This window comes from Brevundimonas albigilva, from assembly GCF_023503965.1.
GTDB classification, from domain to species: domain Bacteria; phylum Pseudomonadota; class Alphaproteobacteria; order Caulobacterales; family Caulobacteraceae; genus Brevundimonas; species Brevundimonas albigilva.
The window spans coordinates 3003486-3056550 of the sequence record NZ_CP097298.1 but is presented as its reverse complement, the minus strand read 5'-3'; the positions used below and the strand labels follow the sequence as shown (position 1 = coordinate 3056550).

Sequence of the window (53065 nt, the reverse complement as noted above, 5' to 3'; positions counted from 1 at the left end):
TATTTGACAAACCCATACGAAATGGTAGGTTGGTCTGGTAAGGAGAAACCCGCCGTGTCCGTTCTGTCCAAGCCCTATTTCCACGATGAAGCCGCTGCCTTCGCTTACGTCGAAGGTATCATCTGGGGTTCGGAGCCGACGTGCCCGCATTGCGGCGTCGTGGGTCGGGCCTATGCCCTAAAGAACGTGCGCTCGAAGCCCTCGAAGAAGAACCCGGAAGGCGTGGTTCGCCACGGCCTCAAAAAGTGCGGCGCCTGCCGTGGCCAGTTCACCGTTCGCAAGGGCACGATCTTCGAGGAAAGCCACCTCGAAATGCACAAGTGGCTACAGGCGATCTACCTGATGTGCGCCTCGAAGAAGGGCATCAGCGCCCTACAGCTGCAACGCACCCTCGAAGTCCAGTACAACACCGCGTGGTTCCTGGCCCACCGCATCCGCGAGGCCATGCGCTCTGGTGATCTGGCTCCCTTCGGTCAGGGTGGCGGCGCTGTTGAGGTCGATGAAACCTACATCGGCCGCGAACCCGGCAAGCCGGTCAAGCGCGCCTTCCACCACAAGATGAAGGTGCTCTCGCTGGTGGACCGCTCCACTGGCCAAGTCCGTTCGGTCGTGGTGGACAACATCCGCCCCGCCACCATCGCCCCCATCGTGCTGGACAACCTGCACCGCGAAGCCCGCCTGATGACCGACGAAGCCGGTCACTATCTGGCGGTCGGTCGTCAGTTCGCGGAGCACGGCATGGTCCGCCACGGTCAGGACGAATACGTCTCGACCGACGACCGCACCATCCACACCAACACCATCGAAGGCTACTTCTCGATCTTCAAGCGCGGCATGAAGGGCGTCTATCAGCACTGCTCGAAGAAGCACCTGCACCGCTATCTGGCGGAGTTCGACTTCCGTTATTCCAATCGCTCGGCCACTGGCTGCGAGGATCAGGAGCGCGCGCTGCGCGCCGTGCTGGGTGGCGTCGGCAAGCGCCTGACCTACCGACGGACTGACATCCGGGCCGCGACCGCCGCCTAGTGGCAAGAAGCGAAGGGCGAGGTGGAGGTCAAAGTAAGATCGACTTGCGGTAGCTCGTCCGCCCGACCTAACGTTGTCGCATGGGAGGGGCACAATGCTGACTTTGGTGGACATTATCCGCGCGCCAAAATCCAATGTGCAGATTGGGCCGTGGAAGTCTGGGAAGGTGCCCAATGCTGCATTGCCGCTGGGGCGCGCCCTTAAATACGGCCCATCTTGGGATTGGCGGCTGGTGGAGTTTGACGCGCTGGGTGAGCACTACCGCGTCCTGATCCTTCTCAGCGAAGAGACAGAACGGTTCTCGGCAGTACTCGCGTTGGACCATCAGAAGGGCTGCTTGGTTCTGTGTCACCATGAACTACACACATCGCACAAGCTCTGGCACTGCCACCTGATAAAGGGTAATGTGTGGGAAACTTTTCCTAACGTGCTTCGCGATAAAAACCGCATGGTGGGGTGGCCCAAGTCCGGCGGTAAACGTTGGAGTGAGGATTTTCCGGTCACAAAGGCCAACGCTCTTTCCATCGCAGCCAAGCGTTATCGCTTCGAAGAACAGGGAGGCTTGTGTTGAATATTCAGGACGACATTTGCGAAGCCCTCTGTGGGGGATTTGAAGTTCGCAGGTTGAAAATGGGGTACGCAATCCGTTCCCCATTTACATGGTTTACCGGCGACGCCCTCACGTTCTACGCGCGCCTTGACGGCGGTCGCGTCCGTATCGAGGACGACGCCGCCTCCTATGCGGAGCTTGAGGGAGCGGGGGTAGACTTCTCTACCGACACCCGCCTCGGAATCCTCAGCGGCTTGATGGAAGAGCACGGGGTCGAGTTCGACCAAGTGGCGATGCGTTTCCAGACGGCTTGGTTGTCGGGGCAGCAGGCCGGTGAAGGAGCGGCACGCTTCCTCGCCTTTATGCACCGCCTGCAGGACATGGTCTTCACGACGCGCGACAGGGTCGCCAGTACGTTCCGCGATGATCTCGTAGCGGCGCTGGCGGACAGGTTCGGGGCGGAGGCCGACATCGGCGTCGACGAGCCAGCGGCTGAGGGCCTGAAAGATTACGTTGTCGACGTTTTGGTCAAGCATAAGAGCGGGCGACGCGTAGCCATCTTTGCCGGGATAACCGAACACCGCGCTCTTGAGGCGGTCCTCCTTTCGAAGGAGCTGGAGCTGAAGGGGGAGGAAAACGTGATTCCGTTCCTGATCTATCAAGAGACGAACACGAAGCGTGTGAGCATACGAACCCAATCGAGAGCAATGAACAGCGACCTAGAGCTTGGCACTTGGGATGGTGCGAGGGTCCTGGTCGAAGTCTTGGACAAGGTGGCGAAACGTGCGACCCGACGCTGACCCCAAGACCCAGGCGGACAAGTTCCGCGAACTTGCGCGCGAGCTAGAGTGCGACGAGGACGAAGCCGCCTTTGAAGAGAAGGTGCGGCGGGTAGCGACCGCGCCGAAGCCGGAAGCCGAAAAAAAGCCGTGAGCGGGTTTAGCGACAAAGAGCGCGAGGCCGAGGCCGATCGACGGAAGGCGGCGGACCTGGCGAAAGACGTTAGGCCGAGGAGTTGCGTCGGCCCAACAGCAGAGTGCATCCATTGTGGCCGGTCGTTCCCGCTACATGAGGGCCACATTGGCGAAGTTAGCCTCTGCGACCACTGCCTCCACCGCGACTAGCGGTCCACAGGTTTGTCAAATACGCATACGCCAAATGAAAAGGCCCCGGCGATTCCGCCGGGGCCTTGGTCATCCGATCGAGGATCAGGCTCAGCGCGCGGCCTGGAAGGTCTCGACCGAGGCGGTCACGCGCTCGTTGATCGGCTTGAAGCTATCCTTGACGGTCGTGGTGACGATCTCGTTCGTCTTGGACAGTTCGGCGACGTAGCGTTCCATCGCCTTCTTGGCCCAGGTGGTTTGCAGTTCGAAGAACTCCTGCACCGAACGGGCGCCAGACAGGTCCTTGCTGGCGGCGACGCCGTCTTCCCACGAAGCCTTGGCGAAGCCCATCGCCTGTTGCGACAGGGCCTCGGCGCCCTTCTGGGCCACGGCGGCCGACTCGACCAGGGCGTCCAGGTTCTTCTTGCCGTGCGCGTTCAGTTCGCCCATCGACGCAACCGACTTGTCGATGCCTTCGCGAAACGCGTTGGCGCCGGCGGCCTGAAAGGTCTCGGCCTGAGCCTTGGCCTTGGCGGCGGCCGAGGTCGCGGCGGCGGTCGCCTGGTCGGCGGTCTTCTTCACGGTCTCAGCGGTGTCAGCCATTGTCTCGTCTCCGTCTGTAAGGCCCGTCGGGGCGCGGGCGTCGGAAGTCTGATGGCGGCCTTATGCTGCAAGTGCGAAGTGCGGTCAATGAAAAATTGTGCGCCGCACAATATGATCGCTGATAACCTTGTCGAGGCTTCAAATTCCCGTTGACGGTCGGTTAACCACCATGAAACCCCGGCGGGCTATGCTAGCCTCCTCGACGCGTCGGCTGGGGGCCTGCCGCAAACCCTGCTTACCGAGGGCGTATGCTTATGATTGAAGTTCTCCGTCGCAGCCTCCTCGCCGTCCTGGCCTTGACGGTGCTCTGGCTGGGCGCGGCCCAGCCCACCCTGGCGCAAGAGAACACCCGCTACGCGGCCATCGTCGTCGACGCCGAGACCGGCGAAGTGCTTTTCGCCCGCCACGCCGACAGCCGCCGCTATCCCGCGTCGCTGACGAAGATGATGACCCTCTATCTGACGTTCGAGGCGTTGAACGAGGGCCGGGTCCACCTGACCGACGTGCTGACCATCTCGCCGCGCGCGGCGTCGCAACCGCCGTCCAAGCTGGGGCTGGCCGCCGGCCAGACCATCACCCTGGACAACGCCATGCGCGCCACGGCCGTCCGGTCGGCCAACGACATGGCCGTCGCCATCGGCGAACACATCGGCGGCTCCGAGGCCCGCTTCACCAACATGATGACGCTGAAGGCCGAGCAGTTGGGCATGACCCAGACGCGCTATGTCACCGCCAACGGTCTGCCGGACGCCCGCCAACTGACCTCGGCGCGGGACCAGGCCATCCTGGCGCGGGCCATCATGCGCGACTTTCCCCAGTACTACAGCTATTTCGGCCTGCACGACTGGGCCTACAACGGCCGCGACTATCGCAACACCAACGGCCTGCTGGCGACCGGAAACGGCTACGACGGCATGAAGACCGGCTACACCAACGCCTCGGGCTACAACCTGGCCGCCTCGGCCGTGCGGGACGGCAAGCGGCTGATCACCATCGTGCTGGGGGGACGCTCCACCGCCAGCCGCAACGCCCATGTCGCGGAACTGATGGACACCGGCTTCGAGGTCGAGCGCCGCCGCGCCCAGGGCGAGGCCATTCAGGTGGCGCAGTTGTTCTTCGAGCAGCGCGGCTTCGGCGTCGGCGGCGACCTGTCTCCGAACGCCCCGGTCGCCTACGCCTCTGTGGCCGAGGACGCCGACATCGGCGGAGAGGCGACCCAGGTTTCCTACACCGCCGCGCCGGCGCCGGCGGCCCTGCCGACGCGGGTCGCCCCCTCCCCGTCCGAGCGCGTCGCGGCTTCCCGGCCGCAAACCCTGACCGCGGCGCTGAACGCCACGGCCGGAAGCCGTCTTTCGGCGCCGCCGCCCTCGCGCGAGCCGGCGCGGGCGTCCTCGGGCGGTTGGGCGGTCCAGGTCGGCGCCTTCCGCGAGGAGAAGATCGCCAACGACTGGCTGACCGAGGTGCACCGCCGCTTCCGGTCCCAGTTCGCCGGCGCCGAGCGCAACGTCCAGGCGGCGGGCGAATGGTATCGGTCGCGCTTCGTCGGATTGACGGAAGTCGGCGCCAAGGCCGCCTGCGACGCCCTGGCCGAACGTCGGGTGACCTGCATGGTCATACGTCCGAACTGAGCGCGCTCGCCGCCGACCGGCCTGAAGGACGCGTTCGGCGCGCGCCGATCATTGCCCAAACTTAATCGGGGACAGCGTCGCAAAGCCTTGTGAGATCGGCGTTCGCGGGCCAAGCTCGACGGCATGGAAACCGTCATCGAAACCCGCGGCCTGACCAAGACCTATGGGACAGTGAAGGCGCTGGACGGGCTGGACCTGTCGATCCCGCGCGGCGGGGTGTACGGCGTCCTGGGGCCCAACGGCGCCGGCAAGTCGACGCTGTTCCGCACCTTGCTGGGCCTGATCCGCCCGACCGGGGGTGAGGCGATTGTCATGGGCGGCCGCATAGGCGACGCGGCGGCGATGCGGCGCATGGGCTCGATGATCGAGACGCCGCGCTTTCCGCCCTTCCTCACCGCGCGTCAGGTCCTGGAATGGCTGGGGCGGGCGCACGGCGGCGTCACCCCAACCGACATCGCAGGCTGGCTGGACCGCGTCGGCCTGGCCGAGGCGGCCGATCGGCGCGTGCGCGGCTTTTCCGTCGGCATGCTGCAGCGGCTGGGCGTCGCCGCCGCCCTGATGACCCGTCCCGACCTCGTCATCCTGGACGAACCCACCAGCGGCATGGATCCGCCCGGCATTCAGGAGATGCGCGCCCTGATCCGCAGCCTGGCCGACGACGACGGCGTCACCGTCATCCTGGCCAGCCACCAGTTGCAGGAAGTCCAGCGCGTCTGCGATCGCGTCGCCATCTTCAACAAGGGGCGGGTCATCACCGAGGGTCGGGTCTCTGACCTGACGGCGTCGGGCGAACGGCTTCGACTGTCGGTGACGCCCCTGGCCAGGGCCCTGGGCGTTCTGGGCGACCGCGCCAGCCTGGACGGCGACGCCGTGGTGGCCGCCATCGCCCGGTCGGAAACCCCGGCCGTCATCCGCGCCCTGGTCGAAGCCGGGGTGGAGATCGAGGAGGCCCGATGGATCGGCGCCGACCTGGAAGACGTCTTCATGACCGAGACCGGCTGGACCGGCGTGCAGGCCGGCGCCGCGAAGGGGACCGCCCATGCTGGTTGATGCGATCCGCGCCGAATCCTATCGCCTGTCCAAGAACCGCACGGCCCTGTTCTGGAGCCTGCTGTTCGTGCCGGTCGTCGGCCTGCTGATTTCGGCCGCGACCTTCATCTTCGCCAAGGTCAACGAGGCCAAGCTTGCCGGCAAGCTGCCGCCCGAGCTGGGGCTGAACAGCGCTCCGCTGGACCTGGGCGCGGGCCTTGTCGCCAGCGCGGCCGAGTTCGCCAATCCGGCGGTGCTGATGTTCGTGCTGATCGGCGCGGCCACGGTCTTCGCCGGCGACTATCGCTGGGAGACGTGGCGTCTGACCACGGCCCGCAACCGCCGGCCCAACCTGTTGCTGGGCAAGGTCGTGGTGGTGGTCGGTCTGACCATCGCCGCGACGATCGCGGTGCTGATCGGCGACATCGCCTCCAACTTGGTCAAGGCGGTGGTGTTCGAACGCGCCCTGACGTTCAGCCTGACGGGCGCCCAGACGGCCGACCTGGCGTGGCTGACCCTGTTGGGCTGGGGCCGCATCGTCCAGTTCGTCATGCTGGGCCTTCTGGCGGCGGTGACGACCCGCTCGCTGTTGGCGGCCCTGTTCGTGCCGCTGGTCGTCGGGGTCGGCCAGTTCTTCCTGCCCAAGCTGCTGGCGTCCATGGGCGTTTCGCCCGATGGCTGGCTGACGCCGCTCTTGACGCCCGGCATGGCCGCCGATCTGCTGAAGGCCGTCATCCTGGGCGGTGCGGCCGCCGGGGACCTGCCGCCCCAGGCGCTCGCCAAGGGCGTGTTGGGTCTGGTGTCCTGGACCCTGGCCCCCCTGGTCGGCGCCATCGTCTGGTTCCAGCGCCAGGACCTGTCCAAGGAATAGGCCTAGAGCCGCTTTTCCATGAAGACGTCGGCCCGCGCATAGGGCGTGGGCCGCGCCGGCAGGTGGATGAAACCGACGCTTTCGTACAGGGCGATCGCAGGCGCCAGGCCGCTGTTGGTTTCCAGATATAGCCGCTTCGCCTGCGTCTGCCGCGCCGCCGCCTCGCAGGCGTCAAGCAGCCGCCGCGCCAGTCCCCGTCCCCGCGCGGCCGGCGTGACGGTCATCTTCGACACCTCGAAACCGTCCTCCAGCCGGATCAGGGCGCAACAGCCGACCGCCGCGCCGTCCCGTTCGGCGATGAAGATGCGGCCGCCGGGGACCAGGAAGACGCCTTCCGGATCGTCGATCGATCGCCGGTCCTTCGCCTCGATCGCAAAGCCGCCTTCCGCCAGCCAGGCTTGGTTCAGTTGCGCCCAGGCTGCGGCGTGCCGGGGATGGTAATCGACGATATGGACGGGGCTCTCGGCGTTCATGGCGTGCTTCATGGCCCAGCCCGCGCCAAAGAAAAAGGGCGGCCGGATCGCTCCGACCGCCCTTTCGGCGTCTGGGTTCGAACGGGTCGACCCTTATTCCTCGCCGTCGTCGAACGACAGGACCGGACCGGAGTCCTTGCCCTTGGCCTCGACGTCACGATCGACGAACTCGATCACGGCCATCGGGGCGTTGTCGCCGTGACGGAAGCCGGCCTTCATGATGCGGATGTAGCCGCCGTTGCGCTCGGAATAGCGCGGAGCCAGGGTCTCGAACAGCTTGCCGACCTGGGTCACGTCGCGGACCTGGCTGATGGCCTGACGACGGGCGTGAAGGTCGCCCTTCTTGCCGAGCGTGACCAGCTTCTCGACGAAGGGACGCAGTTCCTTCGCCTTGGGCAGGGTCGTGGTGATCTGCTCGTGCTTGATCAGCGAAGCGGCCATGTTGGCGAACATCGCGGTGCGGTGGCTGGTCGTGCGACCGAGCTTACGATAGGCGGCGCCGTGGCGCATCGTGGTCTCTCCTACTCCGGTCCCGGTATCTCCCTTGAGGAGACCTAGGCCCGTATCCTTCTAACCGCCCCGACTCTCTCCCAGCGGGAGACGGGCGGAGGGTTGAACTCAGATCTGGTCGTCGAACTTCTTGGCCAGGTCTTCGATGTTTTCCGGCGGCCAGTTCGGCACGTCCATGCCGAGGCTGAGGCCCATGGTCGCCAGCACTTCCTTGATCTCGTTCAGCGACTTGCGGCCGAAGTTCGGGGTGCGAAGCATTTCGCCCTCGGTCTTCTGGATCAGGTCGCCGATGTAGACGATGTTGTCGTTCTTCAGGCAGTTGGCCGAGCGGACCGACAGTTCCAGCTCGTCGACCTTCTTCAGCAGGGCCGGGTTGAACGGCAGGTCCGGCTTGCCTTCCGAAGCCTCGACCGCCTTGGTCGGTTCCTCGAAGGTGATGAAGATCTGCAGCTGGTCCTGCAGGATGCGCGCGGCGTAGGCCACGGCGTCCACAGGCGACACGGCGCCGTTGGTCTCAACTTCCAGCAGCAGCTTGTCATAGTCCAGCGACTGGCCCTGGCGGGTCGGCTCGACGCGATAGGCGACGCGCTTCACCGGCGAATACAGGGCGTCGACGGCGATCAGGCCGATCGGCGCGTCTTCCGGACGGTTGAACTCGGCCGCGACATAGCCCTTGCCGTTCTGGACGGTCAGTTCCATGCGGACGGACGCGCCGTCGTCCAGCGTGCAGATGACATGGTCGGGGTTCAGAACCTCGATGTCGGCCGGAACGTCGATCTGGCCGGCGGTCACCGGGCCGGGGCCCGTGGCGCGCAGGGTCATGCGCTTGGGACCTTCGGCATGCATGCGAAGGGCCAGTTGCTTGATGTTCAGAACGATGTCCACGACGTCCTCACGGACGCCTTCCAGCGACGAGAATTCGTGAACGACGCCGTCGATCTGGATGGCCGTCACCGCCGCGCCTTGCAGCGAGGACAGCAGCACGCGGCGCAGGGCGTTGCCGAGCGTCACGCCGAAACCGCGCTCCAGAGGCTCAGCCACCAGACGCGCCTTGCGCTGGGCGTCGGAACCGGTCTCGATCTGCGGCTTCTCGGGACGGATCAGCTCTTGCCAGTTTCTTTCGATCATTTGGTCCCTCGAACGGGTTTCGTCGGTTCCGGCCTTGTCGACGAGGCCATGGTGGAACCGACGGAGATGGGGGTGCTTTCCGTCGGCGTCGCGTCTTAGACGCGGCGGCGCTTGGGCGGACGGCAGCCGTTGTGCGGCATCGGGGTGACGTCACGGATGGTGGTGATCGTCAGGCCGACGGCCTGCAGGGCGCGCAGGGCCGATTCACGGCCGGAACCCGGACCCGAAACGTTGACTTCCAGCGTCTTCAGGCCGTGCTCCTGGGCCTTCTTGCCGGCGTCTTCCGCCGCCATCTGGGCCGCATACGGGGTCGACTTGCGCGAACCCTTGAAGCCCATGTGGCCGGCCGACGACCAGGAAATCGCATTCCCTTGCGCGTCGGTGATGGTCACCATGGTGTTGTTGAAGCTGGCGTTCACGTGGGCGACGCCCGAGGTGATGTTCTTGCGTTCGCGGCGCTTTACGCGACCCGGTTCCTTAGCCATCGGATCAGCCCTTTCTTACTTCTTCTTGCCGGCGATCGGCTTGGCCGGACCCTTGCGGGTGCGGGCGTTGGTGTGCGTGCGCTGACCGCGGACCGGCAGGCCCTTGCGGTGACGCAGGCCGCGATAGCAGGCCAGGTCCATCAGACGCTTGATGTTCATCGACGTCTCGCGGCGCAGGTCGCCCTCGACGGTGTGATCCTTGTCGATGGTCTCGCGGATCTGCAGGACTTCGGCGTCCGTCAGCTGGTTCACGCGACGCGCCGGCTCGATGCCGACCTTTTCGGTGATGTCCTTGGCGGCGGCGGGGCCGATGCCGTGGATGTACTGAAGCGCGATTTCAACGCGCTTGTTGGTCGGGATATTGACGCCAGCGATACGGGCCACGAAATTCTCCAGATACGCGTTAGTCAGACGCAACAAACGCTCCGGTCAACAGACCAGGAGCGTGGCGCCCTTCGCGGGAAGGCGCCCTTATACAGATGATTCACCGGGCGTCAACGGTCGTGACCGCGCTTGCGGCGCACAGCCAGCAATCCTGATCGCCGATGGGGCTTCCCGGCGGCACGGCGACGGGGTGGCGGCGATCCTTCAACATCTGCTCCAGCCGCTCGCGATCCGCCAGCAGCGCGCCCAGCCAGCGATCGTGCGCCCGCTGCACCGGATCGGCGGCGCGCGAGCCGCGCAGCCTCTGGCCCGTCGTCGCCAGGTCCTGGTCGATCAGGGCGGCGGCGGTGGTGGACAGGCCGCCGCCGCGCCTCAGCTCCGCCAGCGTCAGCACATAGCGCGCCTGCACACGCCGCGCCGCCTCGGACGGCCGCCCCTCGGCCGGGGCGAAGACGACGGCCGACGTCCGCGCCAGAACCTGCGGCAGTCCCAAGGCGCCGGGATCGCGCGCGGTCGCCTCGATCAGGCGATTGACCCGCTCGCGCGCGAACAGGGCCGACAGGGTGACCTCGGCGGCCACGTCGGCGGCGGCCCCCGCGTCGAACCCGCGGCCCGTGTCGGCGGGGAAGACCTCGATCTGGTGCTGGACGTCCGTATCGCCGGACTGCTGGGCGGCCAGCAGATCCAGCAGCGGAACCGGCAGGGTCAGGGCCGCGGGATCCAGCGTCGTCAGCAGCGCCTCCAGCGCCTGGGACTGGCGCTCGGCCGACACCGGCGCGGCGCTCTCGCGGCCGTCGCCCACGATGGGAAAGCCATAGTCGACACCGCCGATCAGCTTGGCGGCCGCATCCACCTGATAACGGTGGAACAGGTAGATGGGGACCAGGCGGCGGCGCAGGTCGTTCACCGCCGACCCGGCCGGCAGGACGTTCAGGCCGAAGCGCGACAGGGCGATGCGCCGCACCTGCATCGCGTGGCCCAGCGCCTGCACCGGATCCGCCCCCTCGTCCCACAGGCTGCCCCACGGCTGGCCGTCCCAGGCGTTTCGCGCGTCGGCGTCGGACACGAACCGCAGGCGTGCGGCCCCTTCCCTGGCCTTGCGGTCCAGGGTCGCGGCGTCGGCCGGCGCGTACAGCCAGTCGATCGCGAAATCGTCCCACGCCCCCATGCCCACCGCGTAGGCGTCCGAGAAGTCCAGCGTCTGGTCCGGCCCGATGGCGATGCGCGGCGTCGGATAGTCCATCACCGAGGCCCGGTCCTGGGTGGAGGCGGCGAAGTTGTGCATCAGGCCGATGGCGTGGCCGACCTCGTGCGCCGCCAGCTGGCGAATGCGGGCCAGGGCGATGCGCTGGGCGTCGTCCTGGGCGCCGCTTCCGGTCTGGGCCGCTCCGGCCAGGCCTTCCAGGATCATCATGTCCTGGCGCACGCGCAGCGAGCCCAGCAAGACCGATCCCTTGACGATCTCGCCCGTGCGGGGATCGATCACGCTCTGGCCGTAGGACCAGCTGCGCGTCGCCCGGTTGACCCAGTTGATGACGTTGTAGCGGGCGTCCATCGGATCGACGCCTTCCGGCAGGACCTCGACGCGATAGGCGTCGATGAAGCCTGCGCGGTCGAACGCCTCGCCCCACCAGGAGGCGCCCTCCACCAGGGCCGAACGGATCGGCTCGGGCGCCGCGCGGTCGACATAGAAGACGATGGGCTGCCTGACCGTCGACCGCGCGGCGGCGGGATCGGTCTTCTCCAGGCGGAAGCGCGCGGCCAGTCGCCGGGCGATGGGCGCGTCCAGAGGGGCCGAGAAGTCGTGCACCACCTGGTTCATCGCCCCCGTGCGGGGATCGAAAGGCCGGACCTCGTATCCGGCGTCCGGCAGTTTGACGAAGCTGTGGTGCACGGCGAAGCTGACCAGCCGGCCGTCGGGCGCGATCCGCGACACCTCGCGCCCCGCATCGTCGGACGAGAAGGTCAGCAGCGCCTCCAGTTCCAGGTTCTCCGGGAACACACGCGCGGCCGAGGCGTCGACCAGGCTCAGGTCAGCGACGGGCTTGAAGGCGCCCTGCCCCGCCTGCTTCAGCGCGGCGGCGATGCCGGTGGAGTCCCAGGTCAGGAACTTGCCGATGTCGACCACGGCGCCGCCGTCCTCGGTGCGGCGGTCGATCGGGCCGGACCAGACGACCGAGCGCAGGAAGGCGTCGCGCGCGGCGGCCTGCTCGTCGCCAGACCCGGCCTCGGCGCGATAGGTCGGGTTCTCGTATTCGATGACCACCCGGTCGCCCATCCTGCGGAACACAAGGATGTGCGTCGGCCCGATCTGGGCCCGGTCCAGGCCCGTCACCGCCGATCCGACCCCTGTCCTCAGGGTGGTGAAGTGGATCACCCGGGCCATGACGCCGTCCGCGCCCGGCGCAGGCAGTTCGATCTTCACCGCGCCCTCGTCCGCATCGACGATCAGGGGAAACAGGCCGTCCGTCCGCTGTTCCGACGCCGCAGGGGCCGGCGCCGTCGCCGCCGGGGCCGGCCCCGTCGCGCCGGTCGCCAGCACAAGGGCCAGCGCCGTCGCCGTCATCAGTCCGCGGATCATCGTGAAAGCCCCCTCGACACCCCCTGGACTGAAGCGGCTGGAGCGGTCCGGTGTCAACGTCAGCGCGGCCGCCCGAAGTCGATCCCCACCGTCACCCTCTGCCCGTCCAGGGATCGGCCGTCCTCGGTCGGGGGCTGAAAGCGGAAGTTGACCACGGCGCATTGTCCCGCCGCGCCGAAGCCCAGGCCGGGAGGATCCTCGCTGACCACCCGACACGCTTCCAGCCGCCGATCGGCGCGGATGACGCAGGACAGTTCCGCGCGGCCGTATCGGCTACGCGCATTCCGCGGATGGCAGGCGCGATCTGGCCAATCGTGGGCCCCGTGATCAGGCGCGGCCCGGTCGATCCCCGCCCCGGCCCGTCGCCGGCGCCCGATACCGCGCCCGCCCCCGTTCCCTCTCCGCCCTGGCCGAAACCGGCGGAGGGCGACGGCGACGGCGCCGCGCCCACGACGATGGGGTCAGGCTGCGGCGCGGGAACGGGCGGCGACGGGATCGGCGAGGGCGGCGGCTGGCGGGGCGGCGGCGACGGGGCATGCACGCGCGACGGCGCGGCCGGGGCCCCTCCCCCGCCTCCGGCGACGGGGGCTCCGACGAGATCGGCGGCGGGGGATCGTACAGCACGACCTCGAAGGCGGGCGGCTCCTGCACGGCCGGCGGGCGCATCCCGCGCACCTGCCCCAACAGCAGAAACAGCCCGATCTCGGCTGCGGCCACGCCGGCGAATATGGCGAAGGCGCGCCAGCGTCTGCGGGCGCGCCTTGCGGTCATCCTGAGGGGCTCTTTCGTCATCAGGCGATCAAACGCCCGAAACCGGCTTTCAGGCCAGGGCCCCGTCGATCGCCCCATCGATCGCCCTGGCGACGGAGGCGATGTCGCCCATGCCGTCCACCTCGGTCAGCTTCCCCTGCGCCTCGTAATAGGGCAGCAGCGGGGCCGTCTGCTTGTTATAGACGGCCAGCCGGTCCTTGAAGGTCTCGGGATTGTCGTCCGGGCGGCCCTGGTCGGCGAACCGCTTGGCGATCCGTTCGGTCAGGGCGGCGTCGTCGACCTTCAGCCGGACCACGGCGTCGATCCGGGCTCCGCGCTTTTCCAGCATGGCGTCCAGCGCCTCGGCCTGGGCCACTGTGCGGGGAAAGCCGTCGAAGATGGCGCCGCCGGCGGCCTCGGCCTCGGGCAGGCGATCCTCGATCAGGGCGATGACGATCTCGTCGGTGACCAGGTCGCCACGGGCCAGCACGTCCTTGACCTTCAGCCCCAGTTCCGAGCCCGAGGCGATGGCCGCCCGCAGCATGTCGCCGGTGGAGAGCTGGACCATGCCCTTCTCCTCCACCAGCCGCTTGGCCTGGGTGCCCTTGCCCGCCGCCGGCGGTCCGAACAGAATCAAGTTCACGCGTCAGCCCTCCCCGAGGCCTTGAAGTCTATGCTCAGCGACGGACCGGCGCGGGCGCCCCGCGACCGCCGCGACCCCGCAGCTTCGCCTTCTTGATCAGCCCCTCGTACTGGTGGGCCAGCAGCTGCGACTGGATCTGGGCGACAGTGTCCATCGTCACCGACACCACGATCAAGATAGACGTTCCGCCGAAGTAGAGGCTGTTGCCCATCTGGGCGACCAGGAACTCCGGCAGCAGGCAGACGGCGGTGATGTAGGCGGCGCCGATCACCGTCAGGCGGGTCAGGACATAGTCCAGATACTCGGCCGTGCGCTTGCCCGGACGGATGCCCGGCAGGAAGCCGCCGTACTTGCGCAGGTTCTCGGCCGTGTCCTCCGGATTGAAGGTGATCGAGGTGTAGAAGAAGCAGAAGAAGATGATCAGCGCGGCGTACAGCGCCATAAACAGCGGCTGGCCGTGCGTCAGCTGCGCCGTCACCAGCGGCAGCCAGCTCATCCAGGGCGGCAGGTCGGCGTTGGCCGTCATGGTCGCCACCGTCGTCGGCAGCATCAGCAGCGACGAGGCGAAGATCGGCGGAATGACGCCGGCGGTGTTGACCTTCAGCGGCAGGAACGAGCGTTCGCCCCCCGCCATGCGGTTGCCTTCCTGGCGCTTCGGATACTGGATCAGCAGCCGGCGCTGGGCGCGTTCCATGAAGACGATGAAGACGACCGTGGCCACCGCCAGCACGGCGATGAACAGCAGGGCGAAGGCCGACATCTGCCCCTGTTGGGCCAGGCCCAGCAGGCGCGCCACCGTGGACGGCAGCACCGCCACGATGCCGGCGAAGATGATCAGCGAGATGCCGTTGCCGACGCCGCGCGCCGTCACCTGCTCGCCCAGCCACATCAGGAACATGGTCCCGCCGGTCAGGGTCACGACCGTCGAGGCGATGAAGAAGATGCCCGGATTGTCGACCAGACCGGCCGTGCTGTTCAGGCCCACGGCGATGCCGAACGATTGCGCCAGCGCCAGGAACACCGTCAGATAGCGGGTGTACTGGTTCAGCTGCTTGCGGCCGCTTTCGCCGCCTTCCTTCTTCAGCTTTTCCCACGGCGGATACACCGTGCCCATCAGCTGCACGATGATGGACGCCGAGATGTAGGGCATCACGTTCAGCGCGAAGATGGCCATGCGCTCGACCGCGCCGCCCGAGAACATGTTGAACATGTCCAGGATGCCGCGCGACTGATCCGGGTTCTGGAAGAACTGCAGGAAGGCCTGGGAGTTGATCCCCGGGATCGGCACATAGGTCCCGATCCGATAGACCAGCAGCGCGCCCAGCGTGAACAGCAGGCGCTTGTGCAGCTCGGTCGCCTTGGCGAACGAGCCCATGTTCATGTTTGCGGCGAGTTGTTCAGCGGCCGAAGCCATTATGCGTCCCCACGACTGACAGAGTCGTCAGATAGGCGGAAAGCGGCGCTCTTGCGAGGCCGCTTCCGTTCTTTCGTCGTCACGATGTGCTCAGACCACGGTCGAACGACCGCGACGACGCGGTGATCAGGCCTTGGCGGCGGTGCGCTTGGCGCGGGCCGAGACCTTGTTGGCGTCGCCCTTCGGCGCCTTGGGGGCCGGAGCCTTGCCCTTGGCGGCGTTGCGCTTCTCGACGCGCGCGGCGGCCTTGGCTTCGGCCTCGATGCGTTGCTCGGTCAGCGAACCGCCGGCGGCTTCGACAGCCTTCTTGGCGCCCGACGAGGCCGACCAGACGACCAGGTTCAGCTTGGCCTTCAGTTCGCCCGTGCCCAGCACGCGCACGCCGTCCTTGGCCCGACGGATCACGCCGGCGGCGACCAGGGCCGCGCCGTTGACTTCAGCCTTGGCGTCCAGCTTGCCGGCGTCGACCGCTTCCTGCAGGCGCCACAGGTTCACCTCGGCCAGCTTCAGGGCGTTGGGGTTGTTGAAGCCGCGCTTGGGCATGCGCATGTACAGCGGCATCTGGCCGCCTTCGAAGCCCAGCAGGCTGACGCCGGTGCGGGACTTCTGGCCCTTCACGCCGCGGCCGGAGGTCTTGCCCTTGCCCGAACCGGGGCCGCGGCCCACGCGCATGCGCTTCTTGTGCGCGCCCTCGTTGTCACGGATTTCGTTCAGCTTCATGTGCCTGATCCTTTCGGGTTCTAGCGCCTGGCCGGGGGCCAGACTCGGCGTTGAAAAAATGAAGGGCCGCTTCTAGGCGGCCCCTCGGAATTTTACAAGCAAACGTATCGGCGAAAAAGCGAAACGCCCTCCCCCAAACCGGGAGGGGGCGAAACGTCTTACTTTTCGACGATCTCGGTCAGGTGGGCGACCTTGGCGATCATCCCGCGAACCGACGGCGTGTCTTCCAGCGTAGACTCGCGGCCCATGCGGTTCAGGCCCAGGCCCACCAGGGTGGCGCGCTGGTCGCCCTTGCGGCGGATCGGCGAACCGATCTGCTTGACGGTGACCGTCTTGGCTTCAGTCTTGTTCGTGGCCATGACTTAGGACTCCACGGCTTCCGGCGCCGAGGCGCCGTCGTTGCGGCGGCCCATCAGATCCGCGACCTTCTTGCCGCGCTTGGACGCGACCTGACGGGGCGAGGACTGGACCTTCAGCGCTTCGAACGTCGCGCGGATCATGTTGTAGGGGTTCGACGAACCGGTCGACTTGCCCACGACGTCCTGGACGCCCAGGGTTTCGAGCACGGCGCGCATCGGACCGCCCGCGATGACGCCGGTCCCGGGAGGGGCGGCGCGCATCATGATCTTGCCGGCGCCCCAACGGCCGTTGCCGTCGTGGTGCAGGGTGCGGTTCTCGCGCAGCGGAACGCGGATCATGGTCTTCTTGGCTTCTTCGGTCGCCTTGCGGATGGCTTCCGGCACTTCGCGCGCCTTGCCGTGACCGAAGCCGACGCGGCCCTTGCCGTCGCCGACGACCATCAGGGCCGCGAACGAGAACCGGCGGCCGCCCTTCACGGTGGCGGCGACGCGGTTGATGTGCACCAGCTTTTCGACGATGTCCGAATCCGGACCTTCGACGGGCGGGGCGTTGCGGTTGTCGCGACGATTGCGATCGCCGCCGCCGCGTTGGGGTTGTTGCGCCATCTGTCGCGTCCCTTAGAAGTTCAGGCCGGCTTCACGCGCGGCTTCCGCCAGCGCCTTCACCCGTCCGTGATAGATGTACTCGCCCCGGTCGAAGACGACGTCCTTGACGCCCTTCTCGATGGCGCGTTCGGCGATCAGTTTGCCGATGGCCGAGGCCGCGGCGATGTCCGAACCCTTCTTGCCCTTGCCGCCTTCCAGCGACGAGGCCGAAGCGACGGTCACGCCCTGGGCGTCGTCGATGATCTGGGCCGAGATGTTCTTGTCCGAACGATACACCGACAGGCGCAGACGGCCGTTGGCGACGGCCTTCAGGCGGCGACGGGTGCGCTCGGCGCGGCGCTTGGCTTGTTGTCGAAGAGAGAGAGCCATGACTTACTTCTTCTTGCCTTCCTTGCGACGCACGGTCTCGCCGGCGTAGCGCACGCCCTTGCCCTTGTAGGGCTCCGGCGGACGCAGCTTGCGGATGACCGCGGCGACCTGGCCGACGGCCTGCTTGTCCGAGCCCGAGATCTTGATCTCGGTCTGCTTAGGCACGGCGAAGCTGACGCCGGCCGGCGGGTCGATGTCGACTTCGTGCGAGAAGCCCAGCTGCAGCGACAGGGCGTTGCCCTTCATCGCAGCGCGGTAACCCACGCCGACCAGTTCCAGCGACTTCTCGAAGCCCGAGGTGACGCCGGTGACCATGTTGTCGACCAGGGTCCGCGACAGGCCCCACATCGCGCGGGCGCGCTGGGTGTCCGACCGCGGGGTCAGCGACAGTTCGTCGCCTTCCTGCTTGATCTCGACTTCTTCCGCGACGGTCCAGGCGCGTTCGCCCTTGGGACCCTTCACGGAGACGTTCTGGCCGTCGAGCGTGACAGTCACGCCCTTCGGCACGGTGATGGTTTTCTTGCCGATACGGGACATATCAGTAGACCCTGCAGAGGACTTCGCCGCCGACGTTGGCGTCGCGGGCGGAGGCGTCGGACATGACGCCCTTCGAAGTCGAAAGGATCGAGATGCCGAGGCCGTTCTTGACCGGCTTCAGGTCGCCGATCGCCGAATAGACGCGGCGGCCCGGCTTGGACACGCGGCTGATCTCGGCGATGACGGGCTGGCCGTCGAAGTACTTCAGCTCGATCTCGAACTGCGGGAACTCACCCGGGTTCTGAACCAGGTTGTAGCCGCGGATGTAGCCTTCGTCCTGCAGCACGTCGAGGACGCGCTGGCGCAGACGCGAGGCCGGAGTCAGCACCTTGGAACGCTTGCGGGTCGCCGCGTTCTTGATGCGAGCGATCATGTCGCTCAGGGGATCGTTGATCATCATGTCTGTTCGCTCCCCTTACCAGCTCGACTTCGTCAGGCCGGGGATCTGCCCCATGTTGCCCAGTTCACGCAGCGCCACGCGGCTCATCTTGAGCTTGCGGTAGTAGGCGCGCGGGCGACCGGTCACTTCGCAACGGTTGCGAATGCGGGTCGGCGCGGAGTTGCGCGGCAGGGCCGCCAGCTTCAGGCGCGCGTCGAAGCGCTCCTCCAGCGGCAGGCTCTCGTCGTTCGCGGTCGCCTTCAGGGCGGCGCGCTTTGCGGCATACTTCGCAACCAGGGCCTTGACGGCTTCGTTGCGGTTTACGGCGCTTTTCTTAGCCATTGATCTCTTCCCTTCCCGCTCAGTTCACGAACGGGAACTTGAACTCGACCAGGAGAGCCTTGGCTTCCTCGTCGGTCTTGGCCGTGGTGCAGACGACAATGTCCATGCCCCACATCTGGTCGATCTGGTCGTAGTTGATCTCCGGGAACACGATGTGCTCCTTCAGACCGGTGGCGTAGTTGCCGCGACCGTCGAACGAAGTGCCCTTCAGGCCCCGGAAGTCCTTCACGCGCGGCAGGGCGATCGTGATGAACCGGTCCAGGAATTCGTACATCTGGTCGCCGCGCAGCGTGACCTTGCCGCCGATGACCATGCCTTCGCGCAGCTTGAAGCCGGCGATGGAGTTACGGGCCTTGGTGGCGACGGCCTTCTGGCCGGCGATGGCGGTCAGGTCCTTGAGGGCGGCGTTCGCCTTCTTGGAGTCGGCCACGGCTTCGCCGATGCCCATGTTCAGGACGATCTTGTCCAGCTTGGGCACCTGCATCTCGTTCGTGTAGCCGAACTTTTCCTTCATCACCTGGCGGATGCGCGCCTGGTACTCGCCCTTGAGGCGAGGGGTGTAGGTCTCGGTAGCCATCAGATGACGTCTCCCGTCGTCTTGGCGATGCGGACCTTCTTGTCCCCATCGATCTTGAAGCCGACGCGGCTCGCCTTGCCGTTGGCGTCGGCGATGGCGACGTTCGACAGGTGAAGCGACGCTTCCTTGTTCTTGATGCCGCCTTGCGGGTCAGCCTGGCTCGGGCGCGTGTGGCGCTGAACCATGTTGACGCCTTCGACGACGACGCGGTTTTCGGCGGGCAGGACCTTCAGCACGTTGCCCGTGCGGCCCTTGTCCTTGCCGGTCAGGACGACGACGCGGTCGCCCTTCTTGATCTTGGCGGCCATGGTTACAGGACCTCCGGGGCCAGCGAGATGATCTTCATGTGGTTCTTGGCGCGCAGTTCGCGGGGAACCGGGCCGAAGATCCGCGTGCCGACCGGCTCGTTCTGCTTGTTGACGATGACCGCGGCCGACTTGTCGAAGCGGATGACCGAGCCGTCCTTGCGCTGGATGTCCTTGGCGGTGCGCACGACGATGGCGCGAACGACGTCGCCCTTCTTCACGCGGCCGCGCGGGATGGCTTCCTTGACGGAGGCGACGATGGTGTCGCCGATCGAGGCGTAGCGGCGCTTGGAACCGCCCAACACCTTGATGCACATGACCCGGCGGGCGCCCGAATTATCGGCCACTTCCAGGTTAGTTTGCATCTGGATCATAAGATCAGATCCTTCTGATTACGAGGCCGAGGCGGGGGAAAGGACTTCCCAACGCTTCAGCTTGGACTTGGGGGCGCACTCGACGATGCGAGCGACGTCGCCGACCTTGAGCGCGTTGGCTTCGTCGTGCGCGTGGTACTTCTTCGAAAGACGCACGGTCTTCTTCAGAACGGGGTGCAGCAGGGTGCGCTCCACCTTCACGACGACGGTCTTCTCGCCCTTGTCGGACACGACCACGCCTTCGAGAATTCGCTTGGGCATCTTCGTTTCCTTACGAGGCCGCACGCTTCTCGCGCAAAAGCGTCGAGATGCGGGCGATGTCCTTGCGCACTTCCGAGACCCGGTGGGTCTTTTCCATCTGGCCGGTGGCGGCCTGGAAGCGCAGGTTGAACTGTTCCTTCTTGAGCTTCAGCAGCTCGTCGGACAGCTGGTCGGCGGTTTGCGACCGGAGATCGGCGATCTTGGTCATTACGCGGCTTGCTCCGTGACGATGCCGGCGTCCAGGCGGGTCACCACCTTGGTGCGGACCGGCAGCTTGGCGGCGCCGAGGCGCAGCGCTTCACGCGCCACGTCGTCCGGCACGCCGTCGATTCGAACATGATGCGGCCCGGAGCGACGCGCGCGGCCCAGTGGTCCACGGCGCCCTTGCCCTTGCCCATCCGCACTTCGGCCGGCTTGCCCGTGACAGGCAGGTCGGGGAACACGCGGATCCACACCCGGCCCTGACGCTTCATCTGGCGGGTGATCGCGCGGCGGGCCGCCTCGATCTGACGCGCCGTGATGCGCTCGGGCTCCATGGTCTTCAGGCCGTAGGAGCCGAAGTTCAGCGAGAAGCCGCCCTTGGCCGAGCCGTGAATCCGGCCCTTGAAGGCCTTGCGGTACTTGGTCTTCTTCGGTTGCAACATGACTTAGTTCTCACGTCCCCGGTCGCGACGCGGACCGCGGTCGCCACGGGGGCCGCCGCGTTCGCGGCCTTCGTTCGAGGACGGGCCCGAGGCTTCCTGGGCCCAGCGCTTGTCCTGGGCCATCGGATCGTGCTCCAGGACCTCGCCCTTGAAGACCCAGACCTTGATGCCGATGATGCCGTAGGTCGTCTTGGCTTCGTAGAAGCCGTAGTCGATGTCGGCGCGCAGGGTGTGCAGCGGCACGCGGCCTTCGCGATACCACTCCATACGAGCGATTTCGGCGCCGCCCAGACGACCCGAGACGTTCATCCGGATGCCCTTGGCGCCCAGACGCATGGCCGACTGGATCGCGCGCTTCATCGCACGGCGGAAGGCCACGCGGCGCTCCAGCTGCTGGGCGATGTTCTCGGCGATCAGCTGCGCGTCGGTTTCCGGCTTGCGGACTTCGACGATGTTCAGGTGAACCTCGCCTTCGGTCTGGGCCGAGATGTCCTTGCGGAGCTTCTCGATGTCGGCGCCCTTCTTGCCGATCACGACGCCCGGACGGGCGGCGTAGATGGTGATGCGGCACTTCTTGTGCGGGCGCTCGATGATGATGCGCGACACGCCGGCGGCGGCCAGGCGTTCCTTCAGCCACTCGCGCAGCTTCAGGTCCTGGTGCAGCAGGCGGGCGTAGTCGGCGCCGCCGGCGAACCAGCGGCTGTCCCACGTGCGGTTCACGCCGAGGCGCAGACCGATCGGATTGATTTTCTGACCCATCAGGCGGCCTCGCCGGCTTCGCGGACCACGATGGTGATCTCGCTGAACGGTTTCAGGATGCGCGACGAACGACCGCGAGCACGGCTCGCGAAACGCTTCATCACCAGGTTCTTGCCCACGAAGGCCTCGGCGACGACCAGGTTGTCGATGTCGAGGTTGTGGTTGTTCTCGGCGTTCGAGACGGCCGAGTACAGGACCTTGCGGACGTCGGTGGCGATGCGCTTGCGGCTGAATTCCAGCTCGTTCAGCGCCTTCTGGACCGGCATGCCGCGGATCGAGGCGGCCACCAGGTTCAGCTTCTGCGGGCTGATGCGGACGTTGACCAGCTTGGCGCGGGCCTCGGTCGCACCGACGCGACGGGAGTTCTTGGTCTGGGCCATCGGTTACTTCCTCTTGGCCTTCTTGTCCGCCGCGTGGCCCGGGAAGTTCCGGGTCGGGGCGAACTCGCCGAACTTCATGCCGACCATCTCTTCCGAGACCGACACGGGAACGTGCTTCTGGCCATTGTGCACGCCGAACGTCAGACCGACGAACTGCGGCAGGATGGTGGAGCGGCGCGACCAGGTCTTGATCACGTCCTTGCGGCCCGACGATTGAACGGCGTCGGCCTTCTTGAGCAGATACCCGTCGACAAACGGGCCTTTCCAGGAGGAGCGGGCCATTCTTAGCGAGCCTTCTTCACGTGACGGCTACGGATGATGAACTTGTCCGTCGCCTTGTTCTTGCGGGTACGAGTGCCCTTGGTGTCCTTGCCCCACGGGGTGACCGGGGTGCGACCGCCAGAGGTCCGGCCTTCACCACCACCGTGCGGGTGGTCGATCGGGTTCATGGCCACGCCGCGGACGTGCGGGCGGAAGCCCATGTGACGCTTGCGGCCGGCCTTGCCCAGGTTCTGGTTCATGTGGTCGGGGTTCGAGACCGCGCCCACCGTGGCGATGCAGCCGTCCAGGACCATGCGCAGCTCGCCCGAGCCGAGACGGATCTGGGCGTAGCCCTGATCGCGGCCGACCAGCTGGGCGTAGGCGCCGGCCGAGCGGGCCAGTTGGGCGCCCTTGCCCGGCTTCATCTCGATGTTGTGGATGATCGTACCCACCGGCATCGAGCGCAGCGGCATGGCGTTGCCCGGCTTCACGTCGACCTTTTCGCCCGCCACGATCGTGTCGCCCGCCTTAAGGCGTTGCGGCGCGATGATGTAGGTCTTCTCGCCGTCCTCGTAGGTCACCAGCGCGATGAAGGCCGTGCGGTTCGGGTCGTATTCCAGACGCTCGACCGTGCCGACCGCGTCGAACTTGCGACGCTTGAAGTCGATCTTGCGGTACAGGGTCTTGGCGCCGCCGCCGCGGAAGCGAACGGCCACGCGACCGCCCTGCCCGCGACCGCCCGACTTGGTCAGGCCTTCGGTCAGCGACTTTTCCGGACGGCCCTTGTGGAGCTCGGACCGGTCGACCAGCACGAGGGCGCGGCGGCCCGGCGACGTCGGATTGTAGGTTTTCAAGGCCATCTGATCAGAGCCCCGTGGTGACGTCGATCGACTGGCCTTCGGCCAGCGTCACGATCGCTTTCTTGATGTCGACGCGACGACCGAGGATGCCCCGGAAGCGCTTGGTCTTGCCCTTTTGAACCAGGGTGTTGACCTTGACGACGTTGACCTTGAACAGGCTTTCGACCGCCGCGGCGATCTCGTCCTTGGACGCCGTGTCGGCGACGCGGAAGACGACCTTGTTCTGCTCGGACAGGATCGTGGCCTTCTCGGTGATCACCGGAGCCAGGATCGTGTCGTAGTGCTTGGCGGTAGGTTGAGCGGCCATTACGCGGCTTCCTTATCGCTGAAGCGGGCTTCGATCGCCTCGACGGCGGCCTTGGTCAGCACCAGCTTGTCGGCCCGCAGGATGTCATAGACGTTCAGGCCGGCGTTCGGCAGCACGTCGATGTGCGGGATGTTGCGGGCGGCAAGGCCGAAGTTGGCGTCGACTTCCGGACCCGCGATGATCAGGGCCTTGGTCCAGCCCAGCTTGCCGAACGTCTCGCGCAGGGCGGCCGTCTTGGCTTCCTTGACTGACAGGGCGTCGACCACGACCAGCTCGCCGGCCTTGACCTTCGAGGACAGGGCGTGACGCAGGGCCAGGGCGCGGACCTTCTTGGGCAGGTCGTAGCCGTGGTCGCGGACGACCGGGCCGAAGGCGCGCGAACCGCCGACGAACTGCGGCGCACGGCGCGAACCGTGACGAGCGCCGCCGGTGCCCTTCTGCTTGTACATCTTCTTGCCCGTACGAGAGTTCTCGTTGCGGGTCTGGACCTTGTGCGTGCCGGCGCGGCGCTTGGCCAGCTGCCAGTTGACGGTGCGGGCCAGCAGGTCGGCGCGGATGTCGGCGATGCCGAAGACGGCGTCCGACAGTTCCACGTCGCCGGCGGCCTTGCCGTCGAGCTTGATGACAGAGAGTTTCATTACGCTTCACCGCCTTCGGTCGCTTCGACGGCCGGCGCTTCTTCAGCGGGCGTCTCGGCGGGTTGAGCGGCCCCATTGGACTTGCCAGCCGACTTGACGGCGCCCGGGAACGGGGCGTCGGCCGGACGGGCCTTCTTGATGGCGTCGCGAACCTTGACGTAGGTGCCGTCGTGGCCCGGGACGGCGCCCTTGACCAGGATCAGGCCCCGCTCGGCGTCCACGCGGACGATGGTCAGGTTCTGGGTGGTGACGATTTCCGTGCCGTAGTGGCCGGCCATCTTCTTGCCGGGGAAGGTGCGGCCCGGGTCCTGACGGTTACCCGTCGAACCGTGCGAGCGGTGCGACACCGACACGCCGTGGGTGGCGCGCAAGCCCCCGAAGTTCCAGCGCTTCATGGCGCCGGAGAAACCCTTACCGATGGTCTCGCCCTGGATGTCGACCTTCTGGCCGACCAGGAAGTGGTCGGCCGACAGTTCGGAGCCCACGTCCAGCAGAGCGTCCGCGTCGACGCGGAACTCGGTGACATAGGCCTTGGGTTCGACCTCGGCCTTCGCGAAGACTTCGCGTTGGGCCTTGGCCGTGTTCTTGGCCTTCTTTACGCCAGCGCCCAGCTGGAGAGCGACGTATCCGTCACGCTCCTGGGTACGTTGGCCGACGACTTGGCAGCCGTCGAGCTGCAGCACAGTGACCGGAACGTGCGCGCCGTCATCGGCGAACACGCGGGTCATGCCCAGCTTCTTGGCGATCACGCCCGTGCGCATCGGATCCCGCCTCTTTCTTCTTTAGATCTTGATCTCGACGTCCACGCCGGCGGACAGGTCGAGCTTCATGAGCGCGTCCACGGTCTGCGGGGTGGGGTCGACGATGTCGAGCACGCGCTTGTGCGTGCGGATTTCAAACTGCTCGCGCGACTTCTTGTCGACGTGCGGCGAGCGGTTCACGGTGAACTTTTCGATCAGGGTCGGCAGCGGAATCGGACCGCGAACGGTCGCGCCGGTGCGCTTGGCGGTGTTGACGATCTCGCGCGTCGAAAAGTCGAGGACGCGGTGATCAAAGGCCTTGAGCCTGATGCGGATGCTTTGATCCATATCGGTGCTTACTTCCAATGCGGTCGGAGGACCGCGTCCCTGTGAACCATTTCAAAGACCGAAGGCCTTCGGGCACGAGGCCCTCAGGGTACGCAATCCGCAAAAACGATCGGCCCACGCAGTCGCCCGCGAAGGCCGTGAAGTCCCAAGAAGCTGCAAAGAACAGGTACTTAGGTCGTTCCTGCGAACCGCGTCTGCACCGAAGTGCACAGCCGGTCCAACAAGAGTGGCGGCTTATGCCTACCGATTCCGATTTCGTCAAGCGCCGAAAGCGAGGCCCCATCGGGAATTCTCAGGCCGCGATCGGCGTCGGTCGCCCGCCTTCGTCCACCGCCACCATGACGAACTCTGCGGCGGCCGCGCGGCGTCGTTCGCCGGTCCGCAGGTCCTCGCCCCACAGCTCCACCTCGACCGTGACCGAGGTGCGTCCGACCCGCGTCGGGCGCGAGGCCATCTCCACCATGTCGCCTTCTCTGATGGGACAGGTGAAGTCGATCCGATTAGTCGCGGCCATGACGATGACGCGGCGCGCGCGACGCGTGGCGCAGATGAAGGCCGCCTTGCCCATCAGCTTCAGGGCGTCCCCTCCGTAAAGCGTGCCGTAGTGATTGGTCCAGGCGGGAAAGACCATTTCGGCGGTCCTGAGCCACCCCCGTCCTCGGCCGCGTCATGCCCCGCGAGGGGCGGCAGGTCGCCCTGCCCCGCCTCTCGCGGCGCCACCATGTTGAAGACGCCGCGCGTGCACAGCCGGCGCTCGCCGCTGACCGGCGCCTCGGCCCACAGTTCGACCTCCACGCCCATCGACGTGCGGCCCACGCGCGCCACCCGGCCGGTGGCCTCCGCCATCTCGCCGATCCGGGCGGGCGCGGCGAAGTCGATCCGCTCGCAGCCCGCCGTCACCGTCGGTCGGCGGGCGTGGCGCGCCGCGGCCAGGAAGGCGACCTTGTCCAGGTGCGCCAGTCCGACGCCTCCGAACAGGGTGCCGTGATGGTTGGCGTCTCCCGGGAACACCATGTCGATCAGGGTCACGCTCACGTCGTCGCGGCCCGGGCGGGTTCGGATGTTTGAAAGGCGGTCATTCTTCGAAGCCTGTGCTGATGGCGAGGCTTCAGGCAGGGACGCACGAACGCCGGCGCGGACGATCGATCCGGCGGCGCACAGGCGGCCTGACCGGACACCCCGCCGGAGGACGTTATCTGTCGGGGCAGGTCTCCTGGCTCGCGGGTCACGGCTTCCGGTCCGGCCTTCCCGGGGCGAACCCCAGTGACACGAGATGGACCTTCGGCTCGCCGCTCACAGTTGCGGGGGCAGCGCCGGCGTTGATGCACAAAGGCGTCGCACCGGCTTCCCTCTTAGCTCCACGCAGTCCGAAAGCCGCGCGCAGAACCTCGACGCGGCCATCACACATGATCGCCGGCCGCGGTCAAGCTCGGCCGCCAAGCAAGGACAATGCGCCGGATTGCCGGCCTTTAACCGTTTCGCCCGAATAACCCCGAAACGGGAACACCTCTTGGCCACAATGCGTGGCGGATCGACAACATCCGTGCACGAACAATGTAGCCGGCGCCGATTCAAGGCACAGCTTCGGCCGCGGCCTGATAGCAGCCGCCTCCCCGAGCTCCCACTCGGGTCAGACTTCCAAGGAAAAAACAATGAAGACGCTCTTTCTCGCCTCGGCCGCCGCGGCCGCCCTGTTCGCCGCTCCGGCCCTGGCTCAGGACGCCGTCGGTTCGGTCGGCCTGACCTATTCGAACCCGTCGGTCGAAATCGCGGGCGACGACTTCGACGCCGACGTCTGGACCGTGGACGGCACGGTCGCCATCCCGGCCAACAACTGGACCGTGACCTTCAACGGCGCCATCGACTACGCCAAGGCCTATGGCGAGGACGACACCACCGGCGCCGCCGCCGCCCACCTGACCACCCTGGTCGCCGGCGACGTTCGCGTCGGCGGCTTCGTGGCCGGCAACGGCATCGGCTCGGGCGACACCGTCTATACGGTCGGCGCCGAAGCCCAGAAGTATCTGGCCGGTTCGACCCTGACGGGCGTGGTCGCCTACACCTCGGCCGACGACCTGGACGCCGACATCTGGACCGTCGGCGGCGACGCCGCCTTCTACGTGATGCCGAACCTGCGCCTGAACGCCGGCGTCAGCTACAACAACGTGGACGCCCAGCTCGGCGACGTCGACGCCTGGACCTACGGCGTGGGCGGCGAATACGAGTTCACCGGCACGCCCTTCTCGGTCGCCGCCGGCTACACCCGCGCCGACATCGACTCGATCGACGTCGACACCTGGTCGCTGGGTCTGCGCTACAGCTTCGGCGGCGGCCTGCAGGCGCGCGATCGCGCCGGCGCCGGCCTGAACGTCTCGTCGATCGCGAGCGTCCTGGGCGGCCTGTAAGCCTCGGCTTCGCCAAGACCTGAAATGTCACGGCCCCGGCGGAGCGATCCGCCGGGGTTTTCCTTTGCCCGCTTCGCGCCGCGCATGAAAAAGGCCCCCGGGGTTCCACGACCGGGGGCCTTTCCTCTCGCGGCGGAGAGACTCGGGTTCTAGCGCCCGATGTTCACGGTTCCCGACCCCACCACCGTTCGGGACACCTGTCCGGTGGCGGCGCCGACGCTGACGTCGCCCGATCCGGCGATGGCCACGCTCAGGTCGCGCGTGGTCCCGCCGAAGCGCACGTCGCCCGAGCCGCCGATGGCCACTGAAAGATCGCTCATCCGGCCCTCGCGGACGGTCACGTCGCCCGAGCCGCCGATGGAGATGTCGCCGGCGCCGTCGGCTCGCGCCACCAGCACGCTGCCGGACCCGCCCACGGCGGCGTCCAGGTCGCCCGTCGCCCCGGCCAAGATCGAGCCCGAGCCGCCGACCTTGGCGTCCAGCGACCGAGAGGTTCCCGCCCGGATCGAACCGGATCCCCCGACGCTCAGCGCCACCGCGCCGTCGGTGTTGGCCACGGTCCAGTCGCCGCACCCGCCGCTGCCCAGTTCGACCGAGCGCGCGCCGCGTCCGACCGCGCCGTAGACGGCGCCGCCGGCGCTGACGTCGACGTCGCGCGGGGTCCGCAGGACGATCAGCGGCGCGTCTTCCAGCCGGATGCGGCCCAGATCGCGCACCTCGACCACCGCGCCCTCGCCCGGCTGGCGCGCGCTGGACGGGCCGTTGTCGCAGCGGCGCACGCCGTCGTTCGAGCCGAACACGCCGCCCCGCCGCAATCCGCCGTCGATCCTGACGTCGCGTCCGCGGCGCTGGACCTCGATGCGAGGCAGGCGAGAGGCGCCTTGGGTGACTTCGACCCCGACGTCTTCGCGATCCTCGACGATGACGACGACGCGGGCGACCGCGTTGCGGATTTCGACCTCGGCGGCGGTCGCCGGCGCGGCCGCGCAGGCGGCGACGACGGCGGACGCGGCGGCGGCGAACAGTGCGGATTTCATGACGGCTTTCCCTTCCCTGATGTGAGGAAAAGGTGCGTCACCCCGCCGGCCCTGTCATTTTAACTCGAGGTCATGAACTCGAATTAACGCGCGTCTATCGGCCCAGCGCCCCTGCGCCGTCCGCCGCGCCGACCTCCGGCTCGAAGTCGCGCTCGAAGTGCGCGATCCGGCTTTTCAGCGCCCCCGCCCGCTTCAGGGCCAGAGAGGCCGCCCACCGCGCGGCCAGTTCCGGCGTGGCCATGCCGTCGGTGAAACGCGGGGCGCCGCCCCGGCTGCGGATGACCGCATTGGTGAACAGCGCCCCGTTTCGGAACCGCGACGGCCAGGTCTGGAAATCCATCGACAGACTGACGCAGAAGCGGTCCAGGTTCTCGACGCGGTGCGGCGCATAGAGCGGCCAGGTCAGCGCCCGTCCCGGCTCCAGATCCATCACCTGGGCGTCGCGCTCGAACGCGCCAGATCGTAGGGAAGCTCCTCGGTCGTCTGGCGCGCGACCACCTGCTCCATGTTGCGCTCGGGCAGATGCGCCTCGTCGCCCGGATAGACGAACAGCCGCTTTCGCCCCCGCAGATGGAACAGAACCACCCCCGCCGCGTCAAAGTGATAAGGCACCCGCGCCTTGGGCGACGACAGGATCAGCTGACCCGCCGTCTTGACCGCCCGCATCCCGGGATAGGCGGCCTGGATGGCGGCGAACTCCTTCATCGCCGCCTTCCACAGTTCGGGCCATCCTGTCTCGACTTGGCGCAGGTTGACCCACAGCCGCCCCTGCTTGATAGCCTCCAGAAGCTCGGCGCCCGACAGCCGGCCGCGCGCGCCCGTCCGCAGCGACACCTGCCCCGCCTCGTCGTAGTCGTACAAGTTGATGTCGAACAGTTCGGGCGGATAGCGGTCAAGGGTCGCCGCCAGCGCCGCGTCCTCCGCAAAGCCCTGCTCGACCAGGGTGTGGGGATGCGTCGCGGCTTGCGTGATCGGGCCGGGATAGCGGGTGCGACGGTCGGTCATGATCGTTCCTCAGGCGTGAGCGACGCGGGCGGGCGCCTTGCGGCGCGCCGCGATCTTGACGGCGGCGGAACGGGCGGCGACGGCGGCCCCGCGCAGACGCCCGGCCGGCGTGGCCTCGCACGCCTCGATCGTCGCCCATCGCCGCCGCAACGACGCCCTGATGGCTTCGCCGCGAACCCCGGTCCGGTCCAGGGCCCCGACCAGGGCGTCGGTCGCGACCCGCCCCAGTCCCGGCCGCATCACCACGGCCTCGCGCACCGTCTGGGTCTGGTTGACGAAATACTTCTTGTAGTGCTCGCCCTCGAAACCGAAGTCGAAGGTTCGGAACCCTTCCGCTCCGGCCAGACGCATCGTGTCCATGCTCAACAGTATGCCCGGCGAGCAGCGCGCCAGGCTGGGCTCGTAGGCGGGGAACCAGAAATGGTAGTGCCGACCCGCGTGCAGCGAGAACTCGATCGCGGTCAGCTTGTCGCCGCCGTGCATGGTCGCCAGGGAGGCGCCGAAGTCGGGCCGCGCCTCGGCCATCAGCGCGTGCAGCAGATCGCGCGTCCAGCCGCAGGCGAAGATGTCGTGCAGGCCCGAGCGCCGATACTGCGCCGCCTTCAGGTCGATCAGATGATCCAGAAGCGCCGGATCGCGCAAACCGTGCGCCACGGTGATCGGCCCCAGTTCGGCCTCCAGGCTGCGCCGCGCCCGCTCCTTGTCCTTGAAGAACTTGCCGAAGGTCGTCCGCCTTTCGGCGTACCAGGCGTCGAAACCCTCTTCCGGAAGCGCCGCCTGGACCGTGGTGCGCGCCTCCCCCGTCTGCGCCGCGCCGATCCATCCCGGAACGTTCAGCCTGCGCGCCTTCAGCAGGCGCGCCACGTCCTCCAGGCCGATCTCCTCGCCGATCGGCGCGATCACGCCGTGATAGTCGTTCATGGGCGCGCCCAGGGGCTGCACCGAGCCGCCGCGCCGCTGATGCGGGAAGAACCCCGCCGTCTCCCTCCCGCGACGGAACACCGCCACCGCCGCGCCGGGACAGACCCGCGAGGCGATCTCCGCATAGTCCCAGCGAAAATAGGGGCTTCTCAGCGCCGGATTGCTTGTCGACCAGGCGCGCCACAGGGCGGTGTCGGCGGCGTCCAGCGCCTCCGCCTTCACGATCTCGACCTGCAGCGTTTCGGCCATGCTCTTTCCTTCTGCAGCCCGCGCCAGCAAGAGCCGTTCCGTTGTCGCATCCTGCCGACGGCTTGTTTCGGCACGGTTCATTGACATGGTGAACGCGTGTTGACGGGAGCCTGCGCCGATCCGGAGCGTTGCACGGGGGCGGACGCCGCTGCTCCGCTTTGCGAGACACGACCATGACCGACTCCCGCCCCGACGACCGCAAGGTGGAAAACGAGAACCAGCGCGCGCCCGCGCGCGAGGGCGAGCCGCCCCGGCCGGCGACCGAGCCCCGCGGATCGGAGGGCTCCAGCAACTCCGGCGAGACCCGCACCGACCCCGCCACCGGTCGCGAAAACTGATCCGTCCGCCAATTCCGCTGTCCACAGTTCAAGAGTCGCCATGATCTCCCGCCTTCCCCTCCTCGCCGCGGGCGCGGTCGTTTCCCTGTCCGCCGCGGGGCTGTCCGCCTGCAGCCCGTCGTCTCCGCCGCCCGCCGAACAGGCGATGCCCGGCGAGACCGGGCCCTTGTCGCGCGACGCCATCGAAAACACCGCCTATTCCCCGCCCGCCGTCCGGGGTCAGCCGCCGGCCGACCCAGCCGATGCGCCGGCCCAGCCGAACCCGGCCCTGATCCGCGCTCAGGTCCTTCTGGAGCGCGCGCGTTTTTCACCGGGGGCCATCGACGGCCTGGCCGGTTCCAACATGAGACAGGCGGTCGCCGCGTTCGAGAAGGCCAACGACCTGCCGGTGGACGGCGAACTGGACGCCGAGGTCATGGCCCGCCTTCGCGCGGGCGGCACGGGCGCCGTGACCACCACCTACGCGATCACGCAACAGGACGTCGCCGGGCCCTATCTGGGAACCGTGCCGACCGACCTGGCCCAGCAGGGCGAGGCCCCGCACATGGGCTACGCCAATGTGGTCGAGGCCCTGGCCGAGCGGTTCCATGTGACCGAGGCGCTCCTGCGCGCGATGAACCCCGGCGCGGACTTCACGCGCGTCGGGCAAAAGCTGCTGGTGCCGGCGGTGGACAACACCCCGCTTCCGGCCGATGTCGACCACATCGACGTCGACAAGGCCGAAGGCTCAGTCAGGGCGTTCGCCGCGGACGGGCGGCTGCTGGCCTACTACCCGGCCACGATCGGCAGCGGGGACAATCCGACCCCGACCGGCACGGTCAAGGTCAACGGCGTCGCCCGCAATCCGGACTACGTCTATGACCCGTCCAAGCTCAGCTACGGCGATCTGGACCACAAGGTGGTGGTCAAGCCGGGGCCCAACAATCCCGTCGGCGTGGTCTGGATCGACCTGAACAAGCCCAGCTACGGCATCCACGGCGCGCCCGATCCCGAGACGATCGGCAAGACCGCCTCGCATGGCTGCGTCCGCCTGACCAACTGGGACGCCTGGGAATTGGCCGACAAGGTCAAGCCCGGCGTGACGGTGCGCTTCCTCTAGGGCGCCGCGGCGCCGAAGGGCGTGCCGTCCCAGAACGCGCACTGGTGCCGTTGGAAGAAGGTGTCGTCCAGATGGTCGCCATCGGGGGCGAAAACCCGGATCGGTCCCGCGCCCTCCACGCGGGGCCAACCGGGGCCGAAGTCGGATTGGCCGAACTCGGCCCACAGGCGGCGCATCCGTTCGGACAAGGCCGCCTGTTCCGGCGTGAAGCGGCCGACGTCGGCGAAGATCCAGCTGGTCCCGAACACATAGGCCAGTTCGCTGGCGTGATAGGCGCCCAGATCCAGTCCCACCAGCCATTCGGGCAGGCGGAACGGCGCGTTCCGGTCCGCGAACTCATAGCCCCATACCGGAGCATGGCGCGCGATCAGCCGACGCAGGGCCTGCGACGGACAGGCGAACCGCTGGGCCGTGAAGTTGGCGGCGATGGCGTAGGCCGGCCCTTCCTCCCCGACGGGATACCGCTCCAGCACGCGCGGGCCGATGTCGCCGTACATCCAGACCGTCTCCTTTCGGTAGCGGTCCATGTCCTTGACCTCGTTGGCGAACAGCCGCCCCTCGTCCAGGTTCGTCCCGATGATGGCGGGCACGCGCGCGAACCGTCCCTCCGCGAAGGCGACGGCCGGGTTTTCAGGCACGACGGCGTCGCTGTGGACCGGCCCCCACGACCCCGGCCCGTTGATTCCGGCCCTCAGCGAAGCCGCCCGCGACAGCCGCCAGGCCGGCAAGGCCCTCAGGCAGGCCACGGCGGCCTCGCCCTTGCACCCCAGCCGCTCGGCGAAGGCGGGACCGCCTTGCGCCGCCGCCTCGGCGCTGACCAGCGACGACGGTTCCAGGCAGCCGCCGCTCTGCAGGATGACGCGCTGGAACAGTCCCCTCGCCTGGGGCGCCGTCATCAGATAGCAGGCCGACCACGCCCCGGCGCTCTCGGCGAACAGGGTGACATTGGCCGGGTCTCCCCCGAAGGCGGCGATGTTGTCGCGTGTCCAGCGTAGGGCGGCCAACTGATCCATCAGGCCGAAGTTTCCGCCGAAGCCTTCGCCGTCGGCCTGAAAGCCGGGATGCGCCAGCCAGCCGATCGCGCCCAGGCGATAGTTGACCGTGACCACCACCCGGTCCTGTTCGCGCGCCAGCCGGCTGGGATCGTAGTTGGCCCCGCCGCCCACGGTGAAGGCGCCGCCGGGAATGTAGAGCATGACCGGCCGGCCCTGCGAGCCGCCGGCAGGGGCGTAGATGTTCAGATAGAGACAGTCCTCGGAGCCGACCGCCACACCGCCGCCGCCGCCCAGGATGGCGCGCTTGCCGATGGCCTGGGTGCAGTCCGGGCCGATCCGCGTGGCGTCGCGCTCGCCGCGCCAGGGCTCGACCGGCTGCGGCGCCCGCCAGCGCAGGGTCCCCACCGGCGGCCGCGCGAAGGGCACGCCCAGGAACGCCCGCACCCCGTCGCCTTCGACGCCCCTCAGGTCGCCATCATGCGTCGTGGCGGTCACGGTCCGCGCATCGGCGGCGAAGCGCACGTGGTCCACGGCGCCTGGATGCACCGCGCAGGCGCCCAGCGCGAGGAGACAGGCCAGCAGAAGAATCAAACGCATGGGCGACCAGGATCGGGAGGAACCGTCACAATACCTGAGCCGCCCCTCGGTTTCCTTCCCCGGACGCAGAAACAGCCCCCGGATCGCTCCGGGGGCCGCTCTTATGCGATTGTCTCGTCTGTCTCTCTCGGCCTCAAGCAGCGCGAAGCGCGTCAGGCCGAGAGGGGCGTTACTCGACGATCTTGGCCCCTGCGGGAGCATGGCTCCCGCAGCATCGCAAGGATGCGTGGCCTGGGATCGTCGATTACTCGACGATCTTGGCCACGACGCCGGCGCCGACGGTGCGACCGCCTTCACGGATGGCGAAGCGCAGGCCCTGGTCCATGGCGATCGGGGTGATCAGCTCGACGTTCAGCTCGGCGTTGTCGCCCGGCATGATCATCTCGACGCCTTCCTTCAGGTGCACGATGCCGGTCACGTCGGTCGTGCGGAAGTAGAACTGCGGGCGGTAGTTGGTGAAGAACGGCGTGTGGCGGCCGCCTTCTTCCTTGGTCAGGATGTAGGCCTCGGCCAGGAACTTGGTGTGCGGGGTGATCGAACCCGGCTTGCACAGGACCTGACCGCGCTCGACGTCCTCACGCTTGGTGCCGCGCAGCAGCACGCCGACGTTGTCGCCCGCCTCGCCCTGGTCCAGCAGCTTGCGGAACATTTCCACGCCCGTGCAGGTCGTCTTCTGGACCGGACGGATGCCGACGATCTCGACTTCCTCGCCGACCTTGATCACGCCCTTCTCGACGCGACCCGTCACCACGTGCCGCGGCCCGAGATCGAGAACACGTCTTCCACCGGCATCAGGAACGGCTGGTCCACCGGACGGGCCGGCTGCGGGATGTAGGCGTCGACCGTCTCCATCAGCGCCAGCACGCGCTGCTCGCCGATCTCCGGGTTCACGCCGTCGGTCGCGGCCTTGGCCGAGCCCTTGGTGATCGGGATTTCGTCGCCCGGGAACTGGTAGCTGCTCAGCAGCTCGCGCACTTCCATCTCGACCAGCTCCAGCAGCTCTTCGTCGTCGACCAGGTCGACCTTGTTCATGAAGACCACCAGCGCCGGCACGCCGACCTGACGGGCCAGGAGGATGTGCTCGCGCGTCTGCGGCATCGGGCCGTCCGCGGCCGAAACCACCAGGATCGCGCCGTCCATCTGCGCCGCGCCCGTGATCATGTTCTTCACATAGTCGGCGTGGCCCGGGCAGTCGACGTGGGCGTAGTGACGGTTGGCCGTCTCATATTCCACGTGCGCCGTGTTGATCGATGCCGCGCGCCTTCTCTTCCGGCGCCGCGTCGATGTCGGCGTAGTTCATCGCCTTCGCACCGCCCGCCTTCGCCAGCGTCATCGTGATCGCCGCCGTCAGCGTCGTCTTGCCGTGGTCGACGTGACCGATCGTGCCGATGTTGCAGTGCGGCTTCGTGCGTTCGAACTTTTCCTTGGCCATGGCCAAAACTCCTCGAGGCCCTGGTCCGTCAGCGGAGGGGCGCGATGCTGATCAAAAAACCTGGAGCGGGTAGACGGGATCGAACCGACATCCTCAGCTTGGAAGGCTGCTGCACTACCATTGTGCTATACCCGCGCGGAGACTGCGGAAGTTCTTGGGGAACGCCGCAGCCGGTTCCTCTCCGTCGTCCTGATCCGTCGTGTTCGAAAGGCGCGTGGTGGGGGAAGTAGGACTCGAACCTACGAAGCTTACGCAGGGGATTTACAGTCCCCCCCTTTGCCGCTCGGGACATTCCCCCAACGCGCTCTGTCGAACCGCCGGACCCCTCGTTCCGCCCATCAAGGGAAGCGGGACGAAACAAAAGCCTTCGGCTTGCCGCCTCCTCTGCGATAGAGGGGGCGCCCAGACCCGAAAGCCCCTGGGGCTCCAAATCGGAGGGCGTCTTATAGTGTCGTCGAAATCAGAACGCAACGACCGTAAAAGCGGTAAAAAACAGGCCTTCGCCGGCCGCCCCGGCGCGCCTCGAGACCGGGCAGAAAAGCCCGCCGGCAAAGGGTTTGCGGCCCGCGAAGAGGCGCCGCGTCCTGCGCGCGGCGCCGAGCGAGGCCGGGCCGACGCCGACAATTTCCTCTGGGGCCGGCACCCCGTCCTGGCCGCTCTGGCGAATCCCGCCCGGCGCGGGACCGGCCGGCTGCTGGCCACGCCCGAGCGCGCGGCCGAGATCGAGGCCGGCGATCTGGCCCACGGCCATCGCATCGAGACGATCGATCCCCAGGCCCTGACCCGCATGCTGCCGCCCGGGGCGGTGCACCAGGGCCTGGCCTTCAAGGTCCAGCCGCTGGAAGGCGTGGCGCTGGAGGACCTTGCCGAACCCGCGCAGGGCGTGATCGTCATGCTGGACCAGCTGACCGACCCCCAGAACGTGGGAGCCATCTTCCGCTCGGCCCTGGCCTTCGGCGCGCGCGGGATCGTGGTGCAGGACCGTCACGCCCCCGCCCTGGCCGGCGCCCTGGCCAAGGCCGCGGTCGGCGCCACCGAACGCCTGCCGCACGCCCGCGTGACCAATCTCAGCCGCGCGCTGGAACGGCTGGCGGACCTGGGCTGGCGCGCCGTCGGTCTGGACGGCGCGGGCGAGCAGACCCTGGAAGAGGCCCTGGACGCCCAGCCGACCGTCCTGGTCATGGGCTCGGAAGGCGACGGCATCCGCCGCCTGGTGGCCGAACACTGCGACGTGCTGGCCAAGATTCCCATGCCCGGCGGCTTCGAGAGCCTGAACGTCTCCAACGCCGCCGCCGTGGCGCTTTATGAGGCGGCGCGCGCGCAACGCGGCTGACAGATTGCCGCACCGGCGCTAGAGAGCGGGCATGGACGTCCTCTCCTCCCCCGAACTCGTCAGTCAACTCACCGCCCTGGGCCAGGTCCTGCTGATGGACCTGGTGCTGGCCGGCGACAACGCCGTGGCCGTGGGCCTGGCCGCCGCCGCCCTGCCCCAGGACCAGCGCAAGAAGGCGATCCTGGTCGGCCTGGCCGCCGCCGTGGTCATGCGGATCGGCTTCGCCCTGATCACGGTCCAGCTTCTGGCGCTGGTGGGTCTGTTGCTGGCCGGCGGCCTGCTGCTGCTCTGGGTGTGCTGGAAGATGTGGCGCGAACTGCGCGAGCAGGCGACGCACGATCAGGCCGAGGCGGAGGCCGAGCTGCAGCTGGCCCTGAGCATCGAGCACGGCACGGGCCCCTCGCCCGAGGAGCTCGGCGTCAAGCGCAAGTCGTTCGGCGCGGCGCTGGTCCAGATCATGATCGCCGACATCACCATGTCGCTGGACAATGTGCTGGCCGTCGCCGGCGCCGCGCACGAGCATCCGTGGATCATGGTCTTTGGCCTGATCCTGTCGATCGCCCTGATGGGGGTGGCCGCCACCTACATCGCCAAGCTGCTGCACCGCTTCCGCTGGATCGGCTACGTCGGCCTGGTGGTGGTCCTGTATGTGGCCCTGCACATGATCTGGGACGGCGCGCGCCAGGTGGTGGTCCGCACCGGAAACACCGAGCAGTTCAACGCCTCCGCCCCCGCCTTCCTGGAGATCGGCCCCGAAGAGGCCGCCCACCACCTGGGCCGACAAGGCGCCGGGGACGGTCACGCCCCCGCCCCGGCCGAACCGGACGCCGCCCGATGAGCGTGGCGACGGTCTCGGTCGAGGAGGCCGCCGCCTGGCTCCAGGCGGGCGAGGCCGTTCTGATCGACGTGCGCGAGCCGGACGAATACGCCGCCGCGCGCATCGAAGGCGCGATCCTGGCCCCGCTCAGCCAGATGCCGGCCGCCTGGGACGCGCTGGACCTGCCGGCCGACAAGAAGATCGTGGTTCAGTGCCTGAAGGGCGGACGCAGCCACCAGGTCTGCGCCTTCGTGGGCCCGACCGCCGCCGACGGCCAGCCGGTCTTCAACCTGACCGGCGGCATCCAGGCCTGGCACGCCGCCGGCCTGCCCGTGATCTTCGCCGAATCCTAGGCCGCCTCGGCGAACTGATCGAAGGCGCGCAGGGCGTCGGCCGCGTACATGAGGGCCGGCCCGCCGCCCATATAGACGCACATGGCCATGACCTCGGCGATCTCGTCGCGCGTCGCGCCCAAGTCCGTCAGCGCCCTGGCGTGAAAGCCGATGCAGCCGTCGCATCGCTGCGCGACGCCGATCGCCAGGGCGATCATCTCCTTCGTCTTCTTGTCGACCGCGCCGTCCGCCGTCGCGCCCTTCGCCAGGGCCGAGAACGCCTGCATGGGCTCCGGCTGGGCGCGGCGAAGTTCACCGATGTAGGTCGAGATGTCGCGTGTCAGCGCCGCATAGTCCCTGGCCACGGGAGCCTCCTTTTCAATTTATATTTTTATGATATGATCAAATCATGAAATGTAAAGACGCCCTCGTCATGGAGCTGACCGACGCCCTGCCGCCCCGCGCGGACGAGGCGGCGGCCTTCCTTAAAAGCCTGGCCAATCCCCACCGCCTGCTGATCCTGTGCGCCCTGGCTCAAGGCGAACGGAACGTCTCGACCCTGATCGAGGAGACCGGCGTGGCCCCCACGTCGATGTCCCAGCACCTGTCGAAGCTGAAGGACGAGGGCGTGGTCGACTTCCGTCGCGACCATCGCACCCTCACCTATTTCATCGCCCATCCGGCGGCGGTCGAGATCATGACCGTTCTCTACGCCCATTTCTGCGCAAAGGACTGACCACATGGTCGACACCGTCTCCCCCCGTCAGGCGATGGCCTTGCTGGTCTCTGGCCAGGCGGTGCTGATCGACGTGCGCGAGCCGAACGAGTTCGCCGCCAGCCACATTCCCTACGCCTTGTCGGCGCCCCTGGCCCGGACGGCGGCGATCCTGCGCGACATGGACCTGCCGGCGGACCGCGCGATCGTGTTTCAGTGCCAGAAGGGCGCGCGCGGCGGCCAGGCCTGCGCCGCCATAGGCGCCGTCGCGCCCGGCGGTCAGCCCGTGTTCAACCTGGATGGAGGGATCGAGGCTTGGCGCCGCGACGGCCTGCCGATCGTCGAGGCGGCGCCCGGCGGCCCGCCGGTCTCGATCTTCCGCCAGGTGCAGATCGTCGTCGGGACGCTGGTGACGCTAGGCGTTCTGGCCGGCTTCGCCATCCATCCCGCCGGCTTCGTCCTTGCCGGCCTGCTGGGCGCGGCGCTGGCGGCCGCGGGCGCGACCGGCTGGTGCGGCCTGGCGATGCTGTTGGGCCAGGCGCCCTGGAACAGACGCTAGGCCGTCAGCCTTCCGCGCCGCCGAAGCGGTTGGACCATTCCGCGACCTGCGCATCCTCGATCTTGGCGAACAGCACGCCCTGGGCCTGGACCACGCCGCCGACCGGCAGGGTGTTCAGCAGGTCCTCGGCTGCACCCGGCCACGACAGATCGGTCGATCCGACCGAGGCCGCGATCCTCGGCGCGGTGAACGGCAGGATCGGCGCGGCCAGGCGCGCGAACAGGGCGACCAGGTTCAGGCCGGTGCGGACGCCGACGGCGGCGCGGTCGCGGTCGGTCTTCAACGCCGTCCACGGCGCGGCTTCCTGCAGATATTCGTTGCCCAGCACCCAGGCGGCGCGCACGGCCTGGGCGGCCTTGCGGAACTCCATCGCCTCGAACTGCTCGGTCGCCTCGGCGACCGCGGCGCGGAGGTCGGCCTCCAGCTTGGCTTCGACCGGTCCCGGCTCGCCGCCCTCGGGCACGACGCCGTCGAACTTGGACTCGGCGAACTTCACGATGCGGTTGACGAAGTTGCCCAGCACGTCGGCCAGGTCCTTGTTGGTCGAAGCCTGGAAGTCCTCCCAGGTGAAGGCCGAATCCGCGTGTTCCGGGCCGTAAGCCGTCAGGCGCCAGCGCCAGTAGTCGGCCGGCAGCAGCTCCAGCGCCTGGTCCATGAAGACGCCGCGCTTCTGGCTGGTCGAGAACTTGCTGCCATACCAGTTCAGCCAGTTGAAGGCCTTCAGCTGGTCCACCGTCTTCCACGGTTCGCCCGAGCCGATGATGGTCGCCGGAAAGGAAACCGTGTGGAAGGCGACGTTGTCCTTGCCCATGAACTGGACGTAGCGGACGTCTTCCGCCCCCTCGTCCAGCCGCCACCAGTCGCGCCAGGTGCGGCCCGTCGCCTCGGCCCATTCCTCGGTCGCGGCGATATATTCGATGGGGGCGTCAAACCAGACGTAGAAGACCTTGTCCTCCATGCCCGGACGGGGGAAGCCGTCCTTGGTCACCGGCACGCCCCAGGCCAGGTCGCGGGTGATGCCGCGGTCGATCAGCCCCTCGTCCAGGTGCTTGTAGGCGATGGACTTGGCCAGTTGCTGCCAGCCGGTCTTGCCGTCCACCCAGGCGCGGATTTCCGGTTCGATCTTGGTCTGCAGCAGATAGAGGTGGCGGGTGTCGCGCACCTCCAGGTTCTTCGAGCCGGACACCGCCGAATACGGGTCGATCAGGTCGGTGGGATCCAGCAGCCGGCCGCAGTTGTCGCACTGGTCGCCGCGCGCCTTGGGATAGGCGCAGTGGGGGCAGGTCCCCTCGACATAGCGGTCGGGCAGGAAGCGGGCGTCGTCGATCGAATAGATCATCCGGTCGACCCGCTCCTCGATCAGGCCGTTGTTCTCCAGCGCCTCGGCGAAGTGCTGGGTCAGGCGATGGTTCTGCGGGTTGGAGGAACGGCCGAACCAGTCGTAGCTTAGGCCGAACGCCTCGCCCGCCTGCTTCTGGATCAGGTGCTGCTCGTCGCAATAGGTCCGCACGTCCTGACCGGCGGCGGCGGCGGCCAGTTCGGCCGGGGTGCCGTGCTCGTCGGTGGCGCAGATGTAGAGGACCTCATGCCCCTGCGCCCGCTTGAACCGCGCCCAGACGTCGGCCGGCAGCATCGAACCCGCCAGATTCCCCAGGTGCTTGATGCCGTTGATGTAGGGCAGCGCCGAGGTGATGAGGATGCGGGCCATGATCGTCCAGGAGTTCGGGGAAGCGCAGGGATATAGAGCGGCGCGGCGCTTTCCTCAAACGCCTTGCGGCAAGCGCCGTGCGATGCGGACGAACCGGCCGGCCAGCAGGGTCGAAGACGTCAGGCTGGCCACGATGATGGCCCAGACCAGACCGTTGACGCCCATCTGGCGGGCCAGCACCCAACCCAGCGGCATCATGACGGCGCCATAGGCGGTGAAGTGCATGATCGTCGGCCACCAGACGTCGCCCGCCGCGCGATTGGCCTGGGCCGCCACCACCTGCACGCCGTCCGCAACGAAGAACAGCGTCGCCAGGACCAGGGCCGGCGCGGCGATCGCCAGCAGCGCCGCGTCCCGATTATAGGCCCCCACGATCAGGTGCGCGCTGGGCCAGACGACCAGGGCCACCACGAAGGTCAGCGCCGTCACCACGCCCAGTCCCGCCAGCCCGGCCCTCAGCACGCCCCGCCCGTCGCCCGCGCCATAGCTCCGCCCCACCAGCACCGCCGTCGCCGACGAGAGGCCCATGGGGATCATGAAGACGATGGCCGACACGTTCAGCACCACCGCCCAGGCCGCCGTCTCGGCCGCGCCGATCTGGCCGGCGAAGAAGGTGAAGCCCGAGAAGGCGCCGACCTCGATGAAATAGGACGCCCCGGCCCCCAGGCCGACCTTGACCTGGTCCCGCGCGCCCTGCGGGTCGCGCTCGGGCTTGTCGAACACGCCCAGGGCCCGCGCCTCGGGCAGGCGCAGGATGTAGACGACCAGAAAGATCGCCAGGGCCGCGCGCGCCCCGAACGTCGCCCAGGCCGAGGCGAAGGCGCCGTCGAAGCCGACGCCGAGCAGGTCGGGCACCAGCACCAGGTTCAGCGCCAGGTTCACGCCATTGGCCACCCACATGGCCGCCATGCCGGGCTTGGGCCGCCCCAGCGCCTCCAGGAAGAACTGCCCGGCGACCGAGATCAGATAGAAAGGCATCGACAGGGCGAAGACGACCAGCGCCGGTCCGGCCCCTTGCGCCAGCCCGTCCTCAAGCCCGATCCGACCCAGCCCCCACGGCCCGACCGCGATCAGGGCGATCATCGACACCACGCCGATCTGCACGGCATAGACCATGCCCCGACGCAGCACCGCGCCGACCGCGTGACGGCGCCCCTCGCCCAGCATCCGCGCGGTCATCACCTGCACGCCCAGCATCAGCCCGACCGCCGTCGTCACCACGATCGACGTCGGCGCCCACGCCAGGGAATGATAGGCCAGTTCCCGGCTGGAGTAGTTGCCCACCACGATGGCGTCGGTCAGCCCCATGGTCATGATGCCCAGACGCGCCAGGATCACCGGCCAGGCCAGGGCCAGCAGGTCGCGCAACGCGGTTCGGGATGTAGGGCTCAGGAACGACATCGGACGCGGCACAGGCCACGCGTCCACGCCGGGGTCAACTCCCAAAATCTTTGTGGATCTGGGCTACCAGGCCCCGAGTTCACGCAGCTGTTTCACCAGCTCTTCGGGCGCCTCGCCGGCCTCCAGCGTATCCAGGTCCGCCGGCGCGTCCTTGGCCTCGAAATAGCGCCAGCCCTGGAACGGCCGCCGCCCCATCGGCGCGGTGCGAATGACCTTGGGCTCCAGGGTGATCTCGCACCGGCTGGCCTTGCCCTCGCCCAGGGTCGAGATGTCCAGCACCGGCTGGCGGCAGACGATCGTCCCCTTCACCACCCAGAACAGCGAACCGCCGTCCTCGACCTCGGCCGCGCGCTTGGGGGTCATGCGCGTATGGACCACCAGCGGCCCGCCCTTGGCGGCGCGCCGCTCCAGCCATTCGACGTCCGGCACGCCGACGCCCAGCTTGATGATGTGAAGGGGCATGGCCGCGATCTAGGCGTCCGCCTTCACCACCGCCAGCACGGCGGCCTCGCTCACCTGCTCGCCGACGACGGCGACGCTCTCGACCACCCCGTCGAACGGCGCGGTCAGGGCGTGCTCCATCTTCATGGCCTCCAGCACGACGACCGTCTGGCCCTTGGCCACCGGGTCGCCCGCCTTGATCGGCGCGGCCACGATCTTGCCCGGCATGGGCGCCCGGAGGGAACCGTCAGAAACGGCCCCGGCGCCGCCGCCGACGGCCGCGCGATAGGGCGTGACCCGTTGCGCCTCGCCGTCGACGAACAGGACGAAGCCGTCCTCGACCGCCTGATAGCCGAACAGCCGCTCGCCCGCCTGCACCTGGTCGAAGCCCACGTGCGCCACGGCGCCGCCCTGCGCTCGCCAGCCGGTCTCGACCGGCGTCACCGGCGCTGAGACGCCGCGCCCGTCCAACTGCGCCCACACCGTTGCGGCCGGCGGCGCGTTCAGCCGCACGCCATACGACAGACCGGGTCGCCCGCCCCAGGGGCTGAACCGGTCGGCCCCGCTCTCCACCCGATCCGCCGCCGCCTCGGCAACCAGCGTCAGCGCCGCCAGCGTCGCCTCGTCCGACTCCGCCGGCTGCAGCGCCGCCTCCTCCGCCGCGATGAACCCGGTATCCACGTCCCCGGCTGTGAAGCGCGGGTGTTCGAGGCAGCGTTTCAGGAAGCCGGCGTTGGTGCGGACAGGCCAGACTTCCACCTCGCCCGCCGCCTCGGCCAGTTTCGCCGCCGCCGCCTCGCGCGTGTCCGCGTGGACGATCAGCTTGGCGATCATCGGATCGTAGAACTGGCTGACCTCGCCGCCCTGCTCCACGCCGGTGTCGACACGGATGTCGTCGGGCAGAACGAAGTGCTCCAGCCGGCCGATGCTCGGCAAAAAGCCGTTGGCCGGGTCCTCGGCATACAGCCGCGCCTCCATGGCCCAGCCGTTCAGCTTGATCTCGTCCTGCTTCAGCGGGATCGGCTCGCCCGCCGCCACGCGGAACTGCCATTCGACCAGATCGACGCCGGTGACGCTCTCGGTCACGGGGTGTTCGACCTGCAGCCGGGTGTTCATCTCCATGAACCAGACGCCGTCCGCCTTCAGCCCGTCCGAGGCGTCGGCGATGAACTCGATGGTGCCGGCCCCGACATAGTCGACCGCCTTGGCCGCCTTGATCGCCGCCCCGGTCACCGCCGCCCGCACGGCCTCGCTCATGCCCGGCGCCGGCGCCTCCTCGATCACCTTCTGGTGGCGGCGTTGCAGGGAACAGTCTCGCTCGTACAGGTGCACCACGTTGCCGTGCCGGTCGCCGAAGACCTGGACCTCGATGTGGCGGGGCCGGGTGATGTAGCGTTCGATCAGCACCCGGTCGTCGCCGAACGCCGCCGCCCCCTCGCGCTTGGCGCTGGCCAGGCCGGCGGCGAAATCGGCCGGATCGTCGACCCGCTTCATCCCCTTGCCGCCCCCGCCCGCGACCGCCTTGATCAGCACCGGGTAGCCGATCCGCGCCGCCTCGGCTGTCAGCGTCTCCTCCGACTGGTCCGCGCCCTGATAGCCCGGCGTCACCGGCACCCCGGCCTCGATCATCAACTGCTTGGCCGCGTCCTTCAGCCCCATGGCTCGGATCGACTTCGGGTCCGGCCCGATCCAGACCAGACCGGCCGCCGTCACCGCCTCGGCGAAGTCGGCGTTCTCGCTCAGGAAGCCATAGCCGGGGTGGATCGCCTCCGCCCCCACAGCCTTGGCCGCCGCCAACACCTTGGCCCCGTCCAGATAGCTTTCGCGCGCCGGCGCCGGCCCGATCAGCACCGCCTCGTCGGCTTCGCGCACGTGCAGGGCGTCCGCGTCGGCCTCGGAATAGACGGCGACGGTGCGAATCCCCATCCGCTTGGCGGTGCGGAAGACACGGCAGGCGATTTCGCCGCGATTGGCGACCAGGACAGACTTGAACATGGAAGGTTCTTAGCCGGACGTGCGCCGGAGGCGAGCGGCCCTGCACGGACCTTCTCAACCGCCGCCCAGGAGTCTAAGCCGGTCCCATGTCCCTGCGCCCCCTCTTCGTCACCCAGGTCTATGAAGCCTCCCTCGCCGACGGCCGGGGCTGGGCCGACTTCAACGCCCAACTGGTCGACGTCTGCCGCATGATGGCCCAGGAGGACGAGGCCGGCCGCCGCTGGTGCCGGGCCAACGCCTATCGCGGCTACACCTCCTACGGCTCACTGAACGACCTGCCCCAGCGCTTCCCTGAGTTCGCCGAACTGAAGCGCCACCTGGACCGCCACGCCGTCGCCTACGCCAAGGCGCTGAAGTTCGACCTGGCTCGAAAGCCGCGCCTCGACAATCTGTGGGTCAACATCCTGAAGCCCGGCGGCGGCCACACCGGCCATCTCCACCCGCACGCCTTCCTGTCCGGCACCGTCTATGTCGACATCCCCGACGGCGCCTCCTCGCTGAAGCTGGAGGACCCGCGCCTGCCCTTCATGATGGCCCGCCCGTCCGTGACCGACGACGCACCCGAGGCTGAGCGCCCCTTTGTCTATCTGCGGCCCCAGGCGGGCACGGTGCTGATGTGGGAAAGCTGGCTGCGCCACGAGGTGCCGACCAATCAGGCCAAGTCCGACCGCATCTCGATCAGCTTCAACTACGCCTGAACGCGCGGGCGCCCGTCAGTCCACAGGCCGCGCCTCCGAGACCGGTGCGAAATCGAACCGCCCCGTTCGCGCGTCCCACGCCAGCGGACGGCGGCACCCCTCGTATTCGGCCCGCGCCAGTCCTGCAGTCTTCTGGCCGCACATCTCCCCGCCGACCATCAACCACAGGCGTCCGCCGTCGATCACGGCCCCAAACGCGCCATGGGTGAAAGGCTCCGAGGCGCCGCCGTCCCGCCGCCCAGCCCAGACGCTGACCTGGGAGCCGCCCGACCCGCCGAACAGGCTGGCCGCGCCCTCGCAGACATAGGCGCCCTCGTCCAGAACCCAGTCCGCGACGCCGTCGCCGTTCAGGTCCGCCGCGCGAAGCAGGCCGCTCTTGTCTCCGGGCGTGCCGAATTCCCGGCACATCGTGTCCATCGCCTGCACCGCCGCCAGCACGGGCGCCGGCGGTCGCCCCTGGGCCTGCGCGACGCCCGCCGCCATCAAGGCGACAACCAGCGCCGCCGCGCGCGTCCGATAGCGCATCACGCGTCCCTGCTCCTCCGCGAATGATCGAACACCGGTCCGCGAAAGACCAATAACATCGCCGCGACCGGCGGCCGAAGGGACGGCCGGCTCCTCGCCTCATTTGCCCTCGGCCCTCAGGATCGCTACATCCGCGCGAACCTCCCCATCCGACGAACCCCAAGGGCGAAACCGCACCTCATGGCGCAGCAATATATTTTCCAGATGCAGGGTCTGACCAAGACCTTTCCCGGCGGCAAGAAGATCTTCGAGAACATCTGGCTGAGCTTCTACAACGACGCCAAGATCGGCGTGGTCGGCGTCAACGGCTCGGGCAAGTCCACCCTGCTCAAGATCATGGCCGGCCTGGACACCGAATTCTCCGGCGAGGCCCGCGCGGCCGACGGCGTCAAGCGCGGCTATCTGGAGCAGGAGCCCCAGCTGGATCCCGCCCTGAACGTCCGCCAGAACGTCGAGGCCTGGTGCGAGGAGAAGCAATGGGTCAATCGCTTCAACGAAGTCGCCGCCGAACTGGGCGAAAACTACACCGACGAACTGATGGAGGAGATGACTTCTCTTCAGGAAAAGATCGACGCCGGCGACGTCTGGGACATCGACAGCCGCATCGACCAGGCGATGGGCGCCCTGCGCTGCCCGCCCGACGACTGGGACGTCACCAACCTGTCCGGCGGTGAAAAGCGCCGCGTGGCTCTGGCCCGCCTGCTGCTGTCCAAGCCCGACATGCTGCTGATGGACGAACCGACCAACCACCTGGACGCCGAATCCGTCGCCTGGCTGCAGCATCATCTGGAGAACTTCCCCGGCTGCGTCATCCTGGTGACCCACGACCGCTACTTCCTGGATCAGGTGACCAAGTGGACCCTGGAGCTGGACCGCGGCCGCGGCCATCCGCACGAAGGCAACTATTCTTCCTGGCTGGAAGCCAAGCAGAAGCGCGTCGTCCAGGAGCAGTCGGAATCCGAAGCCCGCCAGCGCGCCCTCACCCGCGAACTGGAGTGGGTGCGCTCGGGTGCCAAGGCCCGTCAGGCCAAGTCCAAGGCGCGTCTGGCCGCCTATGAGCGGATGGTCGAGGAGCAGGAAAACAGCCGTCAGGCCCAGTCCTTCGCCGTCATCCAGATCCCGCCCGGCCCGCGCCTGGGCAATGTCGTGCTGGAAGTCGAGGGCCTGCAGAAGTCGTATGGCGACAAGACCCTGTTCGACAACCTGACCTTCAAGCTGCCGCCCAACGGCATCGTGGGCGTCATCGGCCCGAACGGCGCCGGCAAGTCGACCATGTTCAAGCTGATCACCGGCCAGGAAAAGCCCGACGGCGGCACGATCAAGGTCGGCGAGACGGTCAAGCTGGCCTATGTCGACCAGTCGCGCGACGACCTGAAGCCGGACGAGAGCATCTGGCAGGCCATCTCGGGCGGCACCGACATCATGATGGTCGGCAAGCGCGAGATTAACTCCCGCGCCTATGTCGGCAGCTTCAACTTCAAGGGCGGCGACCAGCAGAAGAAGGTCGGCCAGCTGTCCGGCGGCGAGCGCAACCGCGTCCACCTGGCCAAGACCCTGGCCTCGGGGGGCAACCTGATCCTGCTCGACGAACCGACCAACGACCTGGACATCGAGACGCTTCAGAACCTCGAAGAGGCGCTGGAGGAGTTCGCCGGCTGCGCCGTGGTCATCTCCCACGACCGCTGGTTCCTGGACCGTCTGGCCACCCACATCCTGGCCTTCGAGGGCGACGGCCACGTCGAATGGTTCGAGGGCAACTTCGAAGCCTACGAACAGGACAAGATGCGCCGCCTGGGCGCCGACAGCATCATCCCCAAGCGCATCCAGCACCAGAAGTTCGGCCGCTGATCCGACCGCTCAGGCCCGGACGAGCCGCAACCGCTCCCCGTCCGGGCCCCGGCCTTCGTAAGCCGTTCCGTTTCGATTCAAGAACACCACCAGGGAGCCATCGTCCCTGAGCAGGGCGATGCCGTCCGGACTGGGGCGCCAAGCCCTCACCTCGCCCAAACCCATCGGCGTCAGGCGCCGCGTGGCCGCTGTCAGGTCATGAGCGGGCGCCTGGGCCCCCTCGAACCGCATCACGCTCGCATCCAGCACAAGGTCGCAATCCAGGCCGCCTTGCCCCTCAATTCGCCAGTCGCCCGCCAGTTCCGTGGCGTCTGGCAATCGCGGCATGCTTGTCCGACCCATGACGGCCTGCTCCCTGTCCATCCTTGCTGACGACGACATTTCTCCGCCTAGAAGGAGAAACGTGGCTGCAACAATCGACCAAAACAAGTCCAGCACCATCCGAGCCATCGCAGTCTTGGGTTGCCAAACGGGCGCCCGCGTGCGTGTTTGGTGTCAATCCAGATACAGTCAGAGTCGTGGAACATAAGTCATGTGGTCTGAACGGTCCTTCCCAGGCGAAGTTTCCCGCACGGTCGATGAAAGCGCGACGTCCGACACCGACGGCGTCCGCTGCGCCTGCCCACTGTGCCTGGGCCTGACCATTGAAAACCCCACGACCGGAGGTCCCTACGACGCGAACGCCGGTGATCGCGGCGGCTATGTGACCCCGGGCGGCCTGCCGTCCTATACGATCGAGGGCGCGGCCTTCGAGATCGCCCGCGCGGGCGTGACGTGGGGGCCCGGCGCGGTCGTAACCTTCTCTTTTCGCGATACGGCGCCGGCGACCATGCCGGACGACACCACGGGCTTCACCCGTTTCACCGAGGTGCAGATTCAGCAGACTCTGTTGGCGCTCCAGTCCTGGGCCGATGTTGCGAACATAACTTTCGTTCGGGTCGGTGCGGGCTACTCCAATGACGCGACCATGGTGTTCGGCAACTATTCCAGCGGATCGGACGGCGCCGCCGCATTCGCCAATTTCCCGGGCAGCACGTCGGCGGATTCCGTGTCCGGGGACGCTTGGTTCAACAGCAGCCTGAGCTACAATGCCAACCCCGCCTATCTGAACTACGGCCGTCACACCCTGACGCATGAAATCGGCCATGCAATCGGCCTTCACCATCCTGGCAACTACAATGCAGGAGACGGTGATCCCACCTATGCAGATTCCACCTATGCGGAGGACACTCGACAGTATTCGATCATGAGCTACTGGTCGGAAACCAACACCGGCGCCAATTTTGGCGGCTACTACGCCGCGGCGCCGCTGCTGGACGACATCGCGGCGATTCAACTGCTGTATGGCGCCAACATGTCAACCCGAACCGGCGATACGACCTACGGCTTCAACTCGAACGCTGGTCGCGATTTCCTGACGGCGACAAGCGCGACGTCGCCACTGATTTTCGCCGTATGGGACGCCGGCGGCTACGATACGCTGGACTTCTCGGGCTACAGTCAAAGTCAGGTTATCGACCTTCGTCAGGGGCATTTCTCGAACGTCGGCGGCCTGCGCGGCAATGTCGCTATCGCCCAAGGCGCAGTGATCGAAAGGGCGATCGGCGGTTCCGGATCTGATACGATGTATGCTCAGGCCTACATTGCGCCGATCGCGATCGCCGACCTGTCGAAAGCTCAGGCTCAGAATATCGGATCGCGGGAAACAGCGCTTTCGCTCGATGGCTCCTTTGATCGCGAATTCGATCAGGAGATTATCTCTTCGACCGCCGTTCCTCATACGACTGTAAACGCCACCGCGACCGGAAACGGGTACGAATATTATTGTTTCACCGGCACGGCCGGCGAGACGGTGACGATCGACATCGATCGCGCCTCCCCGGAATGGATCCCGTCATTCGCCTAATCGGCGCGAATGACGCAATCCTCGCTTCCAACGACGACGGCGCCCGCGACGTGGGCAGCAGCGCGGCGCAGGACTCGTCGCTGACCTTCACCCTGCCCGCCAGCGGCGTCTTCTATATCGCGGTCGGCCAATGGACGACGCAATCTGACTACGCGCCCCTGACGGCGGGCCGAACCTACACGATCAATGTGTCGCTGACGGGAGTCAGCACGCCGGGCGGCGCCGTCATTGGGTCCACTCTGGACGGCGGCGCGGGGGATGACATCCTTTACGGAAACGTCGGCGACGACATCCTGATAGGCGGGGCCGGTTTCGATCGTTTGGACGGTGGCGCGGGTACCGACATTGCAGACTATCGCACCGCCTCGACTGCGGTCACGGTCAACCTAGCGACGGGTCAGGCCAACTCGGTCGCGCACGGGATCGACACTCTCGTCTCGATCGAGGGCGCCTACGGCACAGCCTTCAACGACACCTTCATTGGCGATGCGTCGGCCAACATCTTCGCCGCGGGCGCGGGAAATGACACCCTGACCGGCGGGCGGCAATGACCTTCTGGACGGCGGCGCGGGCGTGGACACGGCGCTCTACGCCTCGGCGCGGCGGATGTATGTGGCCGACAGCACCTCGATCTCTGGGGCCGGCGAAGGGACCGATGCGCTGGTCTCGATCGAGAACCTGCGCTTCGTCGACGGGACCCTGACGTTCGACGCGGCCAGCCAGGCGGCCCAGGTGATGCGGATGTACGACGCCGCCCTGGCCCGCCAGTCCGACCAGGGCGGCTTCGAGAACTGGCTCGACCGGCTGGAAGGCGGGCTGACCCTGACCCAGATGGCGCAGGCCTTCCTGGATTCCGCCGAGTTCCAGTCTAACTTCGGCGGCCTGTCCAACCAGGATTATGTCGCCCAGCTGTATCGCACCACCCTGCGGCGCGAGCCCGACGCCGGCGGCCTGGCCAACTGGACCGCTCGCCTCGACAACGGCTCGCTGAACCGCACCGACATGCTGGTCGCCTTCTCCGAGAGCGCCGAGCACGTCAACAACACCGCCTCGGTGCTGAACCGCGGCCTGTGGGTCGCCGACGACCAGGCCAAGATCATCGCCCGTCTCTATGACGCCACCTTCGACCGCCTGGCTGACGTCGGCGGCCTGGCCGTCTGGACCCAGAACCTCAAGGACGGCACGGCCCTGATCGACATCGCCGCCGCCTTCGCCTCGGCCGCCGAGTTCCAGCAGAAGTACGGAAACCTGTCGAACGCCGACTTCGTGGCCCAGATGTACCGCTTCACCCTGAACCGCGAACCCGACGCCGGCGGCCTGGCCCACTGGACCAGCCAGTTGGACAGCGGCGCATCGAACCGCGCCCAGATGCTGCTCAACTTCTCCGAAAGCGCCGAGCACGTGGGGCTGACCGCCGGCCTGTGGCTGGGTGGGATTCAGGTCGCTGGCGGGAACAACGGCGCCCTGGCCGCCGCCGAGCCGGGCAAGGCGATCCTGGCCCCCGAAGACTTCCGCGATCCCATCGTGATCGGTTCGGACAGCCTCGACGACGACGCCTTCGTCCTGGCCGCCGACCTCGACCTGACCGGCCAGGTCATGCCGACGTTCGACGCCCACAAGGCGCCGGCCCCGGACATCGCCGCCGTCGACACCCTGCCGCCTGCCTGGTTCGACGCCCTGCACGCCGCCGACGCCGGGCCCGACCTGGCCGACCTCCACCGCATCCCCGCCAACGACATCGACCACATCCGCCAAACCCAGGACCACGCCTGGATCGTCTAGAATCAGCCGGCCATGAGGATCGGCGCGGTCTGCCAGACCACGCCGATCAGGCCGGCCAGGGCGCCGGTCAGCCCGACGCCGATCGTGAACGGCGCCAGGCCCTCGTCGTCCGTGACGCGGGCGCGCCGCGCCAGGAGCCAAAGCACGGCGCCCTCCGCGACCAGGCAGGCGCCGCTGAAGACCAGCGCCGCCCCGCGCCAAGCCGGCGCATCCGCCGTGGCCGCCACATCGCCCAGGCTGGAAATCAGATAGACGCCCAGGAAATGGGCCGCCCAGACCAGCAGCCCGCCGGTCATCATCAGCCAGCTGCGCATCTCAGCCCCCGGGAACAGGCGGGTCAGCAGCAGGACGAAAGCGCCCTGCCCCGCCGTGAAGGCCAGGAACAGACCGATCAGTTCGAAGGTGGCCGGTTGCGCCGCCGACGCCAGCCCGAACAGCCAGCGCGCCACGGCGAAGACGCCCATGATCGCGCCGATTCCGACGAACAGCGCCTGCCAGCTCATCAGAGCGAAGACCGTGGCGCCCTGGCCGGACGCCTGCGGGTCCAGCCCCGCCCCCATCCAGGTCGTGAAGTCCGTGGCGCTGGCCGCGACCAGGGCGGCCGCGCCGACGAACAGCAGGACGGCCGCGATCACGCCGCTGCGCGGGCGGTCCAGCTTCAGCGCCGCCGGCCCTCCCCAGGCGCACAGGCCGGCGACCGCCAGCAGCCCCACCCCCTGGATCAACCCGGACATGTCGGGCGGCGCGATCCACAGGTCCGGGCGTCGGCTCCACAGGAAGACATAGGCGAATCCGGCCAGGAGGCAGACCATTCCTCCGACGATCAGGGTGATGACCATCGCCCACCAGCCGTGGCTGGACGGTCCCGACCGATAGGTCGGAACCCGCACGCCGCCGCCGATGTCCACGCTGGCCTGCGCCATCGGCCGATCCATGTTCCAGCACCATTTGACGATGCAGTAGATGGCCAGCAGGCCGCTGATCACCGAGGCGGCGTAGGCCTGGACGGTCAGGATCAGAAAGAAACCCGCCGTGAAGATCGCCCCCCACACGTGCCAGCTGGAGGGGCGCGGCATCCGTTGCAGATACTGCGGCTCGGCGTTCAGCGGGCTGGTGACGATCGTCTCGCGCTCGCCGCGGGGCGCGCCGGGCAGGAAATAGCGGCCGGCGGCCACGTCGCGGGCGAGGTCCGGCTGGTCCCATACCGGATACAGGCTCTTGATCACCGGGATCGACCGCAGCGAATAGAGGCCGTTGGGCAGCCATTCCAGCCCGGGGCCGTCGTAGATATTGCCGGCCTCGCGCGCGCCGAAGAGGCGGAAGTTGCGCATCATGTCCACGATCCACAGCAGCACCGCCAGGCCGAACATGAAGGCGCCGACCGTCGATATGACGTTCAGCAGGTCCCACCCCCGCCCGGGCAGATAGGTATAGACCCGGCGCGGCATCCCCATCAGCCCGGTCAGGTGCATCGGCAGGAAGGTGATGTTGTGCCCGGCGAACATCAGCCAGAAGATCCAGCGCCCCCACCGCTCGCTCAACGGCCGGGCGCTGGACATGGGCAGCCAGTAGTAGATCGCCGCGAACAGTGGGAACACCATGCCGCCGATCAGCACGTAATGCAGGTGGGCGACGATGAAATAGCTGTCGTGCGCCTGCCAGTCGAAGGGCACCATGGCCACCATCACCCCGGTCAGGCCGCCCATGACGAAGATCACCAGCCCGCCGACCGCGAACAGGCCCGGCGTGTTGAAGCGCATCCTTCCCGCCGCCAGCGTGGCGATCCAGGCGAAGACCTGCACCCCCGCCGGCACGCTGACGGCCATGGACGCGGCGCTGAAATAGTTGATCGACAGGCGCGGCATCCCGATCGTGAACATGTGGTGGGCCCAGACGCCGAAGCTGATGAAGCCCGTCGCCAGCATGGCCATCACCACCATCCGGTGCCCGACCAGACGGGTGCGCGCGACCACCGGGATGATC

Annotated in this window: 66 protein-coding genes, 2 tRNA genes, 2 pseudogenes and 1 riboswitch (1 of these 71 running past the window's edge); of the genes and pseudogenes, 20 read left to right on the top strand and 50 right to left on the bottom strand. The window is 67.7% G+C overall.

All coding sequences use genetic code 11. The features are described 5' to 3' along the window. Positions 1–54 precede the first annotated feature (54 nt). The 4 genes from MU852_RS16230 (at position 55) to MU852_RS16215 (ending at position 2509) form a co-directional block, all read left to right on the top strand. Positions 55–1026 (top strand): IS1595 family transposase, encoded by a 972-nt coding sequence (locus MU852_RS16230; RefSeq protein WP_249750417.1) that lies wholly within the window; start codon positions 55–57, stop codon positions 1024–1026. Between the two features lie 94 nt (positions 1027–1120). Next, positions 1121–1597: a hypothetical protein gene (locus tag MU852_RS16225; RefSeq protein WP_249750416.1), complete on the top strand. Its 477-nt coding sequence runs from the start codon at positions 1121–1123 to the stop codon at positions 1595–1597. Next, positions 1594–2376 (top strand): DUF1828 domain-containing protein, encoded by a 783-nt coding sequence (locus tag MU852_RS16220; RefSeq protein WP_249750415.1) that lies wholly within the window; start codon positions 1594–1596, stop codon positions 2374–2376. Before MU852_RS16225 ends, MU852_RS16220 begins: the two co-directional genes overlap by 4 nt. Next, positions 2360–2509: a hypothetical protein gene (locus MU852_RS16215; RefSeq protein WP_249750414.1), complete on the top strand. Its 150-nt coding sequence runs from the start codon at positions 2360–2362 to the stop codon at positions 2507–2509. The genes MU852_RS16220 and MU852_RS16215 overlap by 17 nt, the downstream gene beginning before the upstream one ends. A 281-nt stretch (positions 2510–2790) precedes the next feature. On the opposite strand, the gene MU852_RS16210 is transcribed toward MU852_RS16215, so the two are convergent. Beyond that, complete coding sequence (locus MU852_RS16210; protein WP_249750413.1) at positions 2791–3282, bottom strand: phasin family protein; 492 nt, start codon at positions 3280–3282, stop codon at positions 2791–2793. A 254-nt stretch (positions 3283–3536) separates the two neighbouring features. Between MU852_RS16210 and MU852_RS16205 the strand changes: the two genes are divergently transcribed. The 3 genes from MU852_RS16205 (at position 3537) to MU852_RS16195 (ending at position 6810) form a co-directional block, all read left to right on the top strand. Beyond that, a complete protein-coding gene (locus MU852_RS16205) occupies positions 3537–4910 on the top strand; it encodes a D-alanyl-D-alanine carboxypeptidase (protein WP_249750412.1) in 1374 nt (457 codons plus the stop codon). A gap of 123 nt (positions 4911–5033) precedes the next feature. Beyond that, on the top strand, positions 5034–5960 hold the full coding sequence (locus MU852_RS16200; RefSeq protein ID WP_249750411.1) for an ABC transporter ATP-binding protein: 927 nt from the start codon (positions 5034–5036) through the stop codon (positions 5958–5960). Continuing rightward, positions 5950–6810 (top strand): hypothetical protein, encoded by an 861-nt coding sequence (locus MU852_RS16195; RefSeq protein WP_249750410.1) that lies wholly within the window; start codon positions 5950–5952, stop codon positions 6808–6810. Before MU852_RS16200 ends, MU852_RS16195 begins: the two co-directional genes overlap by 11 nt. Before the next feature lie 2 nt (positions 6811–6812). On the opposite strand, the gene MU852_RS16190 is transcribed toward MU852_RS16195, so the two are convergent. From MU852_RS16190 to MU852_RS16030, 32 genes and pseudogenes are all read right to left on the bottom strand, one after another. Beyond that, positions 6813–7295 (bottom strand): GNAT family N-acetyltransferase, encoded by a 483-nt coding sequence (locus tag MU852_RS16190; protein ID WP_249750409.1) that lies wholly within the window; start codon positions 7293–7295, stop codon positions 6813–6815. A gap of 81 nt (positions 7296–7376) precedes the next feature. Then, complete coding sequence (gene rplQ, locus MU852_RS16185; RefSeq protein ID WP_249750408.1) at positions 7377–7793, bottom strand: 50S ribosomal protein L17; 417 nt, start codon at positions 7791–7793, stop codon at positions 7377–7379. Positions 7794–7901: 108 nt separating this feature from the next. Further along, entirely contained in the window at positions 7902–8921 is a 1020-nt protein-coding gene (locus tag MU852_RS16180; RefSeq protein WP_249750407.1) for a DNA-directed RNA polymerase subunit alpha, read from the bottom strand. Between the two features lie 95 nt (positions 8922–9016). Next, positions 9017–9406 (bottom strand): 30S ribosomal protein S11, encoded by a 390-nt coding sequence (gene rpsK, locus MU852_RS16175; protein WP_054765476.1) that lies wholly within the window; start codon positions 9404–9406, stop codon positions 9017–9019. A 15-nt stretch (positions 9407–9421) separates the two neighbouring features. After that, a complete protein-coding gene (rpsM, locus tag MU852_RS16170; RefSeq protein ID WP_249750406.1) occupies positions 9422–9790 on the bottom strand; it encodes a 30S ribosomal protein S13 in 369 nt (122 codons plus the stop codon). A gap of 100 nt (positions 9791–9890) precedes the next feature. Further along, entirely contained in the window at positions 9891–12371 is a 2481-nt protein-coding gene (locus MU852_RS16165) for a zinc-dependent metalloprotease (protein WP_283843676.1), read from the bottom strand. A 59-nt stretch (positions 12372–12430) separates the two neighbouring features. Continuing rightward, positions 12431–12580 (bottom strand): hypothetical protein, encoded by a 150-nt coding sequence (locus MU852_RS16160; RefSeq protein WP_249750405.1) that lies wholly within the window; start codon positions 12578–12580, stop codon positions 12431–12433. A gap of 611 nt (positions 12581–13191) precedes the next feature. Further along, the gene (locus tag MU852_RS16150) at positions 13192–13764 is read right to left on the bottom strand and encodes an adenylate kinase (RefSeq protein ID WP_249750404.1); all 573 of its coding nucleotides are present in this window, start codon (positions 13762–13764) and stop codon (positions 13192–13194) included. A gap of 34 nt (positions 13765–13798) precedes the next feature. Beyond that, positions 13799–15178 (bottom strand): preprotein translocase subunit SecY, encoded by a 1380-nt coding sequence (gene secY / locus MU852_RS16145; protein WP_249750403.1) that lies wholly within the window; start codon positions 15176–15178, stop codon positions 13799–13801. A gap of 126 nt (positions 15179–15304) precedes the next feature. Next, complete coding sequence (rplO, locus tag MU852_RS16140; RefSeq protein WP_430641162.1) at positions 15305–15898, bottom strand: 50S ribosomal protein L15; 594 nt, start codon at positions 15896–15898, stop codon at positions 15305–15307. A 158-nt stretch (positions 15899–16056) separates the two neighbouring features. Beyond that, complete coding sequence (gene rpmD / locus MU852_RS16135) at positions 16057–16257, bottom strand: 50S ribosomal protein L30 (RefSeq protein ID WP_249750402.1); 201 nt, start codon at positions 16255–16257, stop codon at positions 16057–16059. A 3-nt stretch (positions 16258–16260) separates the two neighbouring features. Next, complete coding sequence (rpsE, locus tag MU852_RS16130; protein WP_249750401.1) at positions 16261–16863, bottom strand: 30S ribosomal protein S5; 603 nt, start codon at positions 16861–16863, stop codon at positions 16261–16263. Between the two features lie 12 nt (positions 16864–16875). Further along, positions 16876–17232 (bottom strand): 50S ribosomal protein L18, encoded by a 357-nt coding sequence (rplR, locus tag MU852_RS16125; RefSeq protein WP_249750400.1) that lies wholly within the window; start codon positions 17230–17232, stop codon positions 16876–16878. A gap of 3 nt (positions 17233–17235) precedes the next feature. After that, positions 17236–17769 (bottom strand): 50S ribosomal protein L6, encoded by a 534-nt coding sequence (gene rplF / locus MU852_RS16120; RefSeq protein WP_249750399.1) that lies wholly within the window; start codon positions 17767–17769, stop codon positions 17236–17238. A gap of 1 nt (position 17770) precedes the next feature. Beyond that, positions 17771–18169, bottom strand: coding sequence for a 30S ribosomal protein S8 (gene rpsH / locus MU852_RS16115; RefSeq protein WP_249750398.1), 399 nt, complete (start codon positions 18167–18169; stop codon positions 17771–17773). A 15-nt stretch (positions 18170–18184) separates the two neighbouring features. Next, positions 18185–18490: a 30S ribosomal protein S14 gene (gene rpsN / locus MU852_RS16110; RefSeq protein WP_249750397.1), complete on the bottom strand. Its 306-nt coding sequence runs from the start codon at positions 18488–18490 to the stop codon at positions 18185–18187. A 19-nt stretch (positions 18491–18509) separates the two neighbouring features. Beyond that, positions 18510–19067 (bottom strand): 50S ribosomal protein L5, encoded by a 558-nt coding sequence (rplE, locus tag MU852_RS16105; protein ID WP_249750396.1) that lies wholly within the window; start codon positions 19065–19067, stop codon positions 18510–18512. After that, the gene (rplX, locus tag MU852_RS16100; RefSeq protein WP_249750395.1) at positions 19067–19375 is read right to left on the bottom strand and encodes a 50S ribosomal protein L24; all 309 of its coding nucleotides are present in this window, start codon (positions 19373–19375) and stop codon (positions 19067–19069) included. The genes rplE and rplX overlap by 1 nt, the downstream gene beginning before the upstream one ends. A gap of 2 nt (positions 19376–19377) precedes the next feature. Beyond that, positions 19378–19746: a 50S ribosomal protein L14 gene (gene rplN, locus MU852_RS16095; protein ID WP_003164378.1), complete on the bottom strand. Its 369-nt coding sequence runs from the start codon at positions 19744–19746 to the stop codon at positions 19378–19380. 18 nt (positions 19747–19764) lie between these two features. Then, positions 19765–20007 carry a 30S ribosomal protein S17 gene (rpsQ, locus tag MU852_RS16090; RefSeq protein ID WP_219895809.1) on the bottom strand — a complete coding sequence of 81 codons (243 nt, stop codon included), beginning with the start codon at positions 20005–20007 and terminating at the stop codon, positions 19765–19767. Between the two features lie 10 nt (positions 20008–20017). Next, entirely contained in the window at positions 20018–20215 is a 198-nt protein-coding gene (gene rpmC / locus MU852_RS16085) for a 50S ribosomal protein L29 (protein WP_201216417.1), read from the bottom strand. After that, a pseudogene (gene rplP / locus MU852_RS16080) lies at positions 20215–20651 on the bottom strand (50S ribosomal protein L16). Before rplP ends, rpmC begins: the two are co-directional and overlap by 1 nt. A 3-nt stretch (positions 20652–20654) precedes the next feature. Beyond that, positions 20655–21410, bottom strand: coding sequence for a 30S ribosomal protein S3 (gene rpsC, locus MU852_RS16075; protein ID WP_201216419.1), 756 nt, complete (start codon positions 21408–21410; stop codon positions 20655–20657). Then, positions 21410–21790 (bottom strand): 50S ribosomal protein L22, encoded by a 381-nt coding sequence (rplV, locus tag MU852_RS16070; RefSeq protein WP_249750394.1) that lies wholly within the window; start codon positions 21788–21790, stop codon positions 21410–21412. The genes rpsC and rplV overlap by 1 nt, the downstream gene beginning before the upstream one ends. 3 nt (positions 21791–21793) lie before the next feature. After that, positions 21794–22072, bottom strand: a complete 279-nt coding sequence (gene rpsS / locus MU852_RS16065) for a 30S ribosomal protein S19 (RefSeq protein WP_007442184.1) — start codon at positions 22070–22072, stop codon at positions 21794–21796. A 2-nt stretch (positions 22073–22074) separates the two neighbouring features. Then, the gene (gene rplB, locus MU852_RS16060; RefSeq protein WP_201216424.1) at positions 22075–22911 is read right to left on the bottom strand and encodes a 50S ribosomal protein L2; all 837 of its coding nucleotides are present in this window, start codon (positions 22909–22911) and stop codon (positions 22075–22077) included. Positions 22912–22915: 4 nt separating this feature from the next. Further along, complete coding sequence (locus MU852_RS16055) at positions 22916–23218, bottom strand: 50S ribosomal protein L23 (protein WP_087119318.1); 303 nt, start codon at positions 23216–23218, stop codon at positions 22916–22918. Continuing rightward, positions 23218–23856, bottom strand: a complete 639-nt coding sequence (rplD, locus tag MU852_RS16050) for a 50S ribosomal protein L4 (RefSeq protein ID WP_249750393.1) — start codon at positions 23854–23856, stop codon at positions 23218–23220. Before rplD ends, MU852_RS16055 begins: the two co-directional genes overlap by 1 nt. Continuing rightward, positions 23856–24617 carry a 50S ribosomal protein L3 gene (gene rplC / locus MU852_RS16045; RefSeq protein ID WP_249750392.1) on the bottom strand — a complete coding sequence of 254 codons (762 nt, stop codon included), beginning with the start codon at positions 24615–24617 and terminating at the stop codon, positions 23856–23858. The genes rplD and rplC overlap by 1 nt, the downstream gene beginning before the upstream one ends. A 21-nt stretch (positions 24618–24638) precedes the next feature. After that, positions 24639–24944: a 30S ribosomal protein S10 gene (gene rpsJ / locus MU852_RS16040; protein ID WP_003164367.1), complete on the bottom strand. Its 306-nt coding sequence runs from the start codon at positions 24942–24944 to the stop codon at positions 24639–24641. A gap of 292 nt (positions 24945–25236) precedes the next feature. Further along, a complete protein-coding gene (locus tag MU852_RS16035; protein WP_249750391.1) occupies positions 25237–25575 on the bottom strand; it encodes an acyl-CoA thioesterase in 339 nt (112 codons plus the stop codon). Further along, a complete protein-coding gene (locus MU852_RS16030; protein ID WP_249750390.1) occupies positions 25518–25973 on the bottom strand; it encodes an acyl-CoA thioesterase in 456 nt (151 codons plus the stop codon). Before MU852_RS16030 ends, MU852_RS16035 begins: the two co-directional genes overlap by 58 nt. Before the next feature lie 157 nt (positions 25974–26130). Further along, positions 26131–26350: riboswitch (cobalamin riboswitch) on the bottom strand. Positions 26351–26596: 246 nt separating this feature from the next. On the opposite strand from MU852_RS16030, the gene MU852_RS16025 reads away from it, so the two are divergent. Then, positions 26597–27349 (top strand): porin, encoded by a 753-nt coding sequence (locus MU852_RS16025; protein WP_249750389.1) that lies wholly within the window; start codon positions 26597–26599, stop codon positions 27347–27349. A 149-nt stretch (positions 27350–27498) separates the two neighbouring features. Here MU852_RS16025 and MU852_RS16020 read toward each other — a convergent pair whose 3' ends face one another. The 4 genes from MU852_RS16020 to MU852_RS16005 all read right to left on the bottom strand — a co-directional run bounded on the left by MU852_RS16020 (position 27499) and on the right by MU852_RS16005 (position 30561). Then, on the bottom strand, positions 27499–28386 hold the full coding sequence (locus MU852_RS16020) for a GIN domain-containing protein (RefSeq protein ID WP_249750388.1): 888 nt from the start codon (positions 28384–28386) through the stop codon (positions 27499–27501). A gap of 94 nt (positions 28387–28480) precedes the next feature. Beyond that, positions 28481–28819, bottom strand: coding sequence for a hypothetical protein (locus MU852_RS16015; protein ID WP_249750387.1), 339 nt, complete (start codon positions 28817–28819; stop codon positions 28481–28483). After that, positions 28816–29391 carry a hypothetical protein gene (locus MU852_RS16010; protein ID WP_249750386.1) on the bottom strand — a complete coding sequence of 192 codons (576 nt, stop codon included), beginning with the start codon at positions 29389–29391 and terminating at the stop codon, positions 28816–28818. The genes MU852_RS16015 and MU852_RS16010 overlap by 4 nt, the downstream gene beginning before the upstream one ends. Positions 29392–29400: 9 nt before the next feature. Next, entirely contained in the window at positions 29401–30561 is a 1161-nt protein-coding gene (locus MU852_RS16005; protein ID WP_249750385.1) for a GNAT family N-acetyltransferase, read from the bottom strand. Between the two features lie 173 nt (positions 30562–30734). Between MU852_RS16005 and MU852_RS16000 the strand changes: the two genes are divergently transcribed. Together MU852_RS16000 and MU852_RS15995 are read left to right on the top strand one after the other, a co-directional pair. Further along, on the top strand, positions 30735–30899 hold the full coding sequence (locus tag MU852_RS16000; protein WP_249750384.1) for a hypothetical protein: 165 nt from the start codon (positions 30735–30737) through the stop codon (positions 30897–30899). Positions 30900–30939: 40 nt separating this feature from the next. Further along, positions 30940–31998: a L,D-transpeptidase family protein gene (locus MU852_RS15995; RefSeq protein WP_249750383.1), complete on the top strand. Its 1059-nt coding sequence runs from the start codon at positions 30940–30942 to the stop codon at positions 31996–31998. On the opposite strand, the gene MU852_RS15990 is transcribed toward MU852_RS15995, so the two are convergent. The 5 genes and pseudogenes from MU852_RS15990 to MU852_RS15970 form a co-directional block, all read right to left on the bottom strand. After that, positions 31995–33590, bottom strand: a complete 1596-nt coding sequence (locus tag MU852_RS15990; protein WP_249750382.1) for a carboxylesterase/lipase family protein — start codon at positions 33588–33590, stop codon at positions 31995–31997. The genes MU852_RS15995 and MU852_RS15990 overlap by 4 nt on opposite strands. A gap of 244 nt (positions 33591–33834) precedes the next feature. Next, complete coding sequence (locus tag MU852_RS15985; RefSeq protein ID WP_249750381.1) at positions 33835–34341, bottom strand: EF-Tu C-terminal domain-related protein; 507 nt, start codon at positions 34339–34341, stop codon at positions 33835–33837. Next, positions 34335–35022, bottom strand: a pseudogene (locus MU852_RS15980) (GTP-binding protein). The gene MU852_RS15985 and the pseudogene MU852_RS15980 overlap by 7 nt, the downstream one beginning before the upstream one ends. Positions 35023–35083: 61 nt before the next feature. Then, positions 35084–35157 (bottom strand) — tRNA-Gly (locus MU852_RS15975). A gap of 80 nt (positions 35158–35237) precedes the next feature. After that, a tRNA-Tyr gene (locus MU852_RS15970) sits at positions 35238–35320 on the bottom strand. 150 nt (positions 35321–35470) lie between these two features. Here MU852_RS15970 and rlmB point away from each other — a divergent pair. From rlmB to MU852_RS15955, 3 genes are read left to right on the top strand one after another with little or no spacing between them, the layout of a single operon-like run. Then, the gene (gene rlmB / locus MU852_RS15965; protein ID WP_249750380.1) at positions 35471–36355 is read left to right on the top strand and encodes a 23S rRNA (guanosine(2251)-2'-O)-methyltransferase RlmB; all 885 of its coding nucleotides are present in this window, start codon (positions 35471–35473) and stop codon (positions 36353–36355) included. A 31-nt stretch (positions 36356–36386) separates the two neighbouring features. Then, complete coding sequence (locus MU852_RS15960) at positions 36387–37193, top strand: YjbE family putative metal transport protein (RefSeq protein ID WP_249750379.1); 807 nt, start codon at positions 36387–36389, stop codon at positions 37191–37193. After that, positions 37190–37525: a rhodanese-like domain-containing protein gene (locus MU852_RS15955; protein ID WP_249750378.1), complete on the top strand. Its 336-nt coding sequence runs from the start codon at positions 37190–37192 to the stop codon at positions 37523–37525. The genes MU852_RS15960 and MU852_RS15955 overlap by 4 nt, the downstream gene beginning before the upstream one ends. Here MU852_RS15955 and MU852_RS15950 read toward each other — a convergent pair. Further along, the gene (locus MU852_RS15950) at positions 37522–37869 is read right to left on the bottom strand and encodes a carboxymuconolactone decarboxylase family protein (RefSeq protein ID WP_249750377.1); all 348 of its coding nucleotides are present in this window, start codon (positions 37867–37869) and stop codon (positions 37522–37524) included. The genes MU852_RS15955 and MU852_RS15950 overlap by 4 nt on opposite strands. Before the next feature lie 68 nt (positions 37870–37937). Here MU852_RS15950 and MU852_RS15945 point away from each other — a divergent pair, with 68 nt between their 5' ends. After that, entirely contained in the window at positions 37938–38240 is a 303-nt protein-coding gene (locus tag MU852_RS15945; RefSeq protein WP_249750376.1) for an ArsR/SmtB family transcription factor, read from the top strand. Positions 38241–38244: 4 nt separating this feature from the next. Next, positions 38245–38778 carry a rhodanese-like domain-containing protein gene (locus MU852_RS15940; RefSeq protein ID WP_249750375.1) on the top strand — a complete coding sequence of 178 codons (534 nt, stop codon included), beginning with the start codon at positions 38245–38247 and terminating at the stop codon, positions 38776–38778. A 4-nt stretch (positions 38779–38782) separates the two neighbouring features. Here MU852_RS15940 and metG read toward each other — a convergent pair whose 3' ends face one another. The 4 genes from metG to MU852_RS15920 form a co-directional block, all read right to left on the bottom strand. After that, positions 38783–40486, bottom strand: a complete 1704-nt coding sequence (metG, locus tag MU852_RS15935; RefSeq protein ID WP_249750374.1) for a methionine--tRNA ligase — start codon at positions 40484–40486, stop codon at positions 38783–38785. A 54-nt stretch (positions 40487–40540) separates the two neighbouring features. After that, entirely contained in the window at positions 40541–41887 is a 1347-nt protein-coding gene (locus MU852_RS15930; RefSeq protein ID WP_249750373.1) for an MATE family efflux transporter, read from the bottom strand. A 63-nt stretch (positions 41888–41950) separates the two neighbouring features. After that, positions 41951–42349, bottom strand: a complete 399-nt coding sequence (locus tag MU852_RS15925) for a DUF1489 family protein (protein WP_249750372.1) — start codon at positions 42347–42349, stop codon at positions 41951–41953. Positions 42350–42358: 9 nt separating this feature from the next. Continuing rightward, positions 42359–44323: an acetyl/propionyl/methylcrotonyl-CoA carboxylase subunit alpha gene (locus tag MU852_RS15920; RefSeq protein ID WP_249750371.1), complete on the bottom strand. Its 1965-nt coding sequence runs from the start codon at positions 44321–44323 to the stop codon at positions 42359–42361. Positions 44324–44409: 86 nt separating this feature from the next. Between MU852_RS15920 and MU852_RS15915 the strand changes: the two genes are divergently transcribed. Beyond that, the gene (locus tag MU852_RS15915) at positions 44410–45021 is read left to right on the top strand and encodes a TIGR02466 family protein (RefSeq protein ID WP_249750370.1); all 612 of its coding nucleotides are present in this window, start codon (positions 44410–44412) and stop codon (positions 45019–45021) included. Between the two features lie 15 nt (positions 45022–45036). On the opposite strand, the gene MU852_RS15910 is transcribed toward MU852_RS15915, so the two are convergent. After that, positions 45037–45546, bottom strand: coding sequence for a hypothetical protein (locus tag MU852_RS15910; RefSeq protein ID WP_249750369.1), 510 nt, complete (start codon positions 45544–45546; stop codon positions 45037–45039). 180 nt (positions 45547–45726) lie between these two features. Between MU852_RS15910 and ettA the strand changes: the two genes are divergently transcribed. Then, positions 45727–47394, top strand: a complete 1668-nt coding sequence (gene ettA / locus MU852_RS15905) for an energy-dependent translational throttle protein EttA (RefSeq protein ID WP_249750368.1) — start codon at positions 45727–45729, stop codon at positions 47392–47394. 9 nt (positions 47395–47403) lie between these two features. Here the strand turns inward: ettA and MU852_RS15900 are convergent, their stop codons facing one another. After that, complete coding sequence (locus MU852_RS15900; RefSeq protein WP_249750367.1) at positions 47404–47835, bottom strand: AprI/Inh family metalloprotease inhibitor; 432 nt, start codon at positions 47833–47835, stop codon at positions 47404–47406. 91 nt (positions 47836–47926) lie between these two features. On the opposite strand from MU852_RS15900, the gene MU852_RS15895 reads away from it, so the two are divergent. Genes MU852_RS15895 through MU852_RS15885 form a run of 3 tightly spaced genes read left to right on the top strand, consistent with a single transcriptional unit; the run spans position 47927 to position 51082 of the window. Then, positions 47927–49300, top strand: a complete 1374-nt coding sequence (locus MU852_RS15895) for a M57 family metalloprotease (RefSeq protein WP_283843671.1) — start codon at positions 47927–47929, stop codon at positions 49298–49300. Continuing rightward, positions 49279–49851, top strand: a complete 573-nt coding sequence (locus MU852_RS15890; RefSeq protein ID WP_249752003.1) for a calcium-binding protein — start codon at positions 49279–49281, stop codon at positions 49849–49851. Before MU852_RS15895 ends, MU852_RS15890 begins: the two co-directional genes overlap by 22 nt. A gap of 22 nt (positions 49852–49873) precedes the next feature. Next, entirely contained in the window at positions 49874–51082 is a 1209-nt protein-coding gene (locus tag MU852_RS15885) for a DUF4214 domain-containing protein (protein ID WP_249750366.1), read from the top strand. 2 nt (positions 51083–51084) lie between these two features. On the opposite strand, the gene MU852_RS15880 is transcribed toward MU852_RS15885, so the two are convergent. Continuing rightward, positions 51085–53065, bottom strand: partial view of a cbb3-type cytochrome c oxidase subunit I gene (locus tag MU852_RS15880; RefSeq protein WP_249750365.1) — the 3' portion only. 872 nt of this gene lie beyond the right edge of the window; the window shows 1981 of its 2853 coding nt (coding positions 873–2853); the start codon falls outside the window, past its right edge — the gene reads right to left on this strand; its stop codon occupies positions 51085–51087.

Coding starts and splice junctions, on each gene's coding strand:
- rpsJ (WP_003164367.1), bottom strand. CDS start 24,944: ATGGATCAAAGCATCCGCATCAGGCTCAAGGCCTTTGATCACCGCGTC.
- MU852_RS15930 (WP_249750373.1), bottom strand. CDS start 41,887: ATGTCGTTCCTGAGCCCTACATCCCGAACCGCGTTGCGCGACCTGCTG.
- MU852_RS16200 (WP_249750411.1), top strand. CDS start 5,034: ATGGAAACCGTCATCGAAACCCGCGGCCTGACCAAGACCTATGGGACA.
- rplE (WP_249750396.1), bottom strand. CDS start 19,067: ATGGCTACCGAGACCTACACCCCTCGCCTCAAGGGCGAGTACCAGGCG.
- MU852_RS16190 (WP_249750409.1), bottom strand. CDS start 7,295: ATGAAGCACGCCATGAACGCCGAGAGCCCCGTCCATATCGTCGATTAC.
- ettA (WP_249750368.1), top strand. CDS start 45,727: ATGGCGCAGCAATATATTTTCCAGATGCAGGGTCTGACCAAGACCTTT.
- MU852_RS15900 (WP_249750367.1), bottom strand. CDS start 47,835: ATGGTGCTGGACTTGTTTTGGTCGATTGTTGCAGCCACGTTTCTCCTT.
- rplN (WP_003164378.1), bottom strand. CDS start 19,746: ATGATCCAGATGCAAACTAACCTGGAAGTGGCCGATAATTCGGGCGCC.
- rplQ (WP_249750408.1), bottom strand. CDS start 7,793: ATGCGCCACGGCGCCGCCTATCGTAAGCTCGGTCGCACGACCAGCCAC.
- MU852_RS16210 (WP_249750413.1), bottom strand. CDS start 3,282: ATGGCTGACACCGCTGAGACCGTGAAGAAGACCGCCGACCAGGCGACC.
- MU852_RS16180 (WP_249750407.1), bottom strand. CDS start 8,921: ATGATCGAAAGAAACTGGCAAGAGCTGATCCGTCCCGAGAAGCCGCAG.
- rpsN (WP_249750397.1), bottom strand. CDS start 18,490: ATGGCTAAGAAAAGCGCCGTAAACCGCAACGAAGCCGTCAAGGCCCTG.
- rplR (WP_249750400.1), bottom strand. CDS start 17,232: ATGGCTCTCTCTCTTCGACAACAAGCCAAGCGCCGCGCCGAGCGCACC.
- rpmD (WP_249750402.1), bottom strand. CDS start 16,257: ATGGCCACGAACAAGACTGAAGCCAAGACGGTCACCGTCAAGCAGATC.
- rpsC (WP_201216419.1), bottom strand. CDS start 21,410: ATGGGTCAGAAAATCAATCCGATCGGTCTGCGCCTCGGCGTGAACCGC.
- MU852_RS15890 (WP_249752003.1), top strand. CDS start 49,279: ATGGATCCCGTCATTCGCCTAATCGGCGCGAATGACGCAATCCTCGCT.
- MU852_RS15945 (WP_249750376.1), top strand. CDS start 37,938: ATGGAGCTGACCGACGCCCTGCCGCCCCGCGCGGACGAGGCGGCGGCC.
- MU852_RS16035 (WP_249750391.1), bottom strand. CDS start 25,575: ATGGTCTTTCCCGCCTGGACCAATCACTACGGCACGCTTTACGGAGGG.
- MU852_RS15895 (WP_283843671.1), top strand. CDS start 47,927: ATGTGGTCTGAACGGTCCTTCCCAGGCGAAGTTTCCCGCACGGTCGAT.
- rpmC (WP_201216417.1), bottom strand. CDS start 20,215: ATGACCAAGATCGCCGATCTCCGGTCGCAAACCGCCGACCAGCTGTCC.
- rpsH (WP_249750398.1), bottom strand. CDS start 18,169: ATGATGATCAACGATCCCCTGAGCGACATGATCGCTCGCATCAAGAAC.
- rpsE (WP_249750401.1), bottom strand. CDS start 16,863: ATGGCGCAACAACCCCAACGCGGCGGCGGCGATCGCAATCGTCGCGAC.
- rplF (WP_249750399.1), bottom strand. CDS start 17,769: ATGTCCCGTATCGGCAAGAAAACCATCACCGTGCCGAAGGGCGTGACT.
- MU852_RS16005 (WP_249750385.1), bottom strand. CDS start 30,561: ATGGCCGAAACGCTGCAGGTCGAGATCGTGAAGGCGGAGGCGCTGGAC.
- MU852_RS16025 (WP_249750389.1), top strand. CDS start 26,597: ATGAAGACGCTCTTTCTCGCCTCGGCCGCCGCGGCCGCCCTGTTCGCC.
- MU852_RS15915 (WP_249750370.1), top strand. CDS start 44,410: ATGTCCCTGCGCCCCCTCTTCGTCACCCAGGTCTATGAAGCCTCCCTC.
- MU852_RS15990 (WP_249750382.1), bottom strand. CDS start 33,590: ATGCGTTTGATTCTTCTGCTGGCCTGTCTCCTCGCGCTGGGCGCCTGC.
- MU852_RS15960 (WP_249750379.1), top strand. CDS start 36,387: ATGGACGTCCTCTCCTCCCCCGAACTCGTCAGTCAACTCACCGCCCTG.
- rplD (WP_249750393.1), bottom strand. CDS start 23,856: ATGAAACTCTCTGTCATCAAGCTCGACGGCAAGGCCGCCGGCGACGTG.
- MU852_RS16225 (WP_249750416.1), top strand. CDS start 1,121: ATGCTGACTTTGGTGGACATTATCCGCGCGCCAAAATCCAATGTGCAG.
- MU852_RS15940 (WP_249750375.1), top strand. CDS start 38,245: ATGGTCGACACCGTCTCCCCCCGTCAGGCGATGGCCTTGCTGGTCTCT.
- rpsK (WP_054765476.1), bottom strand. CDS start 9,406: ATGGCTAAGGAACCGGGTCGCGTAAAGCGCCGCGAACGCAAGAACATC.
- MU852_RS15955 (WP_249750378.1), top strand. CDS start 37,190: ATGAGCGTGGCGACGGTCTCGGTCGAGGAGGCCGCCGCCTGGCTCCAG.
- MU852_RS16165 (WP_283843676.1), bottom strand. CDS start 12,371: ATGATCCGCGGACTGATGACGGCGACGGCGCTGGCCCTTGTGCTGGCG.
- rpsQ (WP_219895809.1), bottom strand. CDS start 20,007: ATGCCCAAGCGAATTCTCGAAGGCGTGGTCGTGTCCGACAAGGGCGAG.
- MU852_RS15925 (WP_249750372.1), bottom strand. CDS start 42,349: ATGCCCCTTCACATCATCAAGCTGGGCGTCGGCGTGCCGGACGTCGAA.
- rplX (WP_249750395.1), bottom strand. CDS start 19,375: ATGGCCGCCAAGATCAAGAAGGGCGACCGCGTCGTCGTCCTGACCGGC.
- MU852_RS15995 (WP_249750383.1), top strand. CDS start 30,940: ATGATCTCCCGCCTTCCCCTCCTCGCCGCGGGCGCGGTCGTTTCCCTG.
- MU852_RS16020 (WP_249750388.1), bottom strand. CDS start 28,386: ATGAAATCCGCACTGTTCGCCGCCGCCGCGTCCGCCGTCGTCGCCGCC.
- MU852_RS16055 (WP_087119318.1), bottom strand. CDS start 23,218: ATGGCCGCTCAACCTACCGCCAAGCACTACGACACGATCCTGGCTCCG.
- MU852_RS15920 (WP_249750371.1), bottom strand. CDS start 44,323: ATGTTCAAGTCTGTCCTGGTCGCCAATCGCGGCGAAATCGCCTGCCGT.
- rplC (WP_249750392.1), bottom strand. CDS start 24,617: ATGCGCACGGGCGTGATCGCCAAGAAGCTGGGCATGACCCGCGTGTTC.
- MU852_RS16195 (WP_249750410.1), top strand. CDS start 5,950: ATGCTGGTTGATGCGATCCGCGCCGAATCCTATCGCCTGTCCAAGAAC.
- secY (WP_249750403.1), bottom strand. CDS start 15,178: ATGGCTTCGGCCGCTGAACAACTCGCCGCAAACATGAACATGGGCTCG.
- rplO (WP_430641162.1), bottom strand. CDS start 15,898: ATGAAGCTGAACGAAATCCGTGACAACGAGGGCGCGCACAAGAAGCGC.
- MU852_RS16000 (WP_249750384.1), top strand. CDS start 30,735: ATGACCGACTCCCGCCCCGACGACCGCAAGGTGGAAAACGAGAACCAG.
- MU852_RS15910 (WP_249750369.1), bottom strand. CDS start 45,546: ATGCGCTATCGGACGCGCGCGGCGGCGCTGGTTGTCGCCTTGATGGCG.
- metG (WP_249750374.1), bottom strand. CDS start 40,486: ATGGCCCGCATCCTCATCACCTCGGCGCTGCCCTACATCAACGGCATC.
- rplB (WP_201216424.1), bottom strand. CDS start 22,911: ATGGCCTTGAAAACCTACAATCCGACGTCGCCGGGCCGCCGCGCCCTC.
- MU852_RS16205 (WP_249750412.1), top strand. CDS start 3,537: ATGATTGAAGTTCTCCGTCGCAGCCTCCTCGCCGTCCTGGCCTTGACG.
- rpsS (WP_007442184.1), bottom strand. CDS start 22,072: ATGGCCCGCTCCTCCTGGAAAGGCCCGTTTGTCGACGGGTATCTGCTC.
- MU852_RS16010 (WP_249750386.1), bottom strand. CDS start 29,391: ATGACCGACCGTCGCACCCGCTATCCCGGCCCGATCACGCAAGCCGCG.
- rplV (WP_249750394.1), bottom strand. CDS start 21,790: ATGGCCCAGACCAAGAACTCCCGTCGCGTCGGTGCGACCGAGGCCCGC.